This window comes from uncultured Martelella sp., from assembly GCF_963677965.2.
In the GTDB taxonomy this organism is placed as follows: Bacteria; Pseudomonadota; Alphaproteobacteria; order Rhizobiales; family Rhizobiaceae; genus Martelella; species Martelella mangrovi.
Window position 1 is genome coordinate 229653 of sequence record NZ_OY782683.2, and the last position, 57671, is coordinate 287323.

General features: G+C 59.3%; 52 protein-coding genes and 1 pseudogene (2 of these 53 cut by a window edge). 34 read left to right on the forward strand and 19 right to left on the reverse strand.

Annotation, left to right across the window (positions count from 1 at the left end; all coding sequences use genetic code 11):
* Positions 1 to 367, forward strand: the 3' end of a protein-coding gene (locus ACHZCU_RS22060) for an iron-siderophore ABC transporter substrate-binding protein (RefSeq protein ID WP_319520457.1). Its footprint begins 566 nt before the window's first position; 367 of the gene's 933 nt are visible here — the last part of the coding sequence; the start codon falls outside the window, past its left edge; it ends in the stop codon at positions 365 to 367.
* An 8-nt stretch (positions 368 to 375) separates the two neighbouring features.
* Here the strand turns inward: ACHZCU_RS22060 and ACHZCU_RS22065 are convergent, their stop codons facing one another.
* Genes ACHZCU_RS22065 through ACHZCU_RS22075 form a run of 3 tightly spaced genes read right to left on the reverse strand, consistent with a single transcriptional unit; the run spans position 376 to position 3174 of the window.
* Complete coding sequence (locus tag ACHZCU_RS22065) at positions 376 to 1176, reverse strand: ABC transporter ATP-binding protein (protein WP_319520458.1); 801 nt, start codon at positions 1174 to 1176, stop codon at positions 376 to 378.
* A complete protein-coding gene (locus tag ACHZCU_RS22070) occupies positions 1169 to 2182 on the reverse strand; it encodes an iron ABC transporter permease (protein ID WP_319520459.1) in 1014 nt (337 codons plus the stop codon). The genes ACHZCU_RS22065 and ACHZCU_RS22070 overlap by 8 nt, the downstream gene beginning before the upstream one ends.
* Positions 2179 to 3174 carry an iron ABC transporter permease gene (locus ACHZCU_RS22075; RefSeq protein ID WP_319520460.1) on the reverse strand — a complete coding sequence of 332 codons (996 nt, stop codon included), beginning with the start codon at positions 3172 to 3174 and terminating at the stop codon, positions 2179 to 2181. Before ACHZCU_RS22075 ends, ACHZCU_RS22070 begins: the two co-directional genes overlap by 4 nt.
* A 97-nt stretch (positions 3175 to 3271) precedes the next feature.
* Here ACHZCU_RS22075 and ACHZCU_RS22080 point away from each other — a divergent pair, with 97 nt between their 5' ends.
* The 4 genes from ACHZCU_RS22080 to ACHZCU_RS22095 all read left to right on the forward strand — a co-directional run bounded on the left by ACHZCU_RS22080 (position 3272) and on the right by ACHZCU_RS22095 (position 6466).
* Complete coding sequence (locus ACHZCU_RS22080; RefSeq protein ID WP_319520461.1) at positions 3272 to 4180, forward strand: iron-siderophore ABC transporter substrate-binding protein; 909 nt, start codon at positions 3272 to 3274, stop codon at positions 4178 to 4180.
* A 325-nt stretch (positions 4181 to 4505) separates the two neighbouring features.
* Complete coding sequence (locus tag ACHZCU_RS22085) at positions 4506 to 5312, forward strand: AraC family transcriptional regulator (RefSeq protein WP_319520462.1); 807 nt, start codon at positions 4506 to 4508, stop codon at positions 5310 to 5312.
* A gap of 66 nt (positions 5313 to 5378) precedes the next feature.
* Positions 5379 to 5780 carry a DUF2000 domain-containing protein gene (locus ACHZCU_RS22090; protein ID WP_319520463.1) on the forward strand — a complete coding sequence of 134 codons (402 nt, stop codon included), beginning with the start codon at positions 5379 to 5381 and terminating at the stop codon, positions 5778 to 5780.
* A 185-nt stretch (positions 5781 to 5965) separates the two neighbouring features.
* Positions 5966 to 6466 carry a DUF1566 domain-containing protein gene (locus tag ACHZCU_RS22095; protein ID WP_394706166.1) on the forward strand — a complete coding sequence of 167 codons (501 nt, stop codon included), beginning with the start codon at positions 5966 to 5968 and terminating at the stop codon, positions 6464 to 6466.
* Between the two features lie 311 nt (positions 6467 to 6777).
* Here the strand turns inward: ACHZCU_RS22095 and ACHZCU_RS22100 are convergent, their stop codons facing one another.
* Positions 6778 to 7248: a MarR family transcriptional regulator gene (locus tag ACHZCU_RS22100; RefSeq protein WP_319520465.1), complete on the reverse strand. Its 471-nt coding sequence runs from the start codon at positions 7246 to 7248 to the stop codon at positions 6778 to 6780.
* A 180-nt stretch (positions 7249 to 7428) separates the two neighbouring features.
* On the opposite strand from ACHZCU_RS22100, the gene ACHZCU_RS22105 reads away from it, so the two are divergent.
* The 8 genes from ACHZCU_RS22105 (at position 7429) to ACHZCU_RS22140 (ending at position 14644) form a co-directional block, all read left to right on the forward strand.
* Positions 7429 to 8496, forward strand: coding sequence for a cupin domain-containing protein (locus ACHZCU_RS22105; RefSeq protein ID WP_394706179.1), 1068 nt, complete (start codon positions 7429 to 7431; stop codon positions 8494 to 8496).
* Complete coding sequence (locus tag ACHZCU_RS22110; RefSeq protein ID WP_319520467.1) at positions 8493 to 9089, forward strand: maleylpyruvate isomerase N-terminal domain-containing protein; 597 nt, start codon at positions 8493 to 8495, stop codon at positions 9087 to 9089. The genes ACHZCU_RS22105 and ACHZCU_RS22110 overlap by 4 nt, the downstream gene beginning before the upstream one ends.
* Positions 9090 to 9115: 26 nt before the next feature.
* The gene (locus tag ACHZCU_RS22115; protein ID WP_319520468.1) at positions 9116 to 9817 is read left to right on the forward strand and encodes a fumarylacetoacetate hydrolase family protein; all 702 of its coding nucleotides are present in this window, start codon (positions 9116 to 9118) and stop codon (positions 9815 to 9817) included.
* Entirely contained in the window at positions 9817 to 10464 is a 648-nt protein-coding gene (gene maiA, locus ACHZCU_RS22120) for a maleylacetoacetate isomerase (RefSeq protein WP_319520743.1), read from the forward strand. The genes ACHZCU_RS22115 and maiA overlap by 1 nt, the downstream gene beginning before the upstream one ends.
* Before the next feature lie 73 nt (positions 10465 to 10537).
* Positions 10538 to 11527 carry a TRAP transporter substrate-binding protein gene (locus ACHZCU_RS22125; RefSeq protein WP_319520469.1) on the forward strand — a complete coding sequence of 330 codons (990 nt, stop codon included), beginning with the start codon at positions 10538 to 10540 and terminating at the stop codon, positions 11525 to 11527.
* The gene (locus tag ACHZCU_RS22130) at positions 11524 to 12018 is read left to right on the forward strand and encodes a TRAP transporter small permease subunit (protein ID WP_319520470.1); all 495 of its coding nucleotides are present in this window, start codon (positions 11524 to 11526) and stop codon (positions 12016 to 12018) included. The genes ACHZCU_RS22125 and ACHZCU_RS22130 overlap by 4 nt, the downstream gene beginning before the upstream one ends.
* On the forward strand, positions 12015 to 13277 hold the full coding sequence (locus tag ACHZCU_RS22135; protein WP_319520471.1) for a TRAP transporter large permease: 1263 nt from the start codon (positions 12015 to 12017) through the stop codon (positions 13275 to 13277). Before ACHZCU_RS22130 ends, ACHZCU_RS22135 begins: the two co-directional genes overlap by 4 nt.
* 161 nt (positions 13278 to 13438) lie before the next feature.
* Positions 13439 to 14644, forward strand: coding sequence for a 3-hydroxybenzoate 6-monooxygenase (locus tag ACHZCU_RS22140; protein WP_319520472.1), 1206 nt, complete (start codon positions 13439 to 13441; stop codon positions 14642 to 14644).
* 154 nt (positions 14645 to 14798) lie between these two features.
* Here ACHZCU_RS22140 and ACHZCU_RS22145 read toward each other — a convergent pair whose 3' ends face one another.
* Positions 14799 to 15290: a thiamine pyrophosphate-dependent enzyme gene (locus ACHZCU_RS22145; protein WP_319520473.1), complete on the reverse strand. Its 492-nt coding sequence runs from the start codon at positions 15288 to 15290 to the stop codon at positions 14799 to 14801.
* Positions 15291 to 15475: 185 nt separating this feature from the next.
* On the opposite strand from ACHZCU_RS22145, the pseudogene ACHZCU_RS22150 reads away from it, so the two are divergent.
* Positions 15476 to 16093 (forward strand): annotated as a pseudogene (locus ACHZCU_RS22150) (ATP-binding cassette domain-containing protein); the annotation flags it as partial.
* A gap of 165 nt (positions 16094 to 16258) precedes the next feature.
* Here ACHZCU_RS22150 and ACHZCU_RS22155 read toward each other — a convergent pair.
* Positions 16259 to 16564, reverse strand: a complete 306-nt coding sequence (locus ACHZCU_RS22155) for a hypothetical protein (protein ID WP_319520474.1) — start codon at positions 16562 to 16564, stop codon at positions 16259 to 16261.
* 280 nt (positions 16565 to 16844) lie between these two features.
* On the opposite strand from ACHZCU_RS22155, the gene ACHZCU_RS22160 reads away from it, so the two are divergent.
* From ACHZCU_RS22160 to ACHZCU_RS22170, 3 genes are all read left to right on the forward strand, one after another.
* Positions 16845 to 18398 (forward strand): hypothetical protein, encoded by a 1554-nt coding sequence (locus ACHZCU_RS22160; RefSeq protein WP_319520475.1) that lies wholly within the window; start codon positions 16845 to 16847, stop codon positions 18396 to 18398.
* A gap of 81 nt (positions 18399 to 18479) precedes the next feature.
* Positions 18480 to 18767, forward strand: coding sequence for a hypothetical protein (locus ACHZCU_RS22165; RefSeq protein WP_394706167.1), 288 nt, complete (start codon positions 18480 to 18482; stop codon positions 18765 to 18767).
* A 74-nt stretch (positions 18768 to 18841) separates the two neighbouring features.
* Positions 18842 to 20386, forward strand: coding sequence for a hypothetical protein (locus tag ACHZCU_RS22170; protein ID WP_319520476.1), 1545 nt, complete (start codon positions 18842 to 18844; stop codon positions 20384 to 20386).
* A gap of 327 nt (positions 20387 to 20713) precedes the next feature.
* Here ACHZCU_RS22170 and ACHZCU_RS22175 read toward each other — a convergent pair whose 3' ends face one another.
* From ACHZCU_RS22175 to ACHZCU_RS22190, 4 genes are all read right to left on the reverse strand, one after another.
* Complete coding sequence (locus ACHZCU_RS22175) at positions 20714 to 22384, reverse strand: autotransporter outer membrane beta-barrel domain-containing protein (protein ID WP_319520477.1); 1671 nt, start codon at positions 22382 to 22384, stop codon at positions 20714 to 20716.
* Positions 22381 to 22809: a hypothetical protein gene (locus ACHZCU_RS22180; protein ID WP_319520478.1), complete on the reverse strand. Its 429-nt coding sequence runs from the start codon at positions 22807 to 22809 to the stop codon at positions 22381 to 22383. Before ACHZCU_RS22180 ends, ACHZCU_RS22175 begins: the two co-directional genes overlap by 4 nt.
* A 127-nt stretch (positions 22810 to 22936) precedes the next feature.
* Positions 22937 to 23197, reverse strand: coding sequence for a hypothetical protein (locus tag ACHZCU_RS22185; protein ID WP_319520479.1), 261 nt, complete (start codon positions 23195 to 23197; stop codon positions 22937 to 22939).
* A 228-nt stretch (positions 23198 to 23425) separates the two neighbouring features.
* Positions 23426 to 25327: a hypothetical protein gene (locus tag ACHZCU_RS22190; RefSeq protein ID WP_319520480.1), complete on the reverse strand. Its 1902-nt coding sequence runs from the start codon at positions 25325 to 25327 to the stop codon at positions 23426 to 23428.
* Between the two features lie 1124 nt (positions 25328 to 26451).
* Here ACHZCU_RS22190 and ACHZCU_RS22195 point away from each other — a divergent pair.
* The 7 genes from ACHZCU_RS22195 (at position 26452) to ACHZCU_RS22225 (ending at position 40469) form a co-directional block, all read left to right on the forward strand.
* Positions 26452 to 28677 carry a hypothetical protein gene (locus ACHZCU_RS22195; RefSeq protein ID WP_319520481.1) on the forward strand — a complete coding sequence of 742 codons (2226 nt, stop codon included), beginning with the start codon at positions 26452 to 26454 and terminating at the stop codon, positions 28675 to 28677.
* A 374-nt stretch (positions 28678 to 29051) separates the two neighbouring features.
* Positions 29052 to 30665 (forward strand): Ig-like domain-containing protein, encoded by a 1614-nt coding sequence (locus ACHZCU_RS22200; RefSeq protein ID WP_319520482.1) that lies wholly within the window; start codon positions 29052 to 29054, stop codon positions 30663 to 30665.
* 564 nt (positions 30666 to 31229) lie between these two features.
* On the forward strand, positions 31230 to 33644 hold the full coding sequence (locus ACHZCU_RS22205) for an Ig-like domain-containing protein (protein WP_319520483.1): 2415 nt from the start codon (positions 31230 to 31232) through the stop codon (positions 33642 to 33644).
* A 287-nt stretch (positions 33645 to 33931) separates the two neighbouring features.
* Entirely contained in the window at positions 33932 to 36076 is a 2145-nt protein-coding gene (locus ACHZCU_RS22210; RefSeq protein WP_319520484.1) for an Ig-like domain-containing protein, read from the forward strand.
* Positions 36077 to 36213: 137 nt separating this feature from the next.
* Complete coding sequence (locus ACHZCU_RS22215; RefSeq protein WP_319520485.1) at positions 36214 to 36840, forward strand: hypothetical protein; 627 nt, start codon at positions 36214 to 36216, stop codon at positions 36838 to 36840.
* A gap of 145 nt (positions 36841 to 36985) precedes the next feature.
* The gene (locus tag ACHZCU_RS22220) at positions 36986 to 39406 is read left to right on the forward strand and encodes a hypothetical protein (protein WP_319520486.1); all 2421 of its coding nucleotides are present in this window, start codon (positions 36986 to 36988) and stop codon (positions 39404 to 39406) included.
* 313 nt (positions 39407 to 39719) lie between these two features.
* Positions 39720 to 40469 (forward strand): GntR family transcriptional regulator, encoded by a 750-nt coding sequence (locus ACHZCU_RS22225; RefSeq protein WP_319520487.1) that lies wholly within the window; start codon positions 39720 to 39722, stop codon positions 40467 to 40469.
* 42 nt (positions 40470 to 40511) lie between these two features.
* On the opposite strand, the gene ACHZCU_RS22230 is transcribed toward ACHZCU_RS22225, so the two are convergent.
* The 4 genes from ACHZCU_RS22230 to ACHZCU_RS22245 are packed head-to-tail and all read right to left on the reverse strand — an operon-like array spanning position 40512 to position 43393.
* A complete protein-coding gene (locus tag ACHZCU_RS22230) occupies positions 40512 to 41246 on the reverse strand; it encodes an amino acid ABC transporter ATP-binding protein (protein WP_319520488.1) in 735 nt (244 codons plus the stop codon).
* Entirely contained in the window at positions 41233 to 41883 is a 651-nt protein-coding gene (locus ACHZCU_RS22235) for an amino acid ABC transporter permease (RefSeq protein WP_319520489.1), read from the reverse strand. The genes ACHZCU_RS22230 and ACHZCU_RS22235 overlap by 14 nt, the downstream gene beginning before the upstream one ends.
* Positions 41876 to 42550, reverse strand: a complete 675-nt coding sequence (locus ACHZCU_RS22240; protein WP_319520490.1) for an amino acid ABC transporter permease — start codon at positions 42548 to 42550, stop codon at positions 41876 to 41878. The genes ACHZCU_RS22235 and ACHZCU_RS22240 overlap by 8 nt, the downstream gene beginning before the upstream one ends.
* A 57-nt stretch (positions 42551 to 42607) precedes the next feature.
* Positions 42608 to 43393 carry a transporter substrate-binding domain-containing protein gene (locus ACHZCU_RS22245; protein WP_319520491.1) on the reverse strand — a complete coding sequence of 262 codons (786 nt, stop codon included), beginning with the start codon at positions 43391 to 43393 and terminating at the stop codon, positions 42608 to 42610.
* A gap of 215 nt (positions 43394 to 43608) precedes the next feature.
* Between ACHZCU_RS22245 and ACHZCU_RS22250 the strand changes: the two genes are divergently transcribed.
* The 9 genes from ACHZCU_RS22250 to ACHZCU_RS22290 all read left to right on the forward strand — a co-directional run bounded on the left by ACHZCU_RS22250 (position 43609) and on the right by ACHZCU_RS22290 (position 52888).
* Positions 43609 to 43992, forward strand: a complete 384-nt coding sequence (locus tag ACHZCU_RS22250; protein WP_319520492.1) for a Rid family hydrolase — start codon at positions 43609 to 43611, stop codon at positions 43990 to 43992.
* A gap of 261 nt (positions 43993 to 44253) precedes the next feature.
* Positions 44254 to 45705, forward strand: a complete 1452-nt coding sequence (gene hydA, locus ACHZCU_RS22255; protein WP_319520493.1) for a dihydropyrimidinase — start codon at positions 44254 to 44256, stop codon at positions 45703 to 45705.
* Positions 45706 to 45762: 57 nt separating this feature from the next.
* The gene (locus ACHZCU_RS22260; RefSeq protein ID WP_319520494.1) at positions 45763 to 47049 is read left to right on the forward strand and encodes a PotD/PotF family extracellular solute-binding protein; all 1287 of its coding nucleotides are present in this window, start codon (positions 45763 to 45765) and stop codon (positions 47047 to 47049) included.
* Between the two features lie 72 nt (positions 47050 to 47121).
* Positions 47122 to 48111, forward strand: coding sequence for an ABC transporter ATP-binding protein (locus ACHZCU_RS22265; protein ID WP_319520495.1), 990 nt, complete (start codon positions 47122 to 47124; stop codon positions 48109 to 48111).
* Complete coding sequence (locus tag ACHZCU_RS22270; RefSeq protein ID WP_319520496.1) at positions 48095 to 49006, forward strand: ABC transporter permease; 912 nt, start codon at positions 48095 to 48097, stop codon at positions 49004 to 49006. Before ACHZCU_RS22265 ends, ACHZCU_RS22270 begins: the two co-directional genes overlap by 17 nt.
* Positions 49003 to 49827, forward strand: coding sequence for an ABC transporter permease (locus ACHZCU_RS22275; protein WP_319520497.1), 825 nt, complete (start codon positions 49003 to 49005; stop codon positions 49825 to 49827). The genes ACHZCU_RS22270 and ACHZCU_RS22275 overlap by 4 nt, the downstream gene beginning before the upstream one ends.
* Before the next feature lie 78 nt (positions 49828 to 49905).
* On the forward strand, positions 49906 to 50703 hold the full coding sequence (allE, locus tag ACHZCU_RS22280) for a (S)-ureidoglycine aminohydrolase (protein WP_319520498.1): 798 nt from the start codon (positions 49906 to 49908) through the stop codon (positions 50701 to 50703).
* Positions 50684 to 51955 carry a M20 family metallo-hydrolase gene (locus ACHZCU_RS22285; RefSeq protein WP_319520499.1) on the forward strand — a complete coding sequence of 424 codons (1272 nt, stop codon included), beginning with the start codon at positions 50684 to 50686 and terminating at the stop codon, positions 51953 to 51955. The genes allE and ACHZCU_RS22285 overlap by 20 nt, the downstream gene beginning before the upstream one ends.
* Before the next feature lie 90 nt (positions 51956 to 52045).
* Positions 52046 to 52888 carry a BtpA/SgcQ family protein gene (locus ACHZCU_RS22290; protein WP_319520500.1) on the forward strand — a complete coding sequence of 281 codons (843 nt, stop codon included), beginning with the start codon at positions 52046 to 52048 and terminating at the stop codon, positions 52886 to 52888.
* Positions 52889 to 52996: 108 nt separating this feature from the next.
* Here ACHZCU_RS22290 and ACHZCU_RS22295 read toward each other — a convergent pair whose 3' ends face one another.
* Positions 52997 to 53653, reverse strand: coding sequence for a TenA family protein (locus ACHZCU_RS22295; RefSeq protein WP_319520501.1), 657 nt, complete (start codon positions 53651 to 53653; stop codon positions 52997 to 52999).
* Positions 53654 to 53664: 11 nt separating this feature from the next.
* Positions 53665 to 54510 (reverse strand): BtpA/SgcQ family protein, encoded by an 846-nt coding sequence (locus ACHZCU_RS22300; protein ID WP_319520502.1) that lies wholly within the window; start codon positions 54508 to 54510, stop codon positions 53665 to 53667.
* Positions 54511 to 54533: 23 nt separating this feature from the next.
* On the opposite strand from ACHZCU_RS22300, the gene ACHZCU_RS22305 reads away from it, so the two are divergent.
* Positions 54534 to 55433 carry a PfkB family carbohydrate kinase gene (locus tag ACHZCU_RS22305; protein WP_319520503.1) on the forward strand — a complete coding sequence of 300 codons (900 nt, stop codon included), beginning with the start codon at positions 54534 to 54536 and terminating at the stop codon, positions 55431 to 55433.
* A gap of 42 nt (positions 55434 to 55475) precedes the next feature.
* Here the strand turns inward: ACHZCU_RS22305 and ACHZCU_RS22310 are convergent, their stop codons facing one another.
* The 3 genes in view from ACHZCU_RS22310 to ACHZCU_RS22320 are tightly spaced (at most 19 nt apart) and all read right to left on the reverse strand, a layout consistent with a single transcriptional unit that may run on beyond the window.
* A complete protein-coding gene (locus ACHZCU_RS22310; protein ID WP_319520504.1) occupies positions 55476 to 56246 on the reverse strand; it encodes a glutamine amidotransferase in 771 nt (256 codons plus the stop codon).
* A 19-nt stretch (positions 56247 to 56265) separates the two neighbouring features.
* Entirely contained in the window at positions 56266 to 57345 is a 1080-nt protein-coding gene (locus ACHZCU_RS22315; protein ID WP_319520505.1) for a phosphotriesterase-related protein, read from the reverse strand.
* Positions 57345 to 57671, reverse strand: the 3' end of a protein-coding gene (locus ACHZCU_RS22320) for an ABC transporter permease (protein WP_319520506.1). Its footprint extends 681 nt past the window's final position; only the last 327 of its 1008 coding nucleotides appear in the window; the start codon falls outside the window, past its right edge; the stop codon is at positions 57345 to 57347. Before ACHZCU_RS22320 ends, ACHZCU_RS22315 begins: the two co-directional genes overlap by 1 nt.

Here is a 57671-nt window from a genome sequence, read left to right on the forward strand (position 1 = left end):
TCTTTATCTGGAAGGCAGTTTTCTGGGCCATGTTCTGTCCGATGTCGGCTTTTCCCGGCCCGTCCAGCAGCAGGGTGATGGCCTCTCGCTTGCGGTGGGGCGCGAGAGCATTCCGGACATGGATGGCGACCGGATTTTCTGGCTGACCTATGACAGCGGCGACGGCAAGGGACAACAGATGGCGGATGCGTTTCTGTCGGACCCGCTGTGGGTCCGCCTCGGCGCGGTCGAAGCCGGGCGCGTCCATGCGGTGGATGACGGCGTCTGGGCGACGGCGGGCGGCTGGTTTGCCGCGCAGGCCATGCTCGATGATCTTGCCGCAGTCTATGATGTGACCCTGCCGCCGGCGGCAAGTGCCGGCCGGTAGAAAAACGGTCAGACCGTCGCGCCCGGCCGGGCAAAGGGCACGATGACAGGCTTGTCCTCGCCCGGCAGCGCAAGCATGCGGCAATCGATGTTGAACACGGCGCTGATCCGCTCCGCCGTCAGCACTTCGGATGTCGGCCCCTCGGCGGCAATCTTCCCGTCATCGAACAGGACCACGTGATCTGAGTAGCGCAGGGCGTGGTTGAGGTCGTGCAGAACGATGACGAAACTGCGCTTTTCCCGCAGGTTCAGCACGCGCAGCAGATCGAGGATTTCCAGTGCGTGGCAGATGTCGAGATGGTTGGTCGGCTCGTCGAGGAAGATGCGCGGCGCCTCCTGGGCCAGCGTCATCGCGATCCAGGCGCGCTGAACCTGCCCGCCCGAAAGCTGTCCGAGGCTGCGCTCGCGAAGGGCCTGCAACCCGGTTTTCTCCAGCGCGCGGTCGACCGCTTGCGCATCTTCGACGGAGGGAGCGGAGAAACGGCTGCGCCGGGCGTAACGGCCAAGCATGACGAGATCCGCGACCGTCATGTCCGAGGGTGCGTCGGGAGACTGGCTGAGCATGGCGATTTCGCGCGCAAGCTCCCGGGCGGTCCAGTCGGCAAGCGGCCGTCCGGCGATGTCGACCGTCCCGGATTGCGGCATGTGGAGCGCCCGCAGCACTTTCAGCGCGGTGGATTTGCCGCTGCCATTCGGTCCGCAAAAGGCAATCACCTTTTCTTCGGGGAGAACGAGGTCGATCTCATCGAGCGCCCTGAAGCCGTCGTAATCTGCCGAAAGCGCGGTGAGGGTGGCGAGGGTGTCAGCCATTGCGTCGATGCCTCCTGAGGACAAGCGAGAGGAAAAGCGGCGCGCCGATCAGCGCTGTCACCGCGCCTGCCGGCAGTTCCAGCGGGCTTGCAATCGTGCGGGCCAGCGTATCGGCGGCGAGCACCAGAATGCCGCCGATGAGCGCGGTGGCCAGCAGATATCCGGGCCGGAACTGCCCGTGAAACAGACGGGCCGCATGCGGCGCGATCAGGCCTACGAACCCGATCGCGCCGACCTGCGAAATCGCAAGCGCGGTCAGCAGAACCGAAAGCACCAGAAGCCCGATCCGGCTGCGGTCGACCGCCAGCCCGGTCGTCATCGCCGTCTGCTGATCGAGCACGATCTGGCGCATCGGCAGGCGCATGAGAATGAGGACCGGAACGCTGAGGGCAAGCCCCGCGGCCACCACGCCGACATCCATCCAGTGGGCGGCGCTGACGGATCCGGTGATCCATTGCAGGGCCTGGCTGGCGCGGTAGACCGGGCCGACGATCATCATCAGCGTAACGCAGGCCTTGGCCAATGCCGCAAGGGCGATGCCGTAAAGAATGAGCCGGACCGGATCGCGACGGCTCCGATCGGCGAGCGTCAGCATTCCGGCGAGGAACGCGAAGGCACAGGCGCCAATGACGGCGGCCACCGGCTGCCAGTGGATCGAAACCGTCAGCACATTGGCCTGGTCGGAAAAAAGCCAAAGGAAGGTGACCACGCCGAGTGCCGCGCCATCGGTGATGCCGAGAATGGAGGGGGCGGCCATGGGGTTGCGCAGCGCGCGTTGCAGCAGCGCGCCGGAGAGGCCGAGCGCCATGCCGGCAAGGGTGGCCAGCGCAACGCGGGGCAGCCTCAGCGTCCAGACGATGATTGCATCGGTCCGGCTGCCATGGCCGAGCAGTGCCGCCGTCACCCGCGAAGGGCCGATAAAGCTCGAACCGAGCCCGGACGCCAGGATCAGGCAGCCGGTCAACAGCAGCAGCAAGACGGCTATACGGAACGCAGTATTCCTCACACACCGACCTCGCGCAGCCGCTTTGCCCGCAGCAGATGGATCAGGAAGGGCACGCCGACAAAAGCCAGCACGGCGCCGATGGGCGCTTCGCCGGGCGCCACGATCAGCCGCGCGAGAATGTCGGCGAAAACCGCGATGATCGCGCCGGTCAGCATGGTCAGCAGCGCTAGTGCGGCAAAACCCGGCCGCTGTGCCGTTAGTCGCCGGGCGATGTGCGGGGCGATCAGGCCGAGAAAGGTCACCGGTCCCGACATGGCGACCGCGCCTGCTGAAAGCAGGGCCGCCAGCGTCAGCGCCACAAGGCGCGTGCGGGCCACATTGACGCCGATGCCTCTGGCGCTGTGATCGTCGAGCCGCAGCGCATCGACGGAGGGGGCGAGCAACACCGCGCCGGCGACAGCGGCGATGAGCGCGCCGCCGCCGATCCAAAGCAGCGGCAGCGGCCGGTCGGCGAACCCGCCGGAAAGCCAGAACAGCAGGGTTTCAAGCGCCGTCTCGTCAAGAAGCAGGATGAGCTGGGTGAGCGCGGCGAGCATGGCAGCCACGGTCACGCCGACAAGCAGGATGCCGGTTGGCCCGGCTTCGGGGCCGAGCGCGCCGGAAAGGCCGAACACCAGCGCTGCCGCCGCCAGCGCGCCGGCAATGGCGATAAGGCCGATGCCGGCAGTCGAAAGGACGCCAAACAGCACAAGGCCAAAGGTGACCGCGAAGGCGGCCCCCGCATTGACGCCCAGAAGCCCCGGTTCGGCAAGGGGATTGCGGGTGACGGCCTGCATGAAGAGGCCCGAAAGCGAAAGCGCGGCGCCTGTCAGCACGGCGTTGAGCGTGCGCGGCAACCGCAATGTGCGGATGATGATGTCGTGCGTGCTGTCGCCGCCGCCGGCAAAGGTCGACCACACCGTCGCCGGGCCATAGATGTGCACGCCGAGATGCAGGCTGGCGATCACGGCAATCAGCAATGTCAGAAGCAGCAGCAACAGGGGGCGTATCACGACCGTTCCATCCTTTTTGTGGACGATTTGGCATTGCGGAGTGGAAAGGTCAACTTTAAAGAAAAATATGAAATTGATAATCAACTTGAGGAATCATATGTCGTCCTTGTTCAAATTCGCCACGCTCGTGGCTCTGGCGATAGGCCTCTGCTCCGCGCCCCTTTCCGCGCGCGAGGTGAAGGATGCCATGGGGACCGTGAGCGTGCCCGACGAACCGCAGCGAGTGGTGGTTCTCACCAACGAGGGAACGGAAGCCGTTCTGGCCCTTGGCGTGCAGCCCGTCGGCGCCGTCAATTCCTGGCATGGCGACCCCTGGTGGGATCATATCGAGGAGGCAATGGGCGATGCCGTGCCTGTCGGCAAGGAAACGGCGGTCAATCTCGAACTGGTCGCAGCCCTTGAACCGGATCTCATTCTTGCCAATCGCCAGCGTCACGAGGAAATCTATCCGCAGCTTTCCGCCATTGCGCCGACGGTGATGTCGGAGGAGCTGCGCGGCGACTGGAAGGTGAACTTCGAACTCTATGCCGAAGCACTCGGGCAGGAGGAAAAGGGCAGGGAGGCGATTGCCGGCTATGACAAGGCCGTTGCCGATCTGCGCTCGAAACTCGGCGATGCCGTCGATGAAAAGGTCTCTGTCATCCGTTTTCTGCCGGGACAGATCCGCATCTATCAGCTCGACAGCTTCTCAGGCGTGCTGTTGAAGGATATCGGCTTCGCTCGGCCCGAAAACCAGAACGTCGACGCCTTCGCGATCCGTACCGGCAAGGAAAGCATTCCCGATATGGATGGCGACCGTATCTTCTACTTCACCTGGGAAACCGGAAACGGCGAGGGCGAGGCGATGGAAGAAGATGTGTTGAACGATCCGCTCTGGCAATCCCTTTCCGCGGTTCAGGCCGGCAGGGTCCACGCCGTTTCGGATGCTGTCTGGAACACTGCCGGCGGCATCATCGCAGCACGGCTGATGCTCGCCGACATCGCCCGGATCTACGGCGTCGAGTAACGCGTTTGCCGATGATGACCGCCCCGGCTGCTCTGCAATCCGTATGCTTCGAGGCAGACCGAGGAATGCCGGGGCATCGTTGTCTGTGAAGGCTTCGGAAGCTCCCCCGTTCGCATGTGTGCGAGCGGGGGGCAGGCACCCTGGTCTTGATGTCCCCGAGCGAGTGATATCCCTGAACCGGCAGATGATTTCAATGCGGCGATAATCGGGATATATCCGTTGATCGAGGTTCCGAAATTGCTTCGTGAAACCTAGGATTGGACGGGTCCTGTCGATCAATGCACACCTGTGCGCATAGACGACGCGCCGCAAGATATACGGGTGCATGCAACACAATCGTTATCATCATCTCGGGTGGCTTTACGGCATCGATTTTTTCGAAGCTGCCTTCAGTACGCAGACCTTTTCCCGGCATGCACATGAGGGCTTTGCCATTGGTGCCATTGCCGAAGGTGCGGGCGGTTATCTCTGCCGTGGTGAAAGCATGGTCCTGCCCGCCGGCTCGCTCTCGTTGATGAACCCGGAGGAGGCTCATACTGGCCACGCAGCCGCCGAGCGGGTGCGTTACAACATGCTATATGCTTCCGAGGCGGCGGTGCGTGCGGTTCTGGGTGTGCGAGAGCTTCCCGGCTTTGCCGAGATCGCGCCCCGTGATCGCGGTTTCCAATTGTCCGAGGCTCTGGCTCGGCTTGCCCAATGCCTCAACAGTGTGCAGATGGCCGATCATCGGCTGGCCGTGGAAGAGGCCGTCCATGCGGTGCTGTCGCAGGCTTTTGCGCATTACGGCCGTGCCGTGCTGCGCCGGCCGGGAAATGAGCCATCTGCGATACGCATCATGCTCGCGTTTATCGAGGATGGCGTTGCCGCCGGCAAAGCGTTAAGCCTGTCCGAGCTCGCGGCTGCGGTCGACCTGAATCCGTCCTATCTCATCCGCAGCACCGTTCGTGCCACCGGCCTGACACCGCGCGGCCATGTGGTCCGCGCCCGTCTAGGCCATGCCCGTCGCCTGCTGCTCGATGGCGCGCCTGCGGTCGAGGCTGCGGTTGCGGCGGGTTTTTACGACCAAGCCCATCTGATCCGTCATTTCCGCCGCCAATACGGCGTGACGCCCGGTGCGCTCATCCGGCACTGAAGGTCAATTTTGTCCAAGACCCGGTTTCCATCCGCATGACATGGCGTCGTGCGAAAGGATACTGCCATGTCATTCAAACCCGCGATTATTCTGGATGAAACGCTGCCGACCGGCCTCAAGGCGAATTTCTCCGCTGTTCTGGCCATGAGCCTGGGAAAACTGCGCCCCGATCTTGTCGGCGCGGATACGCCCACCGAGGACGGCATTGCCCTTGCCGGGATCACAACCGTCGCAATGCCGGTTCTCGGCGCGCCGGCACAAGACCTGCCGCTTCTGTTCGCCAAGGCCGTCGATCTGCCGATCCGGCTGGCCTATATGCGTGCCGCTTTCGTAGCGCGCGACTATGCCGACTATACGGTCCGGATCACTGCAGAACCCCTGGATGCGCATATCCCGCAGGCTGTCCTGCTGGCCGGGCCGCGCAAGGCCGTGGACCGGATCTGCGGTTCCCTGCCGCTGCTGCGCTGACAGGATGACCTGATCACTCCGTCGGTCCCGTTGGCACCGTGGCCGACGGTCTTTGCTTCGACATTCCCGCAATGAATGATTTTCGAAAAATCATGGGATGCGCGCTGTTTTCTGCCACAAACCAAACGTACCGGCTCCGATCTGATGATTGGTCGCCCCGATCAATTTCGATTCAAGGAAAAATCATGCGATCCGGCGTTATGTCGACCCTCTTCCTGTCTCTTCTTTTTCCGCTCAACGCTCATGCGAACTGCATCACGGCGGATGGTTCCGGCTTTCTTCTTCAAGGGGATGAGGCGACGAACCCTGAGCACGGATTGACCTGGAAAAGATGCGCGGTCGGCATGCAATGGGACGCCGGAGCTGAGACCTGTTCGGGAGAGGCGCGCGGCCTTGGATTGAACGCGGCGATTGATTACGCAGGAGCGCAAGGAGAGGGGTGGCGCGTCCCGACCGGGCGGGAACTGGAAACCCTTACCCTCGACACGTGCGAGGGGCCAAAACTCGATACCGTTGCCTTTCCCAATATCGCTGCCACCGACTTTGGCGACGGAGCGCTGTTCTGGACATCCACGGAGGCAATGCCGGACATGTTCTATTTCTTCGACTTCACCAACGGCTTCGTCGACATGCACAGCCAGGGCTTCCACCTGTCCGTTCTGCTCGTGAAAGACAGTGCCCGTTAGAGACAGGAACAGGAATTGTTCTCGCAGACGCGCCAAGAACGAACGGCTCATGAACGAACAGGGTGATCACCCCGGCGGGGCGTTTTGCAACAAGCCCTTTCAGGGCCCCAGATTTCTGACAAAGCTCGCCCCTCGTTCTTTCGTCATACCGGCCTTGAGCCGGTATCCAGGGCCGCTTGTTGCCCGCTTCCAGAAAGAGTCTTTGCGCGCGAAAACTTGGCCCTTGCTGGCTTCCGGCTCAAGGCCGGAATGACGGCGGCGGAGGCAAAGCCGTGATTGCTTACAGGGTTTGTCAGCAGTCTGAAGCCCTTTCAGGGCTCGTCAGCCGCGCGCCGTAACGGTGCGCGGGAAAGCTCATTATTGGCGTCGGTCAGTTTGCGCAACAGCACCATAAAGACCTGTTTTTCCGCGTCGTCCAGCTCTTTCAGAATGACGTTCTGGGTTTCAAAAACGGACGGCCGGGCGCTGGCGAGAAAGGCATGCCCCTCCTCGGTGAGTTTCAGGGTCCGTGCCCGCCGATCCGATGCACTCACCTTGCGTTCGATCAGTCCTCGTCCCTCAAGGCGCGCAATCACACCGCCGATCGTCACCCTGTCATAGGCAATCAGCCCGGCCAGTGTCGCCTGATCAATCCCGGGATTGTCCTCCAGCGTCGCCAGCACGGCAAACTGCACCGGCGTCAGGTCGAAACCGGCCGCACCGGTCTCTGTCATAAAGGCGGATACGGCGATCTGCTGCAAACGGCGGATCAGATGTCCCGGCAAGTCGTCCAGATTTGTCATGTTTTCCCTCTATCGCATCAGCCGGCAAAACGAAACGGTTTTGCCCAACCGAAGTCCTCCGTGCGGCGCCAGCGCCGCCTCCCGATATAATAAGTATACGCATTAATTATTGACACCAGTCAATATAGTAAGTATACGACCTATATTATCGAATTCGGGAGGAGACATTCGATGGATACGATGCAGCGCGAGGAAAGCGCGGAACTCGATGCGCTTTATGAGGCTTTCCGTAAAAATCACCTGAACCCGCTCTGGACCCAGATCGGTGACCTGATGCCGGAGCATCCGAAGCCGAAAGCCGTGGCTCATGTCTGGAAATGGGCCGATCTCTATCCGCTTGCGCAGCGTTCCGGCGAACTGGTTCCGGTCGGTCGCGGCGGAGAGCGTCGCGCCATCGGCCTTGCCAATCCGGGGCTTGGCGGCGAAGCCTATATCTCGCCGACGCTGTGGTGCGCGATCCAGTATCTCGGCGGCAAGGAAACCGCGCCCGAGCACCGTCATTCGCAGAACGCCTTCCGCTTCGTCGTCGAGGGCGAGGGCGTGTGGACGGTGGTCAACGGCGATCCGGTGCGCATGAGCCGGGGCGATTTTCTGCTCACCCCCGGCTGGAATTTTCACGGCCATCACAATGAAACCGACGAGCCGATGGCATGGATCGACGGCCTCGACATCCCGTTCTCGTTCCAGAACGATGTCGGCTTTTTCGAATACGGCTCGGAGCGGGTGACCGACTACGCCACGCCCGCCTTTTCGCGCGGCGAACGGCTGTGGTGCCATCCGGGCCTGCGTCCGCTTTCCGGTCTCGAAAACACGGTCTCATCGCCGATCGGCGCCTATCGCTGGGAGTTTACCGACCGGGCGCTGACGGAGCAGCTTCTGCTGGAGGACGAAGGCCAGCCCGCGACCTTCGCTCAGGGCCACGCCGCCGTTCGCTACATCAACCCGACGACCGGCGGCGATGTGATGCCGACGATCCGCGCCGAATTCCATCGCCTGCGCGAAGGCGTGGAAACGGCAACGCGCCGCGAGGTTGGGTCAACCGTGTTCCAGGTCTTCGAAGGGCGCGGCGCGGTCGTGATGAACGGCGAACGCACCAAACTGGAAAAGGGCGATATTTTCGTCGTTCCGTCCTGGGTGGCGTGGTCGCTCGAGGCCGAAACCCAGTTCGATCTGTTCCGGTTCTCCGACGCGCCGATCATGGAACGGCTGAACTTCAATCGTACGCTGGTCGAAGAAGCCACGGCATGAGCAATCTCGATGAGGCACGCCGCGCGCTGATCGCGCGTCAGGGTCCGGGCGCGCGCTATGATGCGCCCGAGGCCCCGGCGGATATGCTCGCGCTGGCGCGCACGGGCACGGCCTATTTCGCGCGGTTTCTGAACCGTCTTTCCGACCGCGCGCTTTACGAAAGCAGGACGGCAGGCGGCGATACGCCCGCGCATGTCGTCTGCGTCGTTTCCTATCAGGCCCGCGCCATCGCCCGTCAGGCGGAAGCCATCACGGCCGGTGAGCCGGCGCCGACGCTTTATGACAGCGCGGACCAGAGGCAGGCGACGATCGAGCTTGGCGCGACGCTGCCCGCGCGGGCGCTGCGCCACCTCTTCGACCATTCGGCGGTTCATCTCAACGTCGTCTGGCGCGACCTTCCGGGCGAAGGCTGGAGCGCCCCGGCGCCGGATGCCGATGGCCGCATGCAGCCGTTTACCGACAGCGTGCGCGCCCGGGCCTGTTTCATCTGGTCCGCCGCCTTCGATCTCGGCAATGGCGCGCGCCAGCGCGACGTCCCGGCGGCCCTGCGCGCTGCCGGATGCACCGAATTTGCCGCCCAGGGCGCGGCATAAGACATGATCACGAAAGGAATTTCTGGATGACCAAAGAGGCTTTGTTCCCGTCTCCCGCATGGCCGAGCGTTCCGGTGAAAGGCGAAAGCGCCGCATACCCGGTTCATCGCATTTTCTGCGTCGGCCGCAATTATGCCGCTCACGCCGCCGAGATGGGCGTCGAAGTCGACCGCGAGGCGCCGTTCTATTTCACCAAATCGGCGTTGATGACACAGGCCACCGACACCACCATCGCCTATCCGCCGGGAACGGAAAACTTCCATTATGAAATGGAACTGACCATCTTCATCGGCAAACCCGTTTTCCGCGCCGATCCGGCAACAGCCGCCGCCGCGATCTACGGCTATGCCTGCGGTCTCGACATGACCCGCCGCGACCTGCAGCTTGCCGCCCGCGCCAAGCAGCGGCCCTGGGATCTGGGCAAGGATGTGGAACAGTCCGCCGTCTTCGCCGGGATCACCAAAGCCGACGCCTTCGGCGAGATCGGCCCGCAGCGCATCCATCTCGAAGTCAACGGCGACGTCAAACAGGACGCGCATCTCTCCGACCTGATCTGGAAGGTCGACGAGATCGTCAGCGACCTGTCGCATTACTACCACCTCGCGCCGGGCGACGTGATCATGACCGGCACGCCGGCCGGCGTCGGAGCGGTCGTTGCAGGCGACGTGATCACCGGCGGCATTGACGGGCTCGATCCGATCAGGCTGACGATCGGAGCTGCGGAATGATCCGCTTTTACGGTTATTTCCGCTCGTCTTCCGCTTATCGCTGCCGGATCGCCTTCAATCTGAAGGGTATCGACTACGATTTCGTCTCCGTGCATCTGAGGAAGGATGGCGGTCAGCAGAAGAAAGAGGATTACCGCGCCCGCAACCCGCAGGCGCTGGTGCCGACCCTTGAGGACGGCGATTTCACCCTGACGCAATCGCTCGCCATCATCGAATGGCTGGATGAAACCTATCCCGAGGGCGTCCGGCTTGTTCCCGAGGACAAGGATGTGCGGGCAAAGGTGCGGGCTTTTTCGCAGGTTGTTGCTTGCGACATTCACCCTCTTCAGAACCTGCGCGTGCTCGACTACCTCAAGGCCGAATTCGGCGCTGATCAGGCCGCGCTCGACCGCTGGTGCGGGCGCTGGATCGGCGATGGTCTTGCCGCGTGCGAGGCGCTTCTGGAAAGGGAGCCGCCGTCGACCTTCGCCTTCGGCGAAGACCCGACGCTGGCCGATATCTGTCTCATTCCGCAGGTCTTTTCGGCCGAAAGGTTCGGCGTCGACCTTGCCGCCATGCCGCGCGTGCGCGCCATCGACGAAGCCGCAAACAGACTGCCCGCCTTCGCTGACGCCCACCCGCGCAATCAACCCGACGCGGAAGCCTGAAACGGGCGGAAGGCCAGGCGCAAGGGAGAGCCCGGCTTTCCGTCATCTCTCATGAAACACAGGAGGAGAAATTATGATATTCTCGAAAATCGGCTCCAGAGCCCTGCTGGCCGCGGCATGTCTTGCCGTCCTTCCGTTCGCCGCCGAGGCGCGCGAATTGCGCATCGGGCTGATCACGCCGCCGAGCCACGTCTGGACCAAGGTCGCCCAGCGCATGGCGGAAAAGCTTCCCGAAGCGACGGATGGCGACCTGACCCTTGCCGTTTTTCCGGCCGGCCAGCTTGGAACGGAACAGGAAATGTTCCAGCAGATGTCCACCGGCCTGCTTGACGCCGGGTTGATGACGGCCGCCATCACATCGCTGCGCGCCCCCTCGCTGCAGGGCTGGTTCACGCCCTATCTCTTCACCGGCGTTTCCGATGCGATCGACGCCGCTGAAACCCCTGCCGCGCAGCAGATGCTCGGTGAGCTCGACAGGGCCGGCCTGCACGGCATGGGCTACACCTTCGCCGGCATGCGCCACATTCTGATGCGCGACGAACCGGCCACCGATGTCGCCGCCCTGCAGAACAAGAAAATCCGTATCGTGCCCTTCCCGGCGATGAAGGTCTGGTGGCAGGAGGTCGGGGCCGTGCCCACGCCGGTCAATCTCACGGAAGTCTATCAGGCTCTGCAGACCGGTCTTCTCGACGGCGTCGATATCGATCTCGACGCGCTGGTCGGCCTGAAATTCCAGGAAGTCGCCCATGATCTGACGCTGACCAGCCACATGACCTTTCCGGCCGTGATGATGGTCTCGGACATGACCTGGAACAGTCTCTCGCAGGAAGACCAGGCGGCTTTCCAGAAGGTTGCCGACGAGGCGCTGGCGTGGGGATCCGAGCAGCAGATTACCGCCGAGGAAACCAACCTTGCAACGCTTGAAAACGAAATGACCGTCACTCGCCTGACCGATGGCAAACAGGCCTTCGCCAAAGCCAACGAAGCGGTCCAGGCAAGCTTCGCTCCCTATCCGCTGATCGCCGAATTCCAGGCGCAAGTTGCCGCGGAGCAGGCCAAGTGAACCTGATCGGGACACTTTCCGCCGGACTGGCCTGGCTTGAACGCTGGGCCAGCAGGGTTCTGATGGCGGGTTTTGTCGGTCTGATCACCGCGAATGTCGCCATGCGCTATCTTGTCGGTCGGCCGATCATCTTTGCCGAGGAACTCGCCGCGATCATGCTTGTCTGGCTGGCCTTTATCGCCACGTCGATCTCGATCCACACGCGCGCCCAGATCGGCGTCACGCTTCTGGTTGACATTTTTCCCCCGATGGCCCGCAAGATTGTCGATCTCGTTGTCTGGGTGCTGATCGCCTGCATGCTCGCGCTTTTGCTGAAAGCCGGCATTGCATGGGTCCGTTCGCCGGTGGTGGAATTCGAACAGATCATCACCACAGGCTGGGCCAAGGCGCCGTTCTTCACCATTTTTCCGATTTTCTGCGCCTGCGCGCTGGTACACGCCATTGACCATCTCGTCCGTGCCGCAGGCGCCCTGATGGAGCGGGCGTCATGACCGGCCTGTCCTTTCTCGTTTTGCTTCTGACCGGCATGCCGGTCGCCTTCGTGCTGATCGGCGCGACGCTGGTGTTCATCTTCATGTCGGGCCGCGAGCAGCTGATCGCGGCGATCCCGCAGATTTCCTTCGGCTCGGTGGAGAATTTCGATCTTCTGGCGATCCCGCTGTTCATCCTTCTCGGCGAGATCATGAACGAGAGCGGCCTGACGCGCCGGATCATCACCTCCGTTCGGGTGTGGATTTCGCGCCTGCCGCACAATCTCGTCATCGTCAATCTGGTCTCCAACCTGGCGCTGGCCGCGATCATGGGATCGGCCACGGCGCAGATGGCCGTGATGAGCCGCGTCGTGGTGCCGGAAATGGAACGCGACGGTTATGATCGGGGCTATGCCGCCAGCCTGACGGCCTCTGCCGGCCTTCTGGGGCCGATAATTCCGCCCTCGATGCTGTTCATCATCTTCGGCGTGATCGCGCAGGTCTCCATCGCCGACATGTTCATGGCCGGCATCGTGCCCGGCGTCACACTGTTCGTTCTGATCCTGTCGCTGGCCTTCTGGCAGGCATCCCGCAATCATACGCAGGGCGAGGCCGCCGAACGCCTGACGCTCAACCAGAAGCTGGCGGCAACGGTGCCCGGCATTGCTGCCATGTCGATCCCGCTCGTCATCGTCGGCGGCATATCCTTCGGCGTGTTCACGCCGACGGAATCGGCGGCCGCGGCCATCGTCGTCGCGCTCGTCTTCGCCGTCATCGAGTTCCGCGGCCAGACGTTCAAACGTCTCATCGCCATCATCGACCGGACCGTTGCCAATTCCGCGATCGTGCTGTTTCTCGTGGTTGCGGCCAAGATTTTCGGCTGGGTGCTGACCTTCAATCAGGTGCCGCAGCATGTCGCGGACTTCATCGTCTCCCTGACCGACAATCCGACCGTCTTCCTGCTGATCATCGTCGTCTTCCTGTTTATCGTCGGCATGTTCCTCGATGGCATTGCCGCGCTGATCATCCTGACGCCCATTCTTCTGCCGGTCGCCATCAGCCAGTACGGCATAGACCCGATCCAGTTCGGCGTGATCCTCGCCATGACGCTGGTTCTGGGCCTTTTGACGCCGCCGGTCGGAACCGGCCTTTATATCGCCGCCGCCCTTTCGAAAGTGCCGGTCATGCGGCTTTCGAAACTGGTGCTGCCCTATGTGCTGGCCACTCTGGCGGTCATTCTCGCAGTGGTGTTCATACCCTGGATGGTGCACCCGTTCTAGACGGGTTCGCCTGCGCCCCGGAAACGGGACGCGAAGCATGACGGATACCGGCACCCGCCCCGCAATGGCCTGATCGAGGCCGGGGGCGTCCCGGTCACAAACCAGTAACGTATTTCAGAATGTCCGGAGCGCGGCTCCGCGGCAAACGGAGGAGTATTGCCATGTCAACCACACCAGACCTTCCCATCCTGATTGCCGGCGGCGGGATCGGCGGCCTTGCCGCCGCCATCGGACTGGCCCAGAAAGGGCTGAAATCCATCGTCATGGAGCGCGCGGCGAAACTCGGCGAGATCGGCGCGGGTATCCAGCTCGGCCCCAATGCCTTCCACGCCTTCGATTATCTCGGCGTTGGCGATGCCGCCCGCGAAATCGCCGTCTATATCGACAATCTGCGCCTGATGGACGCCATCGACGGAACCGAGATCACCCGTATTCCGCTTGACGATGCCTTCCGTGCGCGCTTCAAAAATCCCTATGCGGTCATCCATCGCGGCGATCTGCATGCCGTCTTCCTCAAGGCCTGCGAGGCACATCCGCTGGTCTCGCTGCGCACCAGCGCCGAGGTCGTGGACTACGAACAGGACGGGACGACCGTCACGGCGACCCTGAAGGACGGAGAACGCGTGACCGGCTCGCTGCTGATTGGCGCGGACGGCCTGTGGTCGAATGTGCGCAAGAAGGTGGTTGGTGATGGCGCGCCGCGGGTATCGGGCCATACCACCTATCGCTCCGTGATCCAGACAAAGGACATGCCGGAAGACCTGCGCTGGAACGCGGCAACGCTCTGGGCCGGACCGAAATGTCATATCGTCCATTATCCACTGCGCGGCTGGGAACTGTTCAATCTGGTCGTCACCTACCACAATGACGCGCCGTCGCCGGAAGCCGGCGTGCCGGTCTCCCATGATGAGGTCCGCAAGGGTTTCGAACATGTCGCGCCCGTCGCCCGCGAGATCATCGAGCGCGGTGAGAGCTGGAAGCGCTGGGTGCTGTGCGACCGCGATCCGGTCGACAACTGGATCGACGGCCGCGTCGTCCTGCTCGGCGATGCCGCCCACCCGACGATGCAGTATTTCGCGCAAGGGGCCTGCATGGCGATGGAGGACGCCGTGGCGCTCGCCCATATCCTGGGCGACGGCGATGACGATACCGATATCGCGCTGAAACGCTACCAGGACCTGCGCAATCTGCGCACCGCCCGCGTCCAGCTGCAATCGCGCGAAATCGGCCAGCACATCTACCACCCCGGCGGCGCCCACGCGGCCCTGCGCAACACCATCATGCGCGCGAAATCCCCCACCGACTGGTACGACACCGTCGCCTGGCTCTACGGCTCGACGGGCCTTGAAGGCGCGGTCGGCGCCTGAGCGTGCCTTCCGCTTCCGGTACCTGATGAAGCGGCAGTTGGGGGGGCTTGAGATCGCGTGAAGAGGTACTGAAAGAGCGGGCCGGACAGAACCCGCTCTTTTCTTCATCCTCTTCCAGTCCGACCTGTCGCGATGACCTTTTCGGTTCCGCTGTTCAATCGTCCTGCGGCACGGCGTAGGTGTCGACGGTGTTGATCGATGCCATGATGTCCTGATAGCGATCCGCCTTGCTGACCGAAGCGATGATGACGGAGACGCCGGATGTCGTCAGTGATTTTTCCAGCGCTGCCTCGAAGGCATCGAGCGTGTCGACGGAAGACGCTGTCGTCCCGATCGAAGCGGCGATGCCGGGATAGTCGAACGCCTTGAATTCGGAGGCGATCACGCGGCCGCGCTGGCCGTTATAGACCCAGCCCAGCACGGTGTTGTCGAGAACGACGACCGTCAGGTCGAGGCCGAGTTCGACGGCGGAAACCAGCGAATGCAGCGACATGGTGAAGCCGCCGTCGCCGAGAACCGCGACGGCGCGGCGGCCGGGAAAGTGAAGGGCAGCCGCCATGGCCGAGGGAATGGCGTAGCCCATGCCGCCGCCGCCGTTCGGCTGCAGCACGGTTCCGCCCTTCTTGGACTGGAAGTCACGCAGCACGCCGGCATCGGCGGGAAAAGTCCATGAGATTGTAGCGGTTCGACATCGATCTGGACGAGCCGCTGCTTCTTTAGGTTGATCAGTTCGGGATGGACATTGGCGGTGTCGGTCGCGCCGAGTTTGGTTCCCACCGCAATCACGAGATCGGCGCCGCCGATAATGCCGGCGGCAAGCGGGTCGTTTTGGGCCGGACGGAAACGATGAAGATCGTCGCCGGCGCACTGAAGCGCAATCTCCTGCACGGCGGCGACATAAGGTTCGATGGCAAGCTCGTGCGCTACCGGGTGCCCTCGCAGGCCGTGAAAGACGGCATTGCCTATGTGACCGAGGACCGCAAGCTCAACGGTTTCTTCGAAATGATGTCGATCGACGAGAACATCTATCTCGGATGGCTAGCCAAGGCCAAGGCCGCGATAAGCCATCATTCGACCGAAACCCGCGTTGCTGCCGAATGGCTGAAGCGGCTCAATATCCGCGCGATCAACCGCGATGCGCGGGTGAACGAGCTTTCCGGCGGCAACCAGCAGAAGGTGGTGATCGGCAAGTCGCTGACGCAGAAGCCCAAGCTGGTGATTTTCGATGAACCGACGCGCGGCGTCGATGTCGGGGCGATCGCCGAGATACATGCCTTCATCCGCCAGCTGGCTGACGAGGGCGTGGCGGTCGTGGTCATTTCCTCCTATCTTCCCGAAGTCATGGCGCTGGGCGATCGCATTCTGGTCGTGCGTCAGGGCCGCGTCGTGGAAGAACTTTCGGGCGAGGAGGCCACGGAAGAGAAGATCATGTTCGCCGCCGTGCACTGACGGCCTTGCCGTGCACTTTTTATGACGGGGCACTTCCTCCTGATGTACAGAACCCGTTCTGTCTAAAATCATTCGACGACCGGCAAGCCTCACCGCCATGTGTTCTTCGGACAAAGACGCGCACTTGACTGGAGGATCTAGACCTTTGAAGGCGTCGTGGAATCCTCATTTTTGCCACGTGAAGTTGCTCCTGGCGCATCGGGTTATCGAAAAACCGGACTCCACTTTTTCGCCCGATGCTCTAGCGCAGTTTTTTTGAACTCTTCCTGTTCTGCCCTCTTTTCTTCTGACATCGTTCACGCTGACCTTCAGCGGCATCCCTTTCTCGACAGCAAAGCTGGTCATCTCGCGCAGCAAGTCGGCATCGTTACTTTTCTCAAGGTGAGAGCGCAGGTTCCGTATGCCGTCGATTAGCTTTCCATCAGGTTGGTCTCCGATAAACCAACCCGATCGGAAAATGCTGATGAGCACCGATTAGTTGCCGCATCATGCTGTGAGACCCGATACAGCATGGCCAGGCCTCGCTTCGGTCAGTGCGGACAGATCCATGAAACCGTCAAGGGGTCTGCACCGCCCAGCTCAACAATTACAGACCCTGACCCTAAAACGCAGGCAACTGCAATACAGGTTTACGTGACAAATCCAATGGTAATATTTGCTAGTAATATTATGAATCATATTTTTTGTATTATTATTTGTAATATATATTTTTATAATTTGTCGTGATATGAGTAAATAAATTGAAAATTAAATGATTAACGAGGAAATAATAGGTTTTGTTGATATGACTACAAGTAATAAAAGCGGGGCGCATAGCGGGACCGACCACGACGCCGAAGCGTCGAGCCCGAGTTGGAGTTCACCTTCCACGGTTTCGACAATGGCGACCGATTGCGGACCGCGCTGCGCCCGCATTGATGGCGTCGACTGGGTCGTCTGGAAGGGGAAATCAGACAATTATCTCTGGTACACCATCGGGAGCGACGGACAATGGAGCATACCAAACGGTCTTGGCATCCAGACCAGTTCCTCGCCCGCGATCGCAGCCTATAACGGTCTGGTTTACGTATTCTGGAGAGATGCTTCAGATGACTATATTTACTATGCGACGTATGATGGGCACAGCTGGACCCATGTACCAGGGTATCGAGTACCTGGATCCACCACGACAGCAGGCCCGGCAGCCGCAAGCTTCGACGGCAAGCTTTATCTGGCGTGGAGTGCGAGTAGTAAAGACTTGTGTACTTTGTCCAGGTTCGATGGGTCTGACTGGTACGGTCCGCAGTTTAATGGTTACGTTATCCAGGCTGGCCCGGCTCTCGCCGTTGGCCAGAACTTACTTTTGTACAGCTATTGTCAAACTATAAATGGAATCGGGATTGCACGACAGGTCGATAACAGGGGCACAACAGTGCCCAGCGCGCAGAGTGATGACGGTCCAGCACTGGCAAGCGACAGCGAAAATCTGTGGGTGATGTGGAAGGACTTCAATAGCGGGAACTTGATGACATCGACTATTTCAGATACTCAACTGATACAGCCGTCGTCGCCATCAGCAACCGCATCGGGAATGAGTACGCCCTATTCACCGGGCATGTGTGGGGATTCGACCGGTCTGCGATGTGTGTGGGCCGACGTAGAGAACTTTACCGTCAAGACGAGTACTCGTGCTCCCGTTCAACCAATGCCGCCAACACCACCGACGCCGAGGCCAATACCACCGAGGCCAACACCGACGCCAACGCCAACCACTGATCGCCCGGTTCCGCCGCAAATTAATGGCGCAGACCAAAATACTATATCGGGTGTTACGGCGTACAACTATTACGTGACCATAACTGTCACCTCCAGTGAGGGTGATCAGCTCACGAATACTCAAACACAGGCCAAGTCCGACGGCAGTTGGGCCTGCACGCTCGATTACACCTTGACCCAGGGCATGACAATTAAGGCTGTTACCTCCGAGGATAAAGACAGCCCCGCATCCGGTGCTTATGTCAAAGTGATCGGCCAGTTTCAAACTAGCCCGCTGAGGATCACCAGCGTTGAAACGGGTCAGGTTTCAGGTGTGGCGCCGGAGACCGGACAGGTCATCAAGGCCTGGCGGCAAAGCGATGGGGCGCTGATGGTCCTTTACCCGGTGCCAGCGGCATCACCGACGTCCGACGGGAAAACATTTACTGCCCCCTATGTCAGGGACATGAAACTGAACGCCGGCGACCTGCTTTGTGTCGTCTCGCAATTCCCGAAGGACGGAACCATGACCCCGTTCAACAGGCAATATGAGGGCTATTCAAGCCCTTGAGCCGGCATTTCGTTTATCCTGCCTGTGCCGGAACGGGTGCGGGCAGGATGGCGGAAATCGCGTGCCCGCGCGATAAAAGGCGTGAGATGGTCAGCCCTTGGCGCTGCCGCGGCCGTTGATCCGGAGAAGGCTCAAACGCCACAGCACACCGGCGCCTTCGCGTGGGGCGGAGCGTGCGGCAACCGCTGGCTTGTCGGCCCTGTCGAGAAGCTCGGCGTGGTTGTCCTCACCAACATGTCGGTCAACGCATTAAATATCGGATTCTTGGACCGAAGCCGTTCGTCGCTATCGTTCACCAGTAATAAACTCCTTATCAAAGTAAAAAATAACGAATTATCTTTAAAATACTTTAATTGTGATATGGGGTAAATTTTTTATTAATGGTAAAATTGCATTAAATGAATAATATTTAAAAATACTATAACACGGAGAGGGTATGTGAAATGAGTACAAGTAATAAAGGCGGTCCAAATAGCGGCGCGGGCCGCGATGTCGACGATTCGACCCCGAGCTGGTCTCCAATCACCACGGTCGCGGAGTCGGGGACACGTTGCACACCAAGTTGCACCCGCTTTAACGGCACCGACTGGGCCGTCTGGCGGGCAACCTCAGACGGTGCTATCTGGTATAGCACGAACAACGGTAGTGGCTGGAGTGCGGCAGTCGGGTTGGATGTTGATAATTTCTCGACCAACATCGCGCCGGCGATCACGGAACATAACGGCACGCTTTACCTGTTCTGGATCACGCCCGGGCCGAACCGTGTTTATTATGGAACTTATGATGGATCCGAATGGGTCACGAGTTCAGGGCACTATATCCCGGGATCCGACTCGATAGATGGCCCGGCAGCCGTAAGCTGGAACGGCACGCTTTATGTAGCGTGGAATTCAAGTGATAACAACACTTTACGCTATTCCTGGCTCGTAGACCAGGGCTGGTATAAGCCGCAGACGACCAGTTATTGGCTCCGGGACGGGCCGGCTCTGGGCGTATTCGACAATACGCTTTATGGCGCTATTTGCAGTTCCTCCAACGGGGGGCTCTCTCCGCTACTATATGCCAATGGTATCTGGATCAATGCGGGTTCGGTGCCCGGCGGGCAGACTTATAACACGCCCGCACTGGCAAGCGACGGCGACAAACTGTTGCTGATGTGGGCGGACTATTATACCGGGAACTTGATGAAATCGACACTTGCAGATGCCGGGAGCGGCACCTGGACGCCGGCGGCAGGAACGCCATCGGGGATGACGACAAACTATTCACCGGCCCTCTGCGGGGATTCAACAGGCTTTCGGGCTGTTTGGTCAGGCAAAAAGACTTACGTCCAGACGAGTACTCTTGCTTCCAGCCAGCCCACGCCACCAGTACCACCGACGCCGACGCCCACGCCGCCGCCGCCACCGCCACCGCCACCGCCGCCGCCAACCACAGATCGCCCGATCCCGCCGCAAATTACTGGCGCAGACCAAAATACTATATCGGGTGTTACGGCGTACAGCTATTACGTGACCATAACTGTCACCTCTAGCGCAGGTGAACAGCTCACGAATGTTCAAACGCAGGCCGAGGCCACCGGCAGTTGGGCCTACACGCTCGATTACACCTTGACCCAGGGCATGACAATTAAGGCTGTTACCTCCGAGGATAAAGACAGCCCCGCATCCGGTGCTTATGTCAAAGTGATCGGCCAGTTTCAAACTAGCCCGCTGAGGATCACCAGCGTTGAAACGGGTCAGGTTTCAGGTGTGGCGCCGGAGACCGGACAGGTCATCAAGGCCTGGCGGCAAAGCGATGGGGCGCTGATGGTCCTTTACCCGGTGCCAGCGGCATCACCGACGTCCGACGGGAAAACATTTACTGCCCCCTATGTCAGGGACATGAAACTGAACGCCGGCGACCTGCTTTGTGTCGTCTCGCAATTCCCGAAGGACGGAACCATGACCCCGTTCAACAGGCAATATGAAGGCTATTCAAGCCCTTGAGCCGGCATTTCGTTTATCCTGCCTGTGCCGGAACGGGTGCGGGCAGGATGGTGCCATCCTGTCATGCGTATGGCGGGTGGTATAGATCCGGGGCGTATACGGCTCTGTTCGGCTTGGCGACAGAACGAGGGCGTTTCAGACTGAAATGGAATCGTTCCGCTGAGGCGTCTCGGAAAACGGGACAGATATATATCCCCGTCTTCCCTTAAACATTGCTCAAAAACCATCGTCCCAGATCACCAAACCCGTCGAGAAACTCGACGAGTTTGGCTGCTGTCCGGGGCGGAATATTTGCCCCCGGCTTTTCCTGTTTGATCCTCGAAAGGCCTACCACTTCACCCGGAAACCGAGATTGCCGCCGTAGGAGTAGGAGCCGCCGCTGAGGCCGGTGGCGGCGGTGACTTCGCCGTAGACGCCGTAGTTGACGTTGTTGGTGTCGGTCCAGTCATAGGTTCCGCCGATGCCGATCTCCCCGGTCCAGCCATCAAGTTCTGACGACGCCTCGAAGGTCTGCTCGATCACCGCTTTCGTTTCTCCCATGAACTCATGGTAGAGGTTGGCGATACCGTAGACATTGCCGCGACGGGCCAAACCGCTTGCATCTGTTGCCAGGAATTCCTTTTCCACAGCCAGTCCAAGGCGAGCCTTCAAGCTGTCGCCATTGTCGAAGCTCGCATCGTCATTGTAAGCGCCGGTGAAGCTGTCGATGGAAACGGACGACCAGGCAAGCTGCCCCTGCGGCGTCAGGATAAGGTCATTATTGTCCAGCAGGAATTGCTGTCCAGCTTCTACGGAGAGCGCGTATCCAAAGGCGTCGGAGCCTTCGACGCCCTTGTAGAGATCATCTGCCTTCAGCTCGCTCGTGTACCAAGTCGCCTGGGCCTGGCCATCGGTATAGAACCCGTTGTCGCCATACCATGTCAGCGTGCCGCCGAAGCCATAGCCGTCCGGATGGACCTTGCTGTCGCCATAGACCGAGTCGAATTTGGCCTCGCCGTTGCGATAGTGCGCTGTCAGGCCGCCAACCAGAGAACCCGGTCCCTCGTCGTAGAACAGGCCATCCACGCCCGCCTGAACTTCGAAGGTGGAGAGGTCGTATTTGTAGCCTGTCGTCGAACTCGACGGATCGAGATGCGAGAAGCTGCCGCTGACACGGCCCCAGACATTTTGCAGAGACGGCACAGACTGCTTGAGCGGTATCAGCACCGCGGTCTGGCTTCCCTCCCGGTAGATTTCGGGCTTGCCAGTGCTGTCGCCAGGCAGCACGCTTTCAACGACTTCTGGTTGCGTTTGCGAATAGTAACCCGGGTCCTTCGGCGTCAGCACCGGCGCCGGCGGAGGAACAACCACTTCCTTGCCGAGCCAGGCCCGCTTGCCGACGCGCTGACGCATGGTCGGAAGCCTGTTCATGTCCAAGAGCGCCGACTGATAGCCCTCATAAAGTGGTACGAAAGGCTGAATCTGGTGCTGTGGAGACGGCCCCGGCCCCGGTCCCGGAGTACCGGTCGCCGAAAGGTAGACCCCCGGCGGATAGCCGTTGCCGGGATCGCCTTCAAGGCTGTAGACCAGACCATAGGCATAGATACCGGATGCCGTCATATCCTTCTTGTCGAGCTTGAACTCGTTCTTATCTATGTTCGTCGCCGTTGTCGTATCGACGATGAGAACGGCGCCGGGATTGCCGGTCGAGCCGATGTCGGCGATCTCCAGCTGCGTGACGCCGCCGAGATCCTTCCCGACGGTCAGCACGTCCGCCTTCAGATCACCGAAGTCGACGTCAAGGCCAAGCCTGCCACCATCACTGGTGTAATCGCCTTCGACGATGAAATTACCGCCATAGGCGCCATCCTGCATCGTCAGCAGGCCCTTGTTGGACAGGTTGCCGGAAAGGGTGAAGACCTGACCATTGCCTGCTCCGCCGGTCACGCTCGAACCGGCGAGCATGTAGAGGTCGCCCATGCCGTTGGCGTTGCCGCCGTCATAGCCGTCGAGCGTCATACCGTCATCGATGAACTTGATCGCGACATTTTCGTTGACGGTGAACTGTTCCCAATTGTTGATGTTGCGACCGGCAACGCTGTCGTTAATGGCCGCGAAGGTGACGTGGTCGACGTCGGATTTGATTTGGTTTTCCGGAGCGCCGCCATCCTCGCCGCCATCCAGTATAGCGGCTGCGAAATTGCAGAACCGGGCACGTAGATCGTGGCCGTATCATTGCCGCCCTGGCCGTAGAATCCGCTGTTGAGCGTGCCCCCGGACCAGATGAAGTTGTCGGCGCCCTGATTGGCGGCCGGCGTCTCCGACGGATCGAAATCGCCGTAAATGTCACCCGTCCAGGACCCGCCCGCAGCGTGAAGGTGGAGTTGCCGCCAGCCCATCATCGCCGCCGAACCGGTGACGGTCCCCCAGGTGGTGAGGTTCATATTAGTGCCTGCCTGATCGTCGGCGTTGTAGAAAGCGTGCTGGCCGGCCGAGCCGGAAGCATCGATGACCAGGCCGCCGCCGAAGGTGATCGTGGCCTGGGTCGCCGCCTGACCGGCGCTCCAGCGCTCAGCAAACCGACCGCTGCCTTGGCATTGCTGTCGCGGTGATCTTTACGGCATCGAGCGAAACTTTGGTCGCGCCGCCCTGACTGTAGGCGCTGACGCCGAATGCCTCGGAGCCGGAGACGTTGATTGTGTTGGCGAAGGCATTGTTGCTCGTCGTCACGCTCGCCGTGCCAGACCCAAGCGCTTCGGCATACAGGCCGTAGGAACTGTCGCCGGACACGGTAGATGGCCGCTCTGATAGTGATCTCGGCGTTACCGGCATTGCTGCGTCCTGATTGGTCACGTAATGCCGTGGGAATTGTCGCCGCTGGTCTGTAGCGTCGCGACATCGCCTTTGAAGGTTGCGGAGCCGCCCTGTGAAGCCACAAGGTAAACACCGTGCGCGCCCTGGCCCGAAGTGGTGATATTGCTTCCGTTCACCTCTTCACCGGAAAAGGTTGCGGTCACATCGCCTTTGCCATCGTTTTGCGCGTAGATGGCGTGAGAAGCATCACCGGTGGTGGTGACGTCCGCACTCGCCGTGACTGTGATATCCGACGTATTGCTCGCATTGTCGAGCAGGGCGGCCGCGCCGAAGGAACCAGCCCCGCTCGTTTTTGAACGTGCCGGCCGAAACCCACAGGTCAATGGAGCCGGATCCATTGGAATAGGCATAGCCGCCGTGAGCGCCGTCTCCCGAGGTCGAGAGCTCCTGTCCGCTTGCCGATCCGTCATTCTGAAGCAGCATGCTGATATTGCCGGCGCCGCCAGTCGTAGCGTATACGCCATGCGCGCCATCGCCGAGGGTGGTCAACGTGCCTTGATAGTAATTGGTGGTCACGTCGCTATCAACTGCCGTTGCCGCCATGCCCATGGAGCCGGCGCCTTCGGTCGCGATCGTACCGCCCTGGAACCCGGCGTAAGCAGTTCCCCCGGATAGGGTGGCTTCTGCGAGAATGCCATATGCGTTTGCACCATAGGTATTAATGGTTAGCGGTATATTCTCCTTGCTGACAAAGGCATAAGCTTGACTCCCCGCGGCATTGTTGGTGGTGGCGTAGACGGCGTGAGAACCTGTTCCCTTGGTCGGATCTCCTGAATCTCCGGTCGTCACTGATCCGCCGTGAAAGTAGATGTTTGCCTTGTTGGTGTTGTCACCAGCCCTGATCTGAGCATAGAGGCCGTAGGCGTTGTCGCCTTTTGTTGTTACCGTTCCCGCGCTCATATCGATATGTGCCTGGTCCGAACCTGCCATTCTCACCATAACAGCGTGGCTTCCGTCTCCTTCGGTTGTTACGGTGCCACCGTCGATGTCGGCATAGGCCTGCCCTGCGGAGTCACCATAGGCGTAAACGCCCGCGGCTGACGCCCCCGTAGTCGTAACCGTTCCACCTTGCAGGTTTACGGTCGATGTGCTGGTCACGGTGCTGTCGACAGGGGCTATGATCGACTGAAGTGCGTTGGCGTAGTCGCCTGAAGTTGTAACGTTCCCGGATTGCATCGTGACAGAGGCATTCCCGCTGCCGTCATTCATGGCAACTACGGCCGATCCGGTGCCATCCCTTCCGTCAGCGCCAGTGGCAAGAGCGTCCCCGGTGGTCGAGATTGACATGTCGGACACGTTGACCGTGGCAGCGCTCGATCCTCCGGCCAAAGCATAGGCAGCGGCGGAGTTATCCGCATTTATTGTAATCGAGCCACCCGATACGGTGACGGTGGCTGCTTTTTGAAACGAGACCGCCCAGAGACCAGCCTGTTTCGAAGCGCCGATGCCGGCATTCCCCGTGATCGTGCCACCCGTCATTTTGATTGTTGAGGAACCGCTGCTCGTGTTATTCAATAAAGCGCCAACTGATAGCTCGCCGCCAAAGTCGATCGTGCCGCCCGACATATCGAATTCGTAATCGGCAGAGGGGGCGGAGGTGTAGGTGCCAATGTAGACCCCACCGGTCTGGTAGCCTGTTGACTTGAGTGTCCCGCTGTCCAGTTCAGCACTGACCTTGCCGCCATATGAGGTGCCCGATAGATCGACTTGGACCGCCGTGCGATATTGTGAATCGATTAGGCCTGTGCTGGCCGGACTGGTTATCGTCCCTGTCCCCGTATCGACCTTCACATCGATCGTGCCGCTTCCCGAACCGCTTGGCGTGATGTTTACGCCATCCGTTACGCTGGTGTTGTCGACGACAGAAAGCTCCAGATTGGTGACGCCTGTGTAGGTGATGCCCGAAGTATAGGGCCCACTATCGCAGGTCACGGTCGTCCCCGATCCGCATTCATTGTCGGCATAAGCTGCACCGGCCGGAAGACTGGCGGCAAGCGCTGCTGCGATAATCGTCCGGGCGGAAACGGACGATGCCATCGAAGCGTGCCTTTGTCCAAGGCGGGTCAGGTTTCTGTTATATGTCAACATTCCGTTTCTCCTGAATGTTCGTCGAATTTATATTTCAACAATCTCCTTTCTTGGTTAATAACTGTTTAATTGTCCTATTTATACATTAATTATACTTAAGTTAATTAGCGTATTATATATTATTACTTTAATTTAATATCTGTTTTTATTTGATAAAATCGCGTTGCAATTAGGCTTTGATGAAAAATAGACAGTGTTTTGCCCTGCATAAGCGGGTTTGGCCGGTTGGCTGAAAAGCTCTGGTTTGTCGATTGAGAGTGTTTGATCAGGTGATGTGCCCCAGAGAGGGGCGATCCGTCCAGCGGACCTGCATATCGAGAGAACAATAGTCAAAGTTGCTGATTGAAGAAACGCAACCATTTGCTCTCGTGCATAGGAGGCGCCCGCAGCGGAGCGCGGAGCAGCGCTGAGATCTGCTGGCGACAGGTGAATTGCGCCATCCGCTGCCGCCTGCAATCGAGCACGATCACGCAGCCGGTCACTCGAAGGTTACATTTACGCCGCCGACGGGGTGGCGCCTCTGCTGCCTTGTTTGCGCAGTGGTCTCCTCTTCATGCGTGGAACCAGAGAAAGTCCTGCCAACTGGTGGGGTCAGCGGGTTCAAAACCTGAAGATGTCGATGACAACCGAAGGCGCAGGTGAAGCAGGTTGACAGATTGCTGCGCATGGTCCGGACGGCGTCATTCGGGAGGCGGGGTTTTATTTTTGGAGACGATGTCTCCTATGCATTATATTCCGTAGTAAAATCAATGCCATGTTTGAATTTTCACGATCACAATGCGCCTCGACGGAAACCATATCCAGACTGGCCATCTCGCATGCGTACAGTAATAAATCACTGATAACGTGTAATATTGAATTTATATAATTTTATTTTTAAAAATAATTCAGGTTGAGATCGTAATTCATTGTTTAAATTAAATATTTATCATATTTATATAGAAGTATTAGTCAGAAATAATTCGCATATTTCTACGATCTTTAAACGAGTAAACTCGACAAGTATACTTAAAGTTGTATTTTAATATAGACAACCATAGGTATATATCGTTACTCTGTAGCTACGCCGGTCCTCGCGCCGCCGTTGAGAATTTTCAAACAGGATAATTATACGGAGATCCGATATGAGTATGGAAGACATGGACAATGCGTCCACCATTGCAGGGCCGGACAGGCCTCTTTTTCCTGAAGTGAATTTCACTGCTTCAACAGCAACATTCAGCGGGACGGCAAAGCCCGGCTTGACGATCAAGCTGAGCAGCAATGTCGACGGGCAGGCCGCCTCGGTTACCGTCGGCAAGGACGGCAAGTGGAAGATCATTCTGGGCGAAGCGGAGCGCTGGTACACGATCTTCAAAATCTGGGCCTTTGACAGCGAAAGCGGTCAGGAATCCGATAAGGTACAGTTCACCCGCGGCGGCTACAATCCGAAGCTGGAAGATGTTTATGTCGGCGAAACCGCGGCTTGCGGCCATGCGCCGAAGGGCAGCGACATTGCCATTTACGCTTCGAACGGCAAACTGTTCGCGCGTGCGAAGGCAATGTTCGGCCGCGGTTTCTGGCGCGTCAAGTTTCTCGAGGAGAACATGCCGAAGGCAGGGGACCGCGTTTGCGTCATTGCGAAACATCCCAACGGCAATACATCCATGCCGCATTTCACCGAGGTGCACGCATTTTCGGTCTGGGAGGCCAGTAATTATCAATTTTCGGGCTCCGGCGCCCGGCCCGGCGATCTGATCCAGCTGCTTGAGGAAGAAAGCGGCGCGATGATCGAGACGGTTGAAGCCAACGATGATGGCAAATGGACCCTCAAACTTGCCAATCAGCTCGAATCCGATGCGCTCACGCGAATTCAGCGCATCCATAAGAATGGTACGGTTTCCCGCGGGCCGGGCAGAATCTATCTGACTTCAGGTACCGTGGCGCCCGTAATCCTCGGCCTCACATATGACAGAATCTGGGGCACCGGGCTACCTTACGGGAAGATTACATTTATGGTTTTTCCCAAGAACAGTCATACGCCGGTTTCAGGTACGTTCGCAAACGCGACCGCTGATGCGAACGGCAATTGGAGCGCTCCACCGCCGATGACCCCTCAGCCCGGCTACACTTTCACGGCGTCGCAGCAACCCGCCGGATATGGTGGCCCGATGTCCAATTATCACTCCGGCATCGAATATGGCACTCCGCTCCCTGTCCCGCCTCTGGTCGGCGGTCTTGAAAATGGGCAGTACAAAGGTTTTGCCAGCTCAGGCAGTATCGTGCTCATTTCAACCCCGCAAGATGGGGTTCAGCTCTATATAAACACAGATTATGACGGTTCGTTCTATTTTCCCGATCCGACCGCTTACGGTATACCCGCCAACGACACTGTTCTTTTCAACGTCGCCGAAGCAGCAACTGAATATAACACGCCCTGGGCGGTGACTTCACCTTTCACAGGAAGAAGTCAAAGTTCAGTGATCACCGTCGATACACCGGTCATCACCACTGCTGAAACCACTCTGTTTGCGGGCACAGAGGCAACGTTGCCGACAACAGTGGAGATCTACGACGATAGCACTGGACAAGGTGTCATAAACCCCGAGATGACTGTCCAGCAAGATCATAGCTGGAACTCAAATAGCTCCAAGATCCAGGAAACGGTCCAGAACGGGCAAAAGGTCTATGCTCAAGCGACCTACTCGGACCCGTCAATCTCGGGCGGGTTGGGGCCGACCTCACAGCCATCCGACCCTGCCATTGTCGGCATGCCCCAAGGCAATACCAAGAAGCCGCTCCCGCCGCAAATCACCAGCTGCGACGGTACATCGATCTATGGTGTGTCTCAGATCAACACCTATGTCTACCTGCACTATGTAGACAGCTATGATAATCAGCAGAAGGACCCGCCCAAAATCGGCGTTACGGCACCGCCAGGCTCGCAGAGCAAAACAAACTGGACATACAGTCTACCCGGGCACCCTCTTTCCGGGGGAAGCAAGGTGTGGGCGACCGCAGAATTTGCCGGCTCTTCGAACCAATCGGACACATATTATCGTTCAGTCGGGGACAAGAATGGCGGACCGCTTTATGTTGACGAAGTCCATACCAACTACGTCAAGGGCAGGGCAGGAAGAGCAGGACTGTGGATCCTGGCGTGGCGCACCAGTGACGGCATGCAGCTCGTCAGTCAGCAAACATCGGGCTCTAGTGAAAAATACAAGTTCTATTACGAGAATAACTTGACCCTGGATGAAAACGACCAGCTCAATGTCGTTTCGGCCCTCGCCCCAGAGGGGAACTTCGGGCCCTTCAACCGTCAGGACGAGGGATACATAAATCCCCAAGAACCGCCAGACGAGGCGTAGGCGGAAGGTGGAGCAACGGCAGTCTTCTGCTGCCGTTGTGGCCCTGCGCACCGACCCGAACATCAGAATCGACCTGAGGGCCGATGCGCAATCCCAACAGATCAAAGCGTCGGGCGGTTCAGCAAAACCGCCCGCCGTTTCGGACAGCAGCCGGCACGAATGTCGGCAGTCTTTCACACCGGGCCGTCCGGTCAATCTGCTGACCAGCGAACAGACCTTCTGCTGCGGGTCGTCAATGTAACAGCAACGGGTGCGCACCGCACAGCCCCGGCACGACTGCTCGACGAAATACAACCTTGGATTATAAATCCTGTTCGCACCACACCATGGGTTTATCGAGAAGCTTCAACCCAAATATTCTTATGGAGAGCACAATGTCGCAGGAAGCACAGGACCGGTCGTTTCGCAAGTCCAATACCCAACGACCACTGCCGCCCGAGATAAATTTCGACTCCTTCCAGGGGCTGTTATCCGGCACGACCGAGCCCGGACTGATCGTAAACATGAAAAGCAGCGTCGACTCGAAGTTGCGGCAGTGCTTTTCCACCGACGATGGCAGATGGCAGCTATCCGGCGACGGACCTGCGAAATGGTTCACGATTTACGAGGTCTGGACCAGCAATCCCGATACCAATGCAGAGTCGGAAAAGATCAAGTTCATGCATGATCGCAAAAGTCTGAAACTTGACGATGTCTATACCAGTACGACCACGGCATTCGGCCGTGGACAGGCGGGCACTGAAATCACCGTTTACGGGCCGGCGGGACAGACCCTTGGAAAGGCCTTCATCTTCGGCGATGACGGCCCATGGTCGGTGACGTTCGATGAAACGCTCAACGCCGGTGACAAGGTCTGCATTACCGCAAAGCAGTTCACCGGCCTTCACGCCATGCCGATTTTTCAAAAAGCCCGGACTTTCTCGATTGACGAGCGGAATGTCGGCAGGATCAGCGGCTCAGGCGCCGACAGCGGAGAGAGGATCTTGCTGCTCGATGCAGAAAGTCAGAATCTGATTGCAGACGCCATGGCGGGGGAGGACGGCGGATGGTTGGCCTTGCCGCGCGAACTGCTTGAGGACGGCACCCGCATCGAAGTCATGAGGGTCGACGGGACTGGCATGGCAACGAAGGACTTGGTGTTTTCCGTGACCCCTGACAACTGCCTTTCCCCGGTCGTTGACATGGTTGAGGACACATATATCCGTGGCAGAGCCAATCCGGGCCTGAAGATCAACTACACCCTGATCCGCAATCATGACCCCATCGCCTCGGGAAGTGCCGTGTCAGACAAATCGGCAGCCTGGGAAGTTAGCGACCTCGACCTTCGGTACGGTGACGGCATTGTCGTGACCACCGCAAGCCAGGATGGAACAAAGGCATCACAGCTCCATGCCTCCTTGACGATCGGCGAATACAGACCGGGAATGCCCTACATCGAAACATCGGGAAAGAGTGGCGCGACCGGTTTTGCCAATCCTGGCGAGTTCGTTGTGGCTTCGTCTGTCAACCGCGGTGTGCTTTCCTGGGCCAGAGTCGGCGAGGACGGAAGCTGGACATTGAACTGGCAGGCAATGCCCGACTGGAGTGATGAAGTCATGCTGGTCCAGTTTACAACCTACCTGTCTTTGACTGGCTCCGGCGTCAACAATCCCTCATCCTGTTTTGCCATGCGCTACGCCGATGACGCGGCTGACCCGGTGCCAGCGCCCACGATCACCAACTACACCCCCCCTAACGGGGCGAACAATGCAACATTCAGCGGTACAGATACCGAGGATGGCACAACGATTCTCGTCGTGAACAACACCACCGGATATCCTGTTGGTCCAAGCAGCCCGCCCACTTCAAACCAGAAATGGGTGGCGGAAAGCTACTCGGCCGTTTCCGTCGGCAGTCAATGCTATGGAATCGCGCAAAGGCCAACGGACGGCGGCGACATCGGAACAAATTCAAATCCGGGGCCGTATTACTACGTTCAATCAACGTAATAATTCAAAAAAAAATGCGCCTTTGATGCCTGAAGACGCGGCGCAGGAGTGAAGGCTCCTGCGTTGCCCTCTGACAGCGAATTGCTTTAGAGCGGAACACATTGCGCAAGACAGAGATGTAACCTTTGGGTCCATTATTGCAGGGGCACTAATTTTGCCGTTTCGAGCCCCGGTCTTCAACGGTAACAGTAAGCTGACACATCCGGTCATTTGTGCGCCGAAATGGCGTTGGATCAAGCGACGCGCAACACATCTGTGTGGTCTCTGGCGCCCTTTCCGAAGCCACGTCCAACCGGAAGCCAGGTCATCGCGGCGCGCCTACGCGACCAATTTAAACGCAATAAATCCACATATCTATGAAGCTTTAACCAAAGTTTCCGTGAACTTGAAACGGCAATACTCGCCTATTGCTGAAGCTCATCACGCACAGCTCGTCTCGGCAATTAAACCTTAAGTTGTATTTTTATATAGACAACCCATGGTTTGGTAGATTAGTCTTGAAATGGCGCCGGAGAGAGCTGTCGCCACCAGAATCCAGAACACACTATTTTACGGAGAAGGACCATGTCTATCGAGACAGGGAGCCTGACGGTTCCCGCATCTGCCGCTCCGCGGCCCCTGCCGCCGGCACTGAAGTTCAGCGCAGCTACCAGAACCTTCACCGGCAGGACAGATCCCGGCAAGACGGTTCGTCTGACCAGCAGTGCCGATCAGCGCATGCTTACCGCCACGGCAGATGCCAATGGCAGCTGGACAATTGAGCTCCGCAACGCCCCGCACCTTTACACGACGTTCGAGATCTGGGTCTGCAACGGGCCGGAGGGCGAAAGCTCCGACAAGGTCAAATTCACCTATGGCGGGAGCAATCCGAAACTTTCCGATATTTATGCCAGCAAAACCCTGGCCTTCGGCCGCAGCACCCCCGGCACCAAGGTCGTCGCCTACGGGCCGGAGGGCCAGGTTCTTGGCCGTGCACTGGCTTTGGGTGAATTTGGCGTCTGGACCATCCGCTTTGGCGACGCCGTCGAAGCAGGCGACAAGATCTGTGTTCTCGCGGAAGCCTTGAGCGGCAATACCTCCATGCCTTGCTTTGTCGAAGCGAAAGAATTTTCGCTGAACGACCACAATGTCGGTCACATTGCCGGTACAGGCGCGGAGCCGGGCGATCAGATCGAGCTCTATGACATTGCGGCGGGGCAAATCATCGCCTCGACCATTGCCGCTGAGGATGGTCGTTTCGAATTCTCCTTCTGCGATCCGATCGAAGCTGGTCTGCGCATCTCCGTTGAGCGTATTCACAGGAATGGGGAGACGTCGACAGGGCCGGTGTTCACTGCACTGCGCAATCAATGCCTATCCCCGGCCATCACGTCATTTTCCGGCACGACGATCACGGGCAGGGCCGATCCCGGACTGAAGGTGACCTACACGCAGCTTCGCGACGGAAACATGGTCCACAGCGACACTGTGACCGTGCCCGAAAACGGTCTCTGGTCGAGCGACGCTGCAAGCGAGCCCTACGCCTTCGATTTCCAGAAAGATGACATCATTTTCGCAACGACGCAGAGTGCCGACGGAACGAAAGAATCGGTGTTTTCCTTCAATGTCAAGGTCGACGGTACAAGGCCCGGCACGCCGCTGGTCGAGAAAATTGACTCAGATGGCGCCAATGGCTGGGCAGAGCCATTCAAGTTCATCCTCGCCTCGACGGCAGAAGACGGTGTCGTCGCCCTGGCGCAGGCAGGCCGCGATGGCTATTGGCAACTCGGCTGGAAGGATTTCGTCGGTTCTCTTCCAACCACCACGGTTGTGTTCTTTGCGGCGTATGACACACTCGTGCGGAGCGAGAAAGCTCCCACTTCGATGATCACCGCGAATTTTGCAGATCTCGTGGGGGTAAAGCCTGATAAGCCTGTCATCGTTAAATATATGACAACCGATATCGAAGGCACCCAAACGCCGGTCCCCGGCTATGACCTCGTTGTCATTGTTCACAACAACACAACAAAGCAGGATATCAATCCGGGCGGCGCACTCGTCGCTGACGGAATCTGGCAGGTCACACCTAAATCCCCACTGAAGCCCAGTGATAATGATGAAATCGTCGCGACCACATGGCTTACCAAGAACAATATACTGTTAGTCCCTTCGGACGAGTCCGCACCCCAAAATGTCAGCGCATTTGTGCCGCCTACGCCTTCGGTCACGAAAAGCTATCCGGATGATATCGAGGGCCTTGAACTAATATCCAAGTCCGCAAACCTGACAATGACCACGATCTACATTGCTCCTGAACTGGATATCAGCCACACCCCGGTCGCCAATAGTGGTCATCTCACCGGTCAGGCATGGACCATTTCCCCAGCGCCGCCCCGGACCGCCGGCGAAGAGATGGTTGCCTGGGCCGTGACCGATGCCGGCGCCATATCTGGTTACCGCCCTTTCAAGATTAATGCAGCCGAAAAGCCGCTCCCACCGAGTATCGGCAACTGGTCAAGCGAGATCATCACAGGGAGCGGCGTGCCTGGTCAAACCGTGAAGCTTACTGTCAACGATGGCTTTGCAGGCAGCGCCGTTGTTGATGCGGAGAGCCGAAGCTGGAAAATCGACATTGGAAACAAGCCGCCAGCTGACACCAAGTTGAGCGCCACGGCCACCGACCCGAAGACTGGCGCCGAGTCCGATCCATTTTACATCGTCGTCGACCAACCGCGCGCAGATCTTAAAATTGATAATTCTTCAGTAACAACCAGCGGGTTCAGCGGCACGACCACTAACCTGCCGCAGATCATCCTGGGTTGGCGCGTATCAGATGGCCTGAAAGTCGTTGACTACCCTACGAATACGGCTTCGTTCAATGCCACATATATAGCCGATTCGAACATCAAGAGCGGCGATTTCATCAGGCTCGTTTCGCAAAATGATACCGGCGATCCGGAAGCCTGCTTCTCCACTTATGAAGGGAACCAGGTCAGTTGACGAGAAAACATCGCTTACGATGAGAACAGGACGACCGGTGTATCGCCTCGGTCGTCCGCCTGCTGAAGCTCTCCGCCGCCACCGTGCCATATCGAAGATGGCGTGCTTACCTGGCGTGTGGAAAGGTTTAACCGTTCGGCATGAAAACATAGCACGACGCGAACGCGCCTTCGGACAGATTGCGTCGATTTATACAATTTATAATTGTGTTACTGTCCTCTTCGCCTCATACGGTTTTGTTCCGCCAAGCGAAGCATCCAGTCCAAACAAGTGTCACGGAGAAGATCATGGTTCATGAGATTGTCAGCAGTAATTCGCTGCTACCCCCGGAAATCGACTTCAACGCAACAAGCGGAATTTTTAGTGGAACCGCCACACCCGGAGTATCTGTTCGTCTGACCAGCAGCACAGACCCGCAGATGCACTCGACGATGAGCGGTGAAGATGGCAAATGGAAGATCGCACTTGGAGACACCCCGCGACTTTATACCATTTTCGAAATCTGGGCTTGTGACCAGCACACCGGAACCTCATCGACCAAGATAAAGTACGTTTATGGCGGCAGCCAGCCCAAGCCTACCAATGTTTATGCCAGCAAGACCGTAGCGTTCGGCGAAGTCAACGGCGGCGCTGAAATCAGCGTTTACGGACCTGACGGTGCACTTCTTGGGCGCGATCTGGTCATTGGCGGCCAGGGTACATGGACTGTGAATTTCCGCGCGCCGCTCAATGCCGGTGACACAATCTGTGTCATCGCGAGCGGCCGGGCTGGTGTAACATCCCTGCCGGTCTTTACCAAAGCCAAGACCTTCTCGGTAGACGACCGCAATGTCGCGCATATTGCCGGTTCCGGAGCCAAGCCGGGAGAAAAGATTGAGCTGTTCAATCGTGCGACCGGGGATTTTCTGGCCAGTACGGATGCGACCGAACTCGGCTCCTGGTCAGTGTCTTTCTGCAAACTACTTGAGCGCGGTACGCCAATTACCATCCGACGCGTCGACAAATCCGGTGTAACCTCACAAGGTCCGTCTTTTTCCGCTTCACTCAAACGTAGCCTGATGCCGTTCATCAAATACTTCGGCGAGGCCGAACTGGCGGGTCTGGCTATCGCTGAGCTCTCGGTGCAGTGCTCACTCCGTCGCAACGGAACCGTCCGGGAGAGCCACACTGTTCAGGCAGATGACAGCGGCAGATGGCGGACCGAATTCACGAACATACAGGTCCAGAGCGGAGATCTTATCGTCGCGAAGTCCATGGCGACCGACGAGACGGCGGATTCGCTTTTGTGTTCGGTGATCAAAATCGGCCAGGAGCGGTTCGCTCCGCCCGAAGTCACTTCCATCGACCAGACGGGAGCTTCAGGCACTGCGGAAGGTTTGAAATATATCATCGCCTCAACTGCAGAGCATGGTTACATCGGCAAGGCGCTGGTTGACTCCGATGGCTCCTGGACTCTCGACTGGGCCGGCACTTACGGCTCATTTCCGAAAACAACAGTCGTCTATTTCGTCGTGCTGGATAATATCTACACCGACCCCTTTTCACCGACTTCGGATTACGTCGGCCGCTATGCCGATGCCGACGGGAAAAGGCCGGAAAAGCCCGTCATCACGGGCCAGAATGCGGATGGCGCGTTTTACGGGACCGAAGAGGACACGAATTCAACGATCCTGGTCTATAAGCAATCAGACGGCATGGCGGTGAATGATACGCCGGTCCCGGTTAACCCCGACAATTCCTGGGTCGTGGCTCCTGACGATCCGGTGAAAGTGGGCGACAAGGTCTATGCGCAAGCCACGGAAATCGGCACGAACGCACCCGGCGCAACTTCGGAAAAATCGGAGCCCTATACCGTGAAGTCCATACCGGCCGCAGGCGTGCCCTGCCCGCCGGAAATCCTGAACGTGGCCACACCCAAAATTTTCGGGCAGGCGCAGCTTAACACCTGGGTCGTCGTGACCGTCGAACTGCCAAACGAACAGCCCAAGTCATTTGATCCGGTAGAGACACAAGGCACAAGTTGGCACATCGATTTGACGAGTGAGTATGGGGATGCCCTTCCGACTGTGACAAGGGTCTCCGCAACGGCGCAATATAAACAGGATTCAACCGATACGTCTGGGACATACATTAAGCAGGTGGGCGTCAGCACTCTTGGGGCCGTGATCATCAACACGGTGACGAAAACCGAAGTTACCGGAATATCTCCGGTGGAGAAGATGGTTGTTCAGGCCTGGCGCGGAAGTGATGGAAAGCAAATCATCACCAACTACACAATCCCAGGCTCCGATCCCGCCTTCACCGCTAAATTTGAAAATGGCGAGGAACTTGAGGACGGCGATCTGCTCTGGCTTGTCTGCGGATATACGGACGAAGGAAGCATGACGCCCTTCAACCGCCAGCAGGTAGGTTATGTCAACCCGGATATGTAACCGGTGCCCGGTGTCGGCACCAGCGATCATTGGTGCCGACCCGCCGCTTTAAGATGTGCAGCCTTCTCCGATCGGATCAAGCAGCAATTCCGGAAGGGCGAGGGGCACCGCAAGTCCACGTAAAACGGAGAAAAACTATGTCTGAGGAAACCACCGGCAATGCGTCAACGCCGAAGCCCGACGCGCCTGTCATCACAACCTATAGCACGAGTGTTATCGGCGGCACGGAAGCGACGCCAGGCACAGTTGTGGTTGTAACCAATGTGACGCAAGGCCAACTTATCAACCCGGCAGGCGCGAGTGTCTTCTTTGGAAGCTGGCAGATCCAGCCAACAGGTGCCGATATTCCGAATGATGGCGATGAGATCACTGCGACGGCATGGAGTGTCGAAAATGGCAATATGACAGTATCCTCGGCCCCATCCCAGCCCAAGACAGTCAGCGCATTTGTGCCGCCCAGCCCCGCGGTCACGAAAAGCTATCCGAACGATATCGAGGGCATTGAAAACATATTTCAACCCTCACTCCAGGCAATGACCACCATCTATATTGCCCCTCAACTGGATATCAGTCGCACTCCGGTTGGCAATAGTGGTCATCTCACCGGCCAGTCATGGACCATTTCCCCATCGCCAAGCAGGACGCCTGGCGAAAAAATGGTGGCCTGGGCGCAGACCGATGCAGGTGCGAAATCGGCCTTGAAACCTTTCACGATCGTTGTGTCCGACGAGCCGATTCCGTCGAAAACGGCTGCAACCGAGTAAAACCGACGCCCCGAGATTGTTCTGCCGACAGGCGGAATTGCATCAGCTTGTACACGTAATGGTGGCATATGATACGCATCGCCTCTCTTGAGTCGAGCAGAAGACGCAGAGCACACAGATCAAAACAGCGTTACGGAGAAGCACCATGTCTCAGGAATTCACAGGCAGTTCATCTCTGCTGCCGCCGGCAATGAAATTCAGCGCAGTCACTGGAATTTTTTCCGGCACGGCAGAACCTGGCAAGACGGTTCGTTTGACCAGCAGCGCTGATCAGCGCGTGCTTTCCGCTACCGCCGATGATACCAACGGCAGTTGGACGATTGCACTTGGCAAGGTCCCGCGTCTTTACACTCAGTTTGATATCCAGGCCTGGGACCCGGAAACGAAAGCCTGTTCGGCAACGGTCAAGTATATCTATGGCGGCGAAAATCCAGAACTTGCCGATGTCTATGTCGGCAAAACCCTCGCCTTCGGTCACAGCAGGCCCGGCACGAAAGTCGTCATCTATGGGCCGACAGGCAGGGTTCTCGGTCAGTCCTTTGTCTTCGGCAAGCTCGGCGTTTGGACCGTCAGGTTGGGCGATGCCGTAGAAGCAGGTGACACTGTCTGCGTCATGGCGGAATCCCTCATTGGCAACACTTCGATGCCGTTTTTCACTAGGGTCGAAGCGTTTTCGCTCGAACACCGCAATGTCGGCCACATCGCCGGTTTCGGCGCCAGGCCGAACGACAACGTCCAGTTATTCGATGTCGCCTCAGGGCAGGAGCTTGCCAGCACTGTGGCGAGTGATGCGGGCGCATGGTCACTCTCGTTTCAGGACCCGCTGGAAGCGGGTACGCGTGTCGTCATCCAGCGCACCCATATTGACGGCGAGACGTCCAAAGGCCCGATTTTCACTGCCATCAAGAATGATTGCCTTGCTCCGGTCATCGAAACGTTTTCGGGCAACCGGCTGAGCGGTATGGCTCAGCCCGGATTACAGGTCGATTACGCGCAATTCCGTAACGGCGTGACGGTTCACAAGGGCTCGGTATCAGTACCACAAAACGGTCAGTGGAGCAGTGATGATGCAACCTATTACCAGCCCTTCGAGTTCCAGTCCGGTGATATTCTGGTGGCAAAGTCGACAGATGCCAATGACACGGCGGAATCCTGGATCCCCTCAAGCGTTACGATCGGCAGCACGCGGCCCGGCGCTCCGTTGGTGGCATATATCGATCAGACCGGGGCCTGGGGCTACGCCGGACCTTTGAAGAACGTGATCATTTCGACCGAAGATGCCGGTTTGATCTGGGTCGCCCGAAGCAATCGGATCGGTTACTGGTCGGCCAACTGGACGCCTACAGCCGGTGTCCTTGCGACGACGACGCGGGTATTTTTCGAAGTGCTTGATTCATGGCAGCTGACCAACGACATCCAGACATCGACGGCAACCGTACGCTATGCCGATGCGGCTGCAAGTAAACCCGATGCTCCGGTTATCGACACCTACATTCCTTCAGAGATCGCGGGCACGGAATCCACAGCTGGCACCGTCGTGGTCGTCCACAATGCAGATGAAGATGATCAGGCTATCAATTCGGGTGGCACAGCGGTCACTAATGGCGCCTGGCAGGTCAACCCGACCGGCAGTTATGTTCCCAATGATGGTGACGAAATTTTCGCCGTTGCATGGACGCTTATTGCACATGGCCAGCTAGGCGTTAATTCGAACCGTTCGAGGCCGGTCGACATCAATAGCTATGTGCCTCCGAAACCGAACGTCAGTTTCGGACATCCCACCGACATTGAGGGCAACGAACCAGTGCTCGCGGCCGACCTTAGCGAGCTGCCGAATATTGTCATCCATGTAGGCTATGCATCGGCCATGCCCCGGAAATCGATTGCCAATAGCGGCCATCTTACCAGCGGCAGGGACTGGTCGATCACGCCTGTGCCGGCACTCACTGTCGGCGATCAGATGGTTGCCTGGGCCGAAACCGATGCTGGCGAGATATCCGGTGAAACACCGTTCACGATCACGGCAGCAGTGACCGCCAAGCCTGCGCCGCCAATGATTACCAAATGGGATACGGCCAACATTTCCGGGACCGGTCCGGGTGGAACATTGGTGTCATTGACAAAGAATGGGCAAGATATGGGTGCGATTGCCGTCGGCCCGGCACAGTATGGTTATAGCTGGCAAATCAATATCGGCACGCCTGCGTTGACGGGCGATGTGCTGCAAGTCGTGGCGACAGATCAAGGCGGTCACAACTCTGACCCGTTCTATATCTATGTTGATGACGTGCCGACCCACCTGACCGTCGAAGCCGTCACCACAAGCGAACTGACCGCCAATGTGAGCACCGCCTATCAACGATTGCTTGCATGGCGCAGCGCCGACGGTTTGAAGGTCATCGACCATCTGATCGGCGGGCCCGGGACCTATACCGTTCGCTATCTACCCAATGTAACCGTCGAAACCGGCGATCTCATCATGTGCTCTTCGATGGATACAACCTATTCCAGCACAGAAGGATCGATGGTCCACTATGAATCAAAATATGTACCTTATTCCGCCTGACCGCTGAGAACGAAACGACCGACCGGCGCTGATTGTGCCGATCGGTCGTGTCCGTCATAGAATGTGTACGGGGACGGCGCCAGACGCTGAGATCATGTCGTGCGATAGAGAGCCGCATCAAATCGAGATGGCCTTTAAGGGGGGCGGGCATTCGTAGTCTTCGATGTCGATTTGCGGGTCAGGACAGGGCGATGCCGATGGGGCAAGGCGGGAGATAACCCTTGATTGACAACGGGGACTCGGCGTATTTCGTACTGACGTAATGACGTTTATGGGCAATCAGGCTGATTGCCTTCGAAATCGGGAGTTTGAAATGACCTGGAATGAAGCGCAGATCGAGAAAGGACCTGTGCCCATCTGGTTTCAGATCGCCAATGTTCTCCGTTCCGCGATTTCTGCCGGGGAGTTCAAGGAAGGCGACAAGCTTCCTTCGGAAGGTGAGCTGAACACGGCTTTCGGGGTCAGCCGGACGACCGCGCGCTCGGCACTGGACAAGCTCGAAAACGAAGGGCTGATCGTGCGCCAGTCGGGGCGGGGATCTATCGTGGTGCCCTCCAAGGTCGATCAGCCGCTCAATATCCTGTCCGGTTTTGCCGAAGACATGCGCCGGCGCAATATCGAGCCGGGTTATCGCACGCTTTTTACCGGGTTTGCCAAGCCGGAAGAGGATGTTTTGCGCGCGCTTGAATTGAGACGCGGCGAGCAGACGTTCAAAACCCGGCGGCTGCTTCTTGCCGACGGTAAGCCGATCGGGGTGGCCACATCGTGGATCCCGGCCGCTATCATGGAGGGGGCCTCGCCGCCGGATGCGGCCTATCTCGACACCGGGTCGTTCTACGCCTGGCTGGCCGAGAGCTGCGGTATTATTCTGAGCGGGGGACGCGAATATATCGAGGCCGCCTCGCTCGATGCCGAGACCGCCCGCCTTCTCGAGGTCACGCCCTCGCACCCGACCCTGGTCGCGCGGCGGCTGTCGCGTGACCAGCGCAACCGTCCCGTCGAATATGCCGTTAACAGCTACCGGTCGGATCGGTATCGCTACTGGATCGACCTGGAAGCGTAAAACCTGTCCCGGGCGCCGGGTCCGTTTCGGCAATGATGGTTTTCAGGTCGCATTTGCCATGCCGAGGAACTGGCGCAATTCGGCGGTCTTCGGCGCGTCGAACACATCTTCCGGGGCGCCGGTTTCGTGAACGCGTCCCTCATGCATGAAAATCACCCGGTCGCAGACTTCGCGGGCGAACTGCATTTCGTGGGTCACCATGGCAAGCGTCATGCCGCCACGCGCGAGAGACCTGACGACGGCAAGCACTTCACCGACAAGCTCGGGATCGAGTGCGGAGGTGATTTCGTCGCACAGCAGCGCGACCGGCTTCATCGCCAGAGACCGGGCAATCGCGACGCGCTGCTGCTGGCCGCCGGAAAGCTTGTCGGGGTAGACGTCGAACTTGTCCGAAAGGCCGACGCTGGCGAGCACATCCCGGGCCACGGCCTCCGCCTCGCTTTCGGATGTCTTTTTGACCACGGTCTGGGCCAGCATCACGTTCCGGCCCGCCGTCAGGTGCGGAAACAGATTGAACTGCTGGAAGATCATGCCGACCTGAAGCCTGAGGCGGCGCAGATCGGCCGCAGTTCCGTGCAGGTGGTTTCCGCCGATGGTGATCGAGCCCCGGTCGATGGTTTCAAGCCCGTTGATGCAGCGCAGCAGCGTGCTCTTTCCCGATCCGCTCTTGCCGATGATGGCCAGGACCTCGCCGTGCCCGATGCTGATATCGATGCCCTTGAGCACTTCGACGTCGCCGAAACTCTTGTGGACATCGTTGATTTCAATGAGAGACATCGAGCTTCCTTTCGAGATAACGGCTTCCCCGGGAGAGCGGCCAGCAGAGAATGAAGTAGATCAGCGCGACGATGCCGTAGACCAGAAACGGCTTGAACGTGACATTGGCAACCATGCCGCCGGCGCGGGAAACCTCAATGAAACCGATGATCGAGGTGATCGCGGTGGCCTTGATGATCTGAACCATGAAGCCGACCGTGGGCGGCACGGCGATGCGGACCGCCTGGGGCAGAATGACGTAGCGCATCTGTTCGAGATAGCTCATGCCAAGGCTGGCCGACGCCTCCCACTGCCCCTTGTGGACCGACTGAACGCAGCCCTTCCAGATCTCGGTCAGGAATGCGGACGACCACAGCGAAAGGCCGATCACGGCGGCCGACCATGACGACGTGCTGATCCCGATCAGGGGCAGGCCGAAAAACAGGACGAACAGCTGGATCAGCAGCGGCGTGCCCTGGAAAAGGTCGACATAGGCGCGGCTGACGGCATTGAAGAATGTCATCGACGTGGTGCGCAGCGGCAGCAGAAGCAGCGCCAGAACGCCGCCGCCGGAAAACGCGATCAGCGAGAGCAGGACGGTCCATCTGGCCGAAAAGACAAGGTTTCGCACGATGTCCCAGAGCGTCATCTCAGTCACGGGCATACCTCCGCGGGAAGATTTTTCTGCCGAGAAGGTCGAGCAGCAGTCGCATCACGGCGGCAAGCGCGAGATAGATGAAAAGCGAGACGAAAAAGGTCTCGAAGGAGCGGAAATTGCGCGACTGGATGAAGCTCGCCACGAAGGTGATATCGCGCACGGCAATCTGCGAGACAACCGCCGTGCCGAGCATGACGATGATGAACTGCGATGACAGCGCCGGCCAGACCCGTTCAAGCGCCGGAAAGAGAATGATGTAGCGAAAGACCTGAAACGGGGACATTGCGAGGCTTGTGCCGGCCTCGACCTGTCCACGCGGCGTCGCCTGAATGCCGGCTCGCACGATCTCGCAGGAATAGGCGCCGACATTGAGGATCATCGTGATCGTCGCCGCCGCAAAGGCCGAGACCCGTAATTCAAGGGCGGGCAGGCCGAAGAAGATGAAGAACAGCTGGATCAGGAACGGCGTGTTGCGGATCACCTCGACATAGATGGTGACCGGAAGGCGCAGGCGTTCCGGTCCGCTGGTCAGCGTCCATGCGCAGGCAAGGCCCAGCGCGACCCCGCCGACCGTTCCGACAAGGGAAAGAACGATCGTGACGAAAACGCCCTCAAGCAGCATCGGGGCATAGGGTATCACCCATCCATAGTCGAAGGTGTAATTCATGCTGTGGACCCGGTTTGAGGCCCTGCCGCCTGCGGGGCGGCAGGGCGGTATGCCTGTTTAGAAGCCTTCCGGCAGGGGCTGATAGAACCATTGCTCGGACATGGCGTTGAGCGTGCCGTCCTCCTTGGCCGCGACGATGATGTCGTCGAGGGCCGCCTGAAGTTCCGGCTCTCCCTGCGGCAGGCCGATATAGCATGGCGATTCAGCAATCACGAACAGGGTTTCGGGGCGGCGCTCCGGGTCGGTGGCAAGGATCGTTGCGGCGACCACATTGGCCGTCACGACGACATCAACCTGACCTGAAAGGAAGGCCGCCATTGTGGTGCTGCCATCCTCGAAGCGGCGGATCTCGGTGCTTTCGGGTGCCATATCCGTAATAGCGAGGTCCTCGATCGAGCCGCGGGCAACCGAAACCGACATGTCGGCAAGATCGTCAGCCGAAGAAACGTCAAGGTCCGCGGGTCCGAAAGCGCCGCTGAAGAACGGGGCGTAAGCCTCGTTGGTGAAGTCGATCACCTCTGCGCGCTGCGGATTGCGACCCAGGCTCGAGATGACGATGTCGACGCGGCCGCTGGTCAGGTAGGGCACGCGGTTGGCGCCGATGACCGAGGTCATTTCCAGATCGACGTCGAGCTTTTCCGCCACCAGCTTGGCCATATCGATGTCATAGCCGACCAGTTCGAGATTGGCGTCCGTCATGCCGAAAGGAGGTCCGTCCTGGGGAACGGCCACGCGGATGACGCCGGATTCGACAATGTCTTCGAGCGAACGGGCTGCTGCCGGAACGGCAAGCAGGGCGGCAATACCGATGCCGATGACTGCCCTCAATATCGTTGATTTCATTTTTGTCTCCACTTTCAGGTGCCTTGGGTTCTGTCCGGCATGAAACCGTTACGCGAGAGCCAGTCAGTCTGGCTCAATGAAATTGCCGAAACAATACGCACAATTGAAGAATGCATATTTTTTTGGCTATTGCCAGATAAAAGTAATGACGTTCGTACGTATTGGTATTAAGGTCATGACCCTGAACAGGTTTTGTGAAGAACAAGGAGTTGTTGATGACCATCAAACGCATCCCGATCGAGGACATGCGCTACAAATCGAAAGTGGCGTTCTATCATCTGCCTGGCGGCGGCGGTTTCATGTGGGCCGTTGCCACGTCGCGCGATACCAGCGTTGGCCTGCCGGAGCAGGCGGCCGGCGCCCTTGCCGTCATCGATGAGTATCTCAAGGATGCCGGCCTCGACCGCACGCGGATCGTCAAGGCGGAGGTCGTCGTCACCGACCACGATCAGAAGCCGGCTTTCGACAAGGTCTGGTCCGAGTGGATGCCGATTGATCACGGTCCGGTGCGCTCTTTCGTCCAGTCCGTCATGCCTGAAGGCGATCAGGTCGAAATCATCATCACGGTCGCGCTGCCGACCGACTATCCCGCGCCCTGATCCGTACTGCAGAAATGGAGCGCGCCGCTGTCCCAGTGGCGCGCTTCGCTGGGCTGCGGGGGGCGGGTCTCGGGGCGGTGATGGGTTTCGCCCGGCCTGCTGTGCGAGTGCGCTCTTTGATCCGCGCCGCACAGTTTTGCCGCCGTCTATCCGATATTCGCACAACTATTAATCATTACAAAATGTCGCATTTTTTTTAAGCAAGCGTCTTGTTAAATGGTATGACGTTTGTACAATGGGACAGATAATCAGGAGAGCGAGATGGACGTCGAACTGGCCCTGCGGGGCGGTATCATTGCCAATGCGGACGGTGTTTTGACAGCGGATGTGGGTATTGCAGGCGGGAAGATCGTCGCCATCGGCGATGTCGGCGAGGCCCGCCGGAGCATTGATGTTTCCGGATTGGTTCTGACGCCGGGCGGCGTCGACACGCATTGCCATCTCGATCAGGTCGAGCCCGGAATGGGCTATGGTGCGGAGAGCCTCGAAACCGGCGGGCGCTCGGCTCTTGCCGGTGGCACGACCACGGCGGTTTCGTTCATAGCGCAGTTCGAAGGCGCCTCGATCGAGGATATTTTCGCCGAAACGATGCGCCGCGCGGAACGCTCCCTGATCGATTATTCGTTCCATCAGATCATTACCAATGCCGATGATGCGACCATCGGCGCGATCCCCGACCTTGTGCGCGAGGGCGTGCGCAGCCTGAAGGTGTTCCTCACCTATGACGATGCCCATCTGAGCGACCGGGAATTCCTCAGAGTGCTGGCCGCGGCGCGCCGGGAAGGCGCGATGGTCTGCGTTCACTGCGAGAATTACGATGGCATCGGCTGGATGACCGAGCAACTGCTCGCGCAAGGGATGACCGCGCCGAAATATCACGCCTGGTCGCGGCCCAAGGTTCTGGAGCGTGAGGCGACCTACCGGGCGATTGCGCTTGCCGAACTGGTGGACCAGCCCATCCAGGTTTTCCATGTGTCCTGCGCCGAGGTTGCCGAGGAGATTGGCCGCGCCCAGTCGCGCGGGCTCAAGGTCTGGGGCGAGACATGCCCGCAATATCTGGTGCTGAGCGAGGACGATATGGACCGGCCCGGTTTCGAGGGCGCGAAATATATGTGCAGCCCCGCGCCGCGCCGACAGGAAGATACCGCCGGGCTCTGGGAGATGATCGGTCGCGGCACCATCGACGTGATCTCGTCCGACCACAGCGCCTTCAACATGACGGGCGTGTTTTCGAAGGATCGCCACGGAACGGATGCGTCATTCGACAAGATTCCCAATGGCGTTCCGGGTGTCGGCTCGCGTATGCCGATCGTGTTTTCCGAGGGCGTTTCGAAAGGGCGCATCTCGCTCGAACAGTTCGTGGCGCTTACCGCCGCCAATCCGGCCAAACTCTACGGCCTGTGGCCGGCGAAGGGGCAGATCGCCGTCGGCGCCGATGCCGACATCGTGGCCTGGGACCCGGACCGGCGCGTCACCATCACCAATGACCTGCTTCAGCACGCCGTCGACTATACGCCCTATGAGGGCATGGAAGTTGTCGGCTGGCCGCAGATGACATGGTTGCGCGGCGCGCTTGTCATGCGTGACGGCGTTGTTTCCGCCGAGCCGGGCGCCGGTCAATTTCTGGCGCGCGGGCCGTATGAGAAGGCCACGCCCCGCAACGTTCTTGCCAATGATTTCAACCCGTCCTGTATCGCTCCGGGCCAGCCATGAAACGTAAACGCCACCCGAGGGCGACGGGTGGGTCCAATATAAAAAGGGAACTTCGCAATGACTGGGACAAAATCGAAAATCTCGCGCCGTAGCGTGCTGAAAGGCGCGGCGGCTCTGGGTGGTGCGGCCGCCGGGTCGGGTGTGATCACCGGCTTTCCGACCATCTGGGCGCAGAACATCAAGGACATCGTCCTGCGCTCGACCAGCACCGGCACGGCCTCTGCCAATGCCATTGCCGCCAAGGCCAAGGAAGACCTCGGCATCACGATCCAGATGACGGCGCTGGATACCGATTCCGTCAACAACCGTATTGTGACCCAGCCAAATTCCTACGAACTGGCCGATATCGAGTATTTCAGCTGCAAGAAGATCTTCCCGACCGGCGTTCTGCAGCCGATCGATGTGAACCGCGTCAAATCCTATAACGACATCGTTTCCATCTTCAAGGACGGCAAGCTGACGCCGGACAGCAAGCTGGCGCAGGGCACCGCCCCGCACACGGTCTCCTATGTGACCGGTTCGGATTCGACCGAATTCGCACCGTCGCCGACCGAATGGATGACGCTGATCCCGACGACCTACAATGCCGATACGCTCGGTATCCGTCCCGATCTCGTCGGCCGGCCGATCACCAACTGGAGCGACATCATGGACCCGGCCTTCAAGGGCCGCACCGCCATCGTCAACATTCCCTCGATCGGCATCATGGACGCGGCCATGATCCTCGAATCCCAGGGCGCAATAACCTATGGCGACAAGGGTAACATGACCAAGGAGGAAATCGACAAGACCGCCGCCTTCCTGATCGAGGCCAAGCGCGCCGGACAGTTCCGGGCCTTGTGGAAATCCTTCGACGAGAGCGTCAACCTGATGTCCTCCGGCGAGGTCGTGATCCAGTCGATGTGGTCGCCCGCCGTTGCCGCGGTCCGTTCCAAGGGCATTCCGTGCGTGTTCCAGCCCTTGCAGGAAGGCTACCGCGCATGGGGCGGCGGCTTCGGCATTGCCAGCCACCTGAGCGGGATCGAACTGGACGCAGCCTATGAATACATCAACTGGTATCTGTCCGGTTGGGTCGGCGCCTACCTCAACCGCGAAGGCTATTACAGCGCCAACATGACCTCGGCGAAGAAATTCATGACCGAGGACGAATGGGGCTTCTGGGTCGAGGGCAAACCGGCACAGGGCGATATCGTCAGCCCCGAAGGCGTGAAGATGGAAGGACCCGGCGCTGTGCGCGATGGTGGTTCCTTCGAGGAACGCATGGGCAATATCGCATGCTGGAACTCGGTCATGGACGAGGATCGCCACATGGTCAGCAAGTGGAATGAATTCGTCGCTGCATAAGCGGCTGTCTGCCACCCGTGCCCGGCCTCGCAAAGGCCGGGCAATCCTCACGATATCGATAGCGGGGCGCCCGTGACCACCAAATACGACGTTGAACTGATTGCAGCGACGAAGCGTTACGGCAATACCGTCGCCGTCAATGCGATCTCCCTGCGCATTGCTTCCGGAACCTATTGCTGCCTTCTGGGGCCGAGCGGATGCGGAAAGACATCGACCCTGCGCATGATCGCAGGCCACGAAGATGTTTCGGAAGGCGACATTCTCGTCAACAACAGGAATGTCACCGAGTTCGCGCCCGCCGAACGCGGAACGGCGATGATGTTCCAGAATTACGCGCTCTTCCCGCATATGACCTGCCTTGAAAACGTTGCGTTCAGCCAGCGTATGAAGGGGGTTGGCCGCGCCCGGCGACTGGAAATGGCACGGGAGTTCCTGTCGCTTGTCGAAATGAGCGCGTTCGAAAAGCGCCGTCCGGGAGAGCTGTCAGGCGGGCAGCAGCAGCGTGTCGCCCTGGCGCGCGCGCTGATCACCAAACCGAAGGTGCTGCTTCTCGACGAACCGCTTTCCGCGCTCGATCCGTTCCTGCGGCTGAAAATGCGCGAGGAGCTCAAACAGTTTCAGCGCGAGCTCGGCATTACATTCATCCACGTGACCCACAGCCAGGACGAGGCGCTGGCGCTCGGCGACCAGATCGTCGTCATGCATGACGGCGAGATCAGCCAGAGCGGACCGGCCGCCGACGTGTTCGACCGGCCGGAAAATGATTTCGTCGCGCGCTTTATCGGCGGTCACAACGTGATTACCCGCGACGACAGAAAGGTCGCCGTGCGCGCCGACCGGCTCAAACTGGCCGACAGCGCCGCGACAGCGCTCATGACCTGCAACGTGACCGCCGTCGAATATCAGGGCACCCATGCGCGGATCGTCATGAAGGAAACCGATCCCGACACGTCGGAAAGCCTGACGATGCAGGTCCCCGACGCGGAATTCAAGAAACAGCCGGTCGATGTCGGCGCCAGTATTGGCATTCGCTGGGAGGCTGCCGATGAGCACAATCTCTGATGCTGTAACAAACCCGCCCAGACGGTCCCGACGGCGCCATCCGAACAAGCCGCCGGCGTGGCTGGCCTATGTTCAGATCGCACCGCTCACGCTGGTTCTGACCCTGTTTCTCGTTCTGCCGCTGATCATGGTTCTGATCGTCAGCTTCTTCGACTACGATTCCTTCCGGGTCATCCCCGATTTCGTGTTGACCAACTACAAGGAGATGCTGTTTTCGGCGACGATCTGGCGGACGCTGTGGAGCACGATCCGCTTCACGCTCTATGTGCTCGCAATCACCGCCGTTCTCGGCTTTCTGGTTGCCTATTACGTGGCGTTCTATGTCCGCCGTCCGGGCGTGAAAACGCTGTTCTTTCTCGCCTGCGCGGTTCCGTTTCTGACCTCGAACATCATCCGCATGATTTCCTGGGTTCCCTATCTCGGCAGAAACGGCTTGCTGAACGATGCGCTGGTTTCGACCGGGGTTATCGACAAACCGCTCGATATGCTGCTCTACTCGCCCTTTGCGGTCATCCTGGTCTATGTCTACCTCTATACGCTCTTCATGGTCACGCCGCTGTTCAACAGCATGATGCGGATCGACAAGAGCCTGGTTGAAGCGGCCACCGATGCGGGGGCAAAACCCTGGCAGATCATGATGTTTGTGATCCTGCCGCTGTGCAGGTCCGGCTTTGCCATCGGCGCGGTGTTCATCATTACGCTGGTGATGAGCGATTATGTCACCGTCCGGCTGATGAGCGGCGGGCAGAGCGCTTCCACGGTGCTGCTGATTTCCAACCAGATCTCGCTTCTTCAATATCCGGCCGCCTGCGCCAATGCCATTCTGCTTCTTGTGGTGGTGATGAGCGCAATCGGTGCGATGTTGCGTAACGTCGATATCAGGAGGTCGTTGTGATCCGGCACAGTGCATTGTCCCGTCTTCTGCAGATTATCTTCGCGGCGTTTCTCCTGTTCCTCTACGGGCCGACGATCACGATCGGCATCCTTGCGTGGCAGGGGCCGCTGGGTGGGTTGACCTTTCCGCTCGTCGATCCGTCTCCCCACTGGTTTGCGCAGCTTTTCGCGGTTCAGCGGGTTGGCGATATCGGTGGTTCGCTCTCACGTTCGCTCATTCTCGCCTGCATGGTGATGATGGCGAATGTCCTGATCGTGGTGCCGGCGGGTCTGGCGCTGCGCAAACGCTTTGCCGGCGATCGCCTGATCTTCACCATGACGATCGTGAGCCTGGTGGTGCCGTCCATTCTCGTCAGCCTCGGCGTCGGCCTGCTGTTCAGTCAGGCGGGGCTGGACTCGGCCTGGTATTCAAGCGCTTTCGGCGCGCAACTGACCTGGACGCTGCCCTTCGGCCTGCTGGTGATGATCGGCGTTCTGTCACGGCTGGACAGGAGCTATGAGGAAGCCGCCATCGATCTTGGCGCGACCCGCTGGCAGACCTTCTGGCATGTCGTCTTTCCCATCGTCCTGCCGAACATCATCGGCATCATGCTCTTCGGTTTCAGCCTTTCCTATGACGAGTTCGCCCGCACCGTGCTGACCGGCGGCAGCTACAACACCCTGCCGCTCGAGATCTATGCCATGACCAACAACGTCACCACGCCGGTGCTATATGCGCTTGGAACCGCGACGACAGCCGTTTCCTTCGCCGCCATGGCCATCGGCTTTTTCCTCATCACGCTGTCGCGGCGGCGTGTCCGGTCATCTGCGAAAGGGCACTAGCTGTCTGCGGCGTATCACCGGAAACGGGCGCGACCGTCGCGACATTCATCATTTCCGCAATCTCAGGAGAAGAACGACATGCATCCCCGGGACTTCAAGATCAAACCCGGACGTATAATGCCCGGCGCTTTCGGCCATAATCGTGGCGTCGTCCAGCGCAATTATGCGGTTATGCCTCCCGAAGGCATCATGGACAGCTACCTGCCCAATTACGAAAACACCATTGTCCGCTTTCAGGCGGCACCCGCCCTTGGCGCGCGGTTTGCGCAGGCAATGCTGCACATCGCGCCGGGCGGCGGCACGGTCCAGCCGTTTTCCGATCCGCTGCAGCGGTTCTTCTATGTCATCGGCGGTGCTGTCGAACTGGATATCGATGGGCTTGGTCCGCAAACCCTGGAGGCCGATGGTTTTGCCTATATTCCGCCGGACCGGCGCTTTTCGATCCGCAATCACGGATCGGAGGAGGCGCGGGTGCTCGGTCTCAAGAAACCGTATGTGTCGATCGGACTGGAGCCGCCGGAAGCGATCGTCTCCCAGCGGTCAGCCGTCGAGAAAGTCAATCACAACAATACCGAAGGGCGCACATGGGAGCATCTGCTTCCCTTTGGTGATCTCCGCTTCGATATGGAGATGAATATCCTCAGCTTCGCGCCGGGCGCACACTTCCCGGATGTGGAAACCCACATCATGGAACATGGCCTGTTCATGCTCGAGGGACAGGGGATGTATCTGCTCGACACCGACTGGCATGAAGTCTGGCAGGATGATTTCATCTGGATGGGGCCATACTGCCCGCAGCTCTTCTATCCGACAGGCTGGACCACGTCGGCCTATCTTCTCTACAAGGATGTCAACCGTGACGTCACCTTCGACTGAACTGATGGCCCGCGCCAGAGCGGTTCTGGACAGGATCGATGCACTGGCATCGATCTCCGACGACACCGATGCGCTGACGCGGCTTTTCCTGTCTCCGGCCCATATCAAGGCAAACCGGACCTTGCTGGGGTGGATCGAACAGGCGGGGCTGGACGGTTTTGCCGATCCGGTCGGCAATGTTATCTGTGAACTCTCGGGAACGACGAATTCCCGCCCGCCGCTGATGCTCGGATCGCATATCGACACGGTGCGCGACGCCGGAAAGTATGACGGAACGCTGGGCGTCCTCGTTGCGCTCAACTGCCTGGAACATCTGAAGGCGCGGGGCGTGCCCCCGTCCGTCCCGATCCGGCTTATCGCTTTCGGCGACGAGGAAGGCGTGCGCTTTGGCTCGACGATATTGGGAAGCCGCGCCGTGGCGGGTCTGACAACGGCGGACGACCTCGCGCGCGCGGACCCGGACGGGATAACGGTGTATGATGCGCTGATAGAGGCCTGTTTCGAGCCGGAAGACTTCGCGGCAGCATCGATGACGGACAGTCCGCCCGCAGCCTATGTAGAGCTGCACATCGAGCAGGGACCGGTGCTCGACACGGCGGGTGAAAGTCTGGCCTGTGTGAGCGCCATTGTCGGATCGCGCCGGATGCTGGTGGAGATCAACGGCCTGTCGGGCCATGCGGGGACCGTTCCGATGAGCGAGCGGCAGGATGCGCTGGCGGCCGCTGCGGAATGCATATGCCTGATCGAGGATGCCTGCCGGCGGCCCGATATGGTCGGCACTGTCGGCTTTCTCGAAACCCATCCCAATGCCGGTAATGTCATTGCAGGCCGCGTACGATTCTCTCTCGATATCCGCAGTCATGATGATGCATTGCTGAAGTCGGTCTGCGACGGGATAGAGGAAAAGATCGCTGAAATCTGCGCGCGGCGCCATGTCGACGTTACCTTCGAGACAACGGGCGGAGCACACGCGACACGGTGTGACGACCGGCTGATCCAGATGATCGAGAAATCAATCCCGGGAAATGCCGACCAGGTTCGGCGTCTTCCGAGCGGCGCGGGCCATGATGGCATTGCCATGAGCAATCTGTGCCCGATCGGGATGATCTTTGTCCGCTGTGCAAAAGGGATCAGCCACCACCCGGCCGAAGCCGTCGATGTGCATGACATTGCCGCTGCAATCGGCGCCATGGACCGGTTCATCGAATTGTACGAGCGTGAGCAGACGCTGCCCTCGTCAGAAGGGTCCTGACCGCGCTTGCAGACGGCATCGGACGCGGTGCGGAACCGCGTCTGTCTGATCCTGAAAAAACAAACTTCAAATCATATCAAAGAGGAAACGATGACACCGCCCAAGGTACTGCCGCCAAAAGTCGACATGCTGGAAACGCTTTTTCCGGTCAAAAAACCGGTGATCGGCGTCATCCATCTGAGACCGCTGCCCGGTGCGCCCAGATATGAAGGCGAAGCCGTCCGGGACATCTATGCCGCTGCCGCCCGCGACGCCAGGACGCTGGCTGATGGCGGGATCGACGGCATTATCGTTGAAAACGCCAGCGATCTTCCCTTTGCCCGGCCCGAATCCATCGGTCCCGAAACCGTGGCCGCGCTGACGGCCGCATGTCTGGAAGTGCGCAATGCCGCCGATGTGCCGATCGGCATCACATGTGTCGCCAATGGCGCAATCCCGGCGCTGGCCGTGGCGAAGGCCTCAGGCGCGAAATGGGTACGTGTCAATCAGTGGGCCAATGCCTATGTGGCCAATGAAGGTTTTCTCAACGGCCCGGCTCCCGACGCGATGCGCTACCGCGCGATGATTGACGCAAAGGATGTCGCGATCTTCGCCGATGTCCACGTCAAATTCGGCGCGCACGCCATCACCGCCGACCGGACGATCACCGAACAGGCGACCGATGCCGAATGGTTCGACGCCGACGTTCTCATCGCCACCGGCACGCGAACCGGTTCTCCCACCCAGCCGGACGAGGTTGAGGATGTCCGTTCGGGCACCAATCTGCCGGTTATCATCGGCTCCGGCCTTTCGCCGGAACAGGTTCCCGCATTGATGGCCGTTGCCGATGGCGCGATTGTTGGCCAGTGGCTGAAGCAAGACGGCCTCTGGTGGAACCCTGTCGATCCCCGCCGTGTCGAGGAGCTGATGTCCGCCATCGGCAAGGTTCGCTGAGACCGTATATTTTGTCGAAGAGAGACGGGCGGAGCATGTTTCCGCCCGTCTTTTTTATGCCGATAATATGACATGTAATCGGCAGGAGCCGGCTTTCAGGGCGTGCGGTTATGCCGCCGTTTCCTCCTCATAGGCAGCGGAATGAAAGTCGATCTCAAGCCGCATTGCCTTGCCGAAGACGGCGCTCAGATGCGCTCTTTCGGCCCCGCTCAGTGTTTCGCCGGCCTCATCGAGCCGCTCCTTCAGCCATGTGGCCTGTGCGGCAAAGGTTTCGTCGGTGTGCAGGCCGACCCATTCGGCAAGAAGCGGATCGGAAATGGTGTTCTGCGCCGCCTGTTTCGACCATGTCCAGTACATCCATTCGGCCGCGAACATGGCCGCGACCGTATCGATGAAACCGCCATCACGGGCAATCGTCAGCATGCCGTCGCGAAAGCGGGCGACGGCCGGGAGGTCTGTGTTGAAGTCGGTCACGTCGATGCCGCGTGCGGTAAATGTCCGCTCGAAATAGGCGATCTGGCTGTTGGCGAGTGCGTCGAGAACGCCGATCAGCCAGCGCCGGTCGGTCATGGTTTCGGCCTTGGCGGTCGCATAGGCAAAGATCGAGATCGCGGTTTCGACAAAGGCGCCCTCGAAGACGAGATAGCGTTCGAACGCGCTTTTCGGCAGCGTATCGGCCTTGATGTCCTCGACGAAACGGTGGGCGACCATTTCGTCGAAGACAGTCCTGTTTTCGCGCAGGATGAAGTCGGAAAGCTTTTCCATATGCCGTTTCCTCAATCGCGGCCGAGTGCGGGGCGTGCGGCATCCATGAAGGCCTTCACCCGTTCCGGGTCGACCGGGTTCCACCACACACCGCCTTCCTTCAGCGAGGACGCGACGATGACGCCGTTGGTGCGGGCGAGGATTTCGCCGATATTGTCCTTGGTCACGCCCGAACCGACCATCAGCGGCAGGTCGGTTGCCGAGCGGACCTCGTCGATCTCCTCGATGGTCGCGGCATTGCCGGTGCGCTGGCCGGTGGCAATCACCACGTCGGCATCGAAGAAGGCGAGATCACGGGTCTGCTCGGGGATGGTACGGTCGGCGGTGATGGCGTGGGCGCCGTGCTTGACGTGGCTGTCGGCGAACACCTTGATGTGCTCGGCGCGCAGCAGCGAGCGATAGCGCAGCGCCTCGCCGGCGCGGCCTTCCATGAAGCCCTCATTGGCGACATAGGCATTGGCCCACTGGTTGACGCGGATGAAGCTGGCGCCGCCGGCAAGCGCGATTGCCAAGGCCGGGATCGGCGCGTTTGCCAGCACATTGATGCCGAGCGGAACGCCGGTTGCCGTCTTGATCCGGTCCGTCACCACCGACATGAAGGCCGCCGTCTCATGCCCCATGTCCTCGGGTTTCGAAAACGGAATGTCGCCATGGTTTTCGATCACCAGCCCGTCGAGCCCGCCGCCGATCAGGGCATCCGCATCGCGCATGCAGGCGTCGTAGATGGTATCGATCGAGGCGTTTCTGTAACGCGGCGAACCGGGAAAGGACGGGCAATGGATCATTCCAAGCAAAGCCTTGTCAGCCTTGAATATTTCCCGTATGGCGCTTGAAGTTCCACTTGATATTTTCTGCATAACGTTCTCCAGGAAGCTAAAAAATGCGTGCGTTTGTGATTGGCAATGCCGCCATTGACGAAACAATTTCAGTCGACGGGCTTCCCGAGCCCGGCGTTTCTATTCTGGGCCGGATCGCCAGCCGCGATCTTGGCGGCAAAGGCACGAACCAGGCCGTTGTGATGGCGCGCGGCGGGCTGGAAACGACACTCGTTTCGGCCACCGGCGAGGATTTCCGCTCCGCCATGATCCGCGAACAGCTTGCAGAGGAACCGCTTGCTGTGCGGCTTTCCTCCGTTGCCGGCATTTCCACCGATTTCTCGATGGTTTTGACCACCCCGGACGGTGAAAATTCCATCGTCACCACCACCGAGGCCGCCGAGGCCCTGCCGCTTGAGGCAGCACTTGAAGCGCTTGGCGAGGCCGCTCCCGCCGATTTCCTCGTCATGCAGGGCAATCTCGGAGCCGAAACCACCGAAACGCTGCTGAAAACCGGCCGCGAACGCGGTTTGGTGACGACCTTCAACCCGTCGCCGCTCAGGCCGTATTTCGAGCGCCTCTGGCCCTTCATCGACATTGCCTTTCTCAACGAGAGCGAAAGCCTGAGCCTTGCCGGCTCCACCGGGCGGAAAGCCGCCGAAGCGCTCCACGCCAAGGGCGTCCGCCAGGTCGTGCTGACCGCCGGAACCGACGGCGCCATGCTGAGCACGGCCGGCGGCGACTTCATTCATGTTCCCGCCGTCAAGGCGAAAGCCATCGACACCACCGGCGCCGGCGACACCTTCATGGGCGCGGCACTGGCGTCCGCAGCGCTCAGGGGCGGCATGCTCGACCAGCGCGCCATTTCCCATGCAGCGGCCGCCTCGGCGCTGACCGTGGCCCGGCGCGGAACGCGCCGTGCCTTTCCCAGTCGGGACGAACTTGCCGAAATCTTCGCCGGTTAGGGGGAACCGGCGGGTTGGGGAGGCAAGTCCGTCCCGGTCCCGTCAATCCTTTGCGGCCAGCCAGCCGAGGATGTTCTTCCACAGCTTGCCGTAGCCGTCCCATTCGCAGAAAGCCGGCGACAGCCAGTGCGGGCCGATATCCGAGGTCCAGACAGCACTGCGTCCCTTGCCGGCCTTGCCGGTGACCAGCAGCGGATGGCCGCCCTGATCTTCCGGCAGGCGGGCAACCACGTCGATATCGTCCCGCTCGCGCAACTCGACCTCGTTGACGCCGAGCATGACCGGCCATTCGCCGGAGATGCCGGCAAGCGTCGGGTGATCGGCCATCAGGATATCGGGCGTCGTGCCTTCCGGGATTTCCACACGGTCGTCCCATGGCAGGCAGGTGACCGGCAGAACCTCTTCGACAGCCGTGCGCCGCCAGCGGGCCTTGCCGTCAATGCCCTGGAAGGAGAAATAGCCGCCGCACATCAGAAGACCGCCGCCCTTTTCAACCCAGGCCTTGATCAGCTTCAGGCGGTTGGGAACCGTCTTCGACTGCAGCCAGACCGCCGGCGGAAGCAACAGCGTGTTGGCGCCGATGTCGGACAGGATGATGACGTCATATTCATCAAGCCCTTCCATCTCGAACGGAAAGCCGTCGGCGGCTTCATGCGCGGTCATGTAGGTCAGCTCGAATTCGCTGCCCTTCAGGGCGTTGACCAGCGGCGTTGCGCCAAGGTGAAAATGGACGCTGCCGAACTGATCGAAACCCTTGTAATGGGTTTCGGAGGTGACCCAGCTTTCGCCGACCAGAAGTACTTTTGTTGTCATTTCAATTCCGTTTTGTTGTTCATTGCGCGGTAAAGCCGCTGTCGAAAACGGCGCGCGGATTGTTGTTCATCAGCCGGGTCAGCACGCCTTCATCAAGCCCGTGGCGCGCAAGGCGCGGCAGGAAGTGTTTGAGGATGAAGGCATAGCCGTGGCCGCCATAATGGGTCAGCATCATCTTCAGGAACACATCGTGTGACAGCAGAATGCGGCTCTCATGCCCGGCCTCGACCAGCCTGACGATGGCGCGGGCGCATTCCTCATCGCTCGGGCACTGGGTCTGCTGGTCGGCGTAGAAGAAGTCGGAACCGATCATGTCGTATTCGATGAAGGCGCCGCGGGCGGCGAGTTCGCTCTGATAGGTGAAATCGTCATGGGACGGGTTCATGTGGCAGAGCACGGTGTGCTTCAGATCAGCCCCTTCGGCCTCGGCGATATCCAGAACGTCATGGCCAAGGCGGAACCAGCCGGGCAGATGCACCATCAGCGGCAGGCCGGTGCGGGCCTGCGCCCGTGCCGCACCGCGCAGCGATTTCCGCTCGGCTTCGGTAAAGTCGGCGGAGACACCGATTTCGCCGATCAGACCGATCCTGACATCCGTCCCATCGACACCGTTGACGGCCTCATTGACGATCTCGTCGGCGATATCGTCTTCGGACATCGCGGCGAGCTTTTCCGGATGCGAGCTTTCAAGGTAATACCCGGCACCAATGACGATGTTGAGCCCGGTCGCCTTCGAAATCCGCCGCATGGCGAGCGGATTACGGCCGATGCCCTGACAGGTGGGCTCAACCAGCGTCTTGCCGCCGGCTTTCACCAGCGCCGAGAGTTCCTCGATCGCCAGCGTCTCGTCATCCAGCGTGATATTGTGCTTGTTGACGAAGGGGTCCTGATGCAGTTCGCTGAGGATCTCCATGCAGATGAAGCTGTCGGCCAGATATTGCCGATCCGGCGTTTTCGGCGGGTTCCACCAGCATGTGCAGTCGTTCAGCACATGCTCGTGCATCAGCGTAACGCCGAGATCGGCGGCGCTGATCGGCCCGTTGACGGTCATGACCTTGCCGGAGCCCGTATGGGCTTCGGAAAGCTCGGTTGCAGACATTACTTGCCTCCCTTGCCGCGCCCGAAACTGAAATTGGTTCCGAAGATGCGGGTGTTGAGCCAGATCGCCAGCAGGATGATCGCGCCGGTGACGATCTGGGTGAAGAAGGGCGAGATGTGCAGCAGGATCAGGCCATTGCCGATAACGGCAATCGTCATCGTGCCAAGCACCGTGCCGAGGATTGTGCCGCGACCGCCCATCAGCGACGTGCCGCCAAGAACGACGGCGGCAATCGCCTGAAGTTCGAAACCGACGGCTGCATTGGATGACCCGGAGCCGAGACGGGCGGCCATCAACAGGCCGGCCAGCGCACAGGCAAGGCCCGA

Excerpts from the sequence above, each read along its gene's own strand:
- ACHZCU_RS22290 (WP_319520500.1), top strand. The coding sequence starts at position 52,046 with ATGACACCGCCCAAGGTACTGCCGCCAAAAGTCGACATGCTGGAAACG.
- ACHZCU_RS22135 (WP_319520471.1), top strand. The coding sequence starts at position 12,015 with ATGACCGGCCTGTCCTTTCTCGTTTTGCTTCTGACCGGCATGCCGGTC.
- ACHZCU_RS22090 (WP_319520463.1), top strand. The coding sequence starts at position 5,379 with ATGTCATTCAAACCCGCGATTATTCTGGATGAAACGCTGCCGACCGGC.
- ACHZCU_RS22210 (WP_319520484.1), top strand. The coding sequence starts at position 33,932 with ATGGTTCATGAGATTGTCAGCAGTAATTCGCTGCTACCCCCGGAAATC.
- ACHZCU_RS22185 (WP_319520479.1), bottom strand. The coding sequence starts at position 23,197 with ATGCCGGTAACGCCGAGATCACTATCAGAGCGGCCATCTACCGTGTCC.
- ACHZCU_RS22195 (WP_319520481.1), top strand. The coding sequence starts at position 26,452 with ATGAGTATGGAAGACATGGACAATGCGTCCACCATTGCAGGGCCGGAC.
- ACHZCU_RS22200 (WP_319520482.1), top strand. The coding sequence starts at position 29,052 with ATGTCGCAGGAAGCACAGGACCGGTCGTTTCGCAAGTCCAATACCCAA.
- ACHZCU_RS22125 (WP_319520469.1), top strand. The coding sequence starts at position 10,538 with ATGATATTCTCGAAAATCGGCTCCAGAGCCCTGCTGGCCGCGGCATGT.
- ACHZCU_RS22180 (WP_319520478.1), bottom strand. The coding sequence starts at position 22,809 with ATGAACCTCACCACCTGGGGGACCGTCACCGGTTCGGCGGCGATGATG.
- allE (WP_319520498.1), top strand. The coding sequence starts at position 49,906 with ATGCATCCCCGGGACTTCAAGATCAAACCCGGACGTATAATGCCCGGC.
- ACHZCU_RS22100 (WP_319520465.1), bottom strand. The coding sequence starts at position 7,248 with ATGACAAATCTGGACGACTTGCCGGGACATCTGATCCGCCGTTTGCAG.
- ACHZCU_RS22140 (WP_319520472.1), top strand. The coding sequence starts at position 13,439 with ATGTCAACCACACCAGACCTTCCCATCCTGATTGCCGGCGGCGGGATC.
- ACHZCU_RS22085 (WP_319520462.1), top strand. The coding sequence starts at position 4,506 with ATGCAACACAATCGTTATCATCATCTCGGGTGGCTTTACGGCATCGAT.
- ACHZCU_RS22105 (WP_394706179.1), top strand. The coding sequence starts at position 7,429 with ATGCAGCGCGAGGAAAGCGCGGAACTCGATGCGCTTTATGAGGCTTTC.
- ACHZCU_RS22295 (WP_319520501.1), bottom strand. The coding sequence starts at position 53,653 with ATGGAAAAGCTTTCCGACTTCATCCTGCGCGAAAACAGGACTGTCTTC.
- ACHZCU_RS22170 (WP_319520476.1), top strand. The coding sequence starts at position 18,842 with ATGAGTACAAGTAATAAAGGCGGTCCAAATAGCGGCGCGGGCCGCGAT.
- ACHZCU_RS22245 (WP_319520491.1), bottom strand. The coding sequence starts at position 43,393 with ATGAAATCAACGATATTGAGGGCAGTCATCGGCATCGGTATTGCCGCC.
- ACHZCU_RS22175 (WP_319520477.1), bottom strand. The coding sequence starts at position 22,384 with ATGACGCTCGACGGCTATGACGGCGGCAACGCCAACGGCATGGGCGAC.
- ACHZCU_RS22215 (WP_319520485.1), top strand. The coding sequence starts at position 36,214 with ATGTCTGAGGAAACCACCGGCAATGCGTCAACGCCGAAGCCCGACGCG.
- ACHZCU_RS22300 (WP_319520502.1), bottom strand. The coding sequence starts at position 54,510 with ATGCAGAAAATATCAAGTGGAACTTCAAGCGCCATACGGGAAATATTC.
- ACHZCU_RS22305 (WP_319520503.1), top strand. The coding sequence starts at position 54,534 with ATGCGTGCGTTTGTGATTGGCAATGCCGCCATTGACGAAACAATTTCA.
- ACHZCU_RS22250 (WP_319520492.1), top strand. The coding sequence starts at position 43,609 with ATGACCATCAAACGCATCCCGATCGAGGACATGCGCTACAAATCGAAA.
- ACHZCU_RS22270 (WP_319520496.1), top strand. The coding sequence starts at position 48,095 with ATGAGCACAATCTCTGATGCTGTAACAAACCCGCCCAGACGGTCCCGA.
- ACHZCU_RS22240 (WP_319520490.1), bottom strand. The coding sequence starts at position 42,550 with ATGAATTACACCTTCGACTATGGATGGGTGATACCCTATGCCCCGATG.
- ACHZCU_RS22065 (WP_319520458.1), bottom strand. The coding sequence starts at position 1,176 with ATGGCTGACACCCTCGCCACCCTCACCGCGCTTTCGGCAGATTACGAC.
- ACHZCU_RS22205 (WP_319520483.1), top strand. The coding sequence starts at position 31,230 with ATGTCTATCGAGACAGGGAGCCTGACGGTTCCCGCATCTGCCGCTCCG.
- hydA (WP_319520493.1), top strand. The coding sequence starts at position 44,254 with ATGGACGTCGAACTGGCCCTGCGGGGCGGTATCATTGCCAATGCGGAC.
- ACHZCU_RS22260 (WP_319520494.1), top strand. The coding sequence starts at position 45,763 with ATGACTGGGACAAAATCGAAAATCTCGCGCCGTAGCGTGCTGAAAGGC.
- ACHZCU_RS22315 (WP_319520505.1), bottom strand. The coding sequence starts at position 57,345 with ATGTCTGCAACCGAGCTTTCCGAAGCCCATACGGGCTCCGGCAAGGTC.
- ACHZCU_RS22110 (WP_319520467.1), top strand. The coding sequence starts at position 8,493 with ATGAGCAATCTCGATGAGGCACGCCGCGCGCTGATCGCGCGTCAGGGT.
- ACHZCU_RS22310 (WP_319520504.1), bottom strand. The coding sequence starts at position 56,246 with ATGACAACAAAAGTACTTCTGGTCGGCGAAAGCTGGGTCACCTCCGAA.
- ACHZCU_RS22160 (WP_319520475.1), top strand. The coding sequence starts at position 16,845 with ATGATTAACGAGGAAATAATAGGTTTTGTTGATATGACTACAAGTAAT.
- ACHZCU_RS22220 (WP_319520486.1), top strand. The coding sequence starts at position 36,986 with ATGTCTCAGGAATTCACAGGCAGTTCATCTCTGCTGCCGCCGGCAATG.
- ACHZCU_RS22115 (WP_319520468.1), top strand. The coding sequence starts at position 9,116 with ATGACCAAAGAGGCTTTGTTCCCGTCTCCCGCATGGCCGAGCGTTCCG.
- ACHZCU_RS22190 (WP_319520480.1), bottom strand. The coding sequence starts at position 25,327 with ATGTTGACATATAACAGAAACCTGACCCGCCTTGGACAAAGGCACGCT.
- ACHZCU_RS22230 (WP_319520488.1), bottom strand. The coding sequence starts at position 41,246 with ATGTCTCTCATTGAAATCAACGATGTCCACAAGAGTTTCGGCGACGTC.
- ACHZCU_RS22095 (WP_394706166.1), top strand. The coding sequence starts at position 5,966 with ATGCGATCCGGCGTTATGTCGACCCTCTTCCTGTCTCTTCTTTTTCCG.
- ACHZCU_RS22080 (WP_319520461.1), top strand. The coding sequence starts at position 3,272 with ATGTCGTCCTTGTTCAAATTCGCCACGCTCGTGGCTCTGGCGATAGGC.
- ACHZCU_RS22225 (WP_319520487.1), top strand. The coding sequence starts at position 39,720 with ATGACCTGGAATGAAGCGCAGATCGAGAAAGGACCTGTGCCCATCTGG.